At 69.5% G+C, this 47,854-nt stretch carries 44 protein-coding genes and 1 rRNA gene (1 of these 45 cut by a window edge); 17 read left to right on the top strand and 28 right to left on the bottom strand.

Annotated elements, in window-relative coordinates; all coding sequences use genetic code 11:
• A 16S ribosomal RNA gene (locus ACIBNA_RS13240) occupies positions 1 to 226 on the bottom strand; the annotation flags it as partial.
• 525 nt (positions 227 to 751) lie between these two features.
• Positions 752 to 1,402 carry a DNA-3-methyladenine glycosylase gene (locus ACIBNA_RS13235; RefSeq protein ID WP_399165303.1) on the bottom strand — a complete coding sequence of 217 codons (651 nt, stop codon included), beginning with the start codon at positions 1,400 to 1,402 and terminating at the stop codon, positions 752 to 754.
• Positions 1,403 to 1,547: 145 nt separating this feature from the next.
• Between ACIBNA_RS13235 and ACIBNA_RS13230 the strand changes: the two genes are divergently transcribed.
• The 3 genes from ACIBNA_RS13230 to ACIBNA_RS13220 all read left to right on the top strand — a co-directional run bounded on the left by ACIBNA_RS13230 (position 1,548) and on the right by ACIBNA_RS13220 (position 3,641).
• A complete protein-coding gene (locus ACIBNA_RS13230) occupies positions 1,548 to 2,330 on the top strand; it encodes a sporulation protein (protein WP_274815303.1) in 783 nt (260 codons plus the stop codon).
• A gap of 52 nt (positions 2,331 to 2,382) precedes the next feature.
• Positions 2,383 to 2,922, top strand: a complete 540-nt coding sequence (locus ACIBNA_RS13225; protein ID WP_399165302.1) for a YbhB/YbcL family Raf kinase inhibitor-like protein — start codon at positions 2,383 to 2,385, stop codon at positions 2,920 to 2,922.
• Positions 2,923 to 3,134: 212 nt separating this feature from the next.
• Positions 3,135 to 3,641, top strand: a complete 507-nt coding sequence (locus ACIBNA_RS13220; protein ID WP_010037688.1) for an HNH endonuclease — start codon at positions 3,135 to 3,137, stop codon at positions 3,639 to 3,641.
• 63 nt (positions 3,642 to 3,704) lie between these two features.
• On the opposite strand, the gene ACIBNA_RS13215 is transcribed toward ACIBNA_RS13220, so the two are convergent.
• From ACIBNA_RS13215 to ACIBNA_RS13205, 3 genes are all read right to left on the bottom strand, one after another.
• Entirely contained in the window at positions 3,705 to 4,661 is a 957-nt protein-coding gene (locus tag ACIBNA_RS13215) for an SPFH domain-containing protein (RefSeq protein WP_399165301.1), read from the bottom strand.
• A gap of 131 nt (positions 4,662 to 4,792) precedes the next feature.
• The gene (locus tag ACIBNA_RS13210; protein ID WP_399165300.1) at positions 4,793 to 5,224 is read right to left on the bottom strand and encodes an NfeD family protein; all 432 of its coding nucleotides are present in this window, start codon (positions 5,222 to 5,224) and stop codon (positions 4,793 to 4,795) included.
• Positions 5,225 to 5,319: 95 nt separating this feature from the next.
• Positions 5,320 to 6,117: an ABC transporter ATP-binding protein gene (locus ACIBNA_RS13205; RefSeq protein WP_359190863.1), complete on the bottom strand. Its 798-nt coding sequence runs from the start codon at positions 6,115 to 6,117 to the stop codon at positions 5,320 to 5,322.
• Positions 6,118 to 6,278: 161 nt separating this feature from the next.
• Here ACIBNA_RS13205 and ACIBNA_RS13200 point away from each other — a divergent pair, with 161 nt between their 5' ends.
• The gene (locus tag ACIBNA_RS13200) at positions 6,279 to 7,064 is read left to right on the top strand and encodes a hypothetical protein (RefSeq protein WP_399165299.1); all 786 of its coding nucleotides are present in this window, start codon (positions 6,279 to 6,281) and stop codon (positions 7,062 to 7,064) included.
• Positions 7,065 to 7,236: 172 nt separating this feature from the next.
• Here ACIBNA_RS13200 and ACIBNA_RS13195 read toward each other — a convergent pair whose 3' ends face one another.
• From ACIBNA_RS13195 to ACIBNA_RS13185, 3 genes are all read right to left on the bottom strand, one after another.
• Positions 7,237 to 7,479, bottom strand: coding sequence for a chaplin (locus ACIBNA_RS13195; protein WP_399165298.1), 243 nt, complete (start codon positions 7,477 to 7,479; stop codon positions 7,237 to 7,239).
• A 156-nt stretch (positions 7,480 to 7,635) separates the two neighbouring features.
• Positions 7,636 to 8,277, bottom strand: coding sequence for a response regulator transcription factor (locus tag ACIBNA_RS13190; protein WP_274815310.1), 642 nt, complete (start codon positions 8,275 to 8,277; stop codon positions 7,636 to 7,638).
• Positions 8,270 to 9,439: a GAF domain-containing sensor histidine kinase gene (locus tag ACIBNA_RS13185; RefSeq protein ID WP_399165297.1), complete on the bottom strand. Its 1,170-nt coding sequence runs from the start codon at positions 9,437 to 9,439 to the stop codon at positions 8,270 to 8,272. Before ACIBNA_RS13185 ends, ACIBNA_RS13190 begins: the two co-directional genes overlap by 8 nt.
• A 233-nt stretch (positions 9,440 to 9,672) precedes the next feature.
• On the opposite strand from ACIBNA_RS13185, the gene ACIBNA_RS13180 reads away from it, so the two are divergent.
• Positions 9,673 to 11,400, top strand: coding sequence for an SDR family NAD(P)-dependent oxidoreductase (locus ACIBNA_RS13180; RefSeq protein ID WP_399165296.1), 1,728 nt, complete (start codon positions 9,673 to 9,675; stop codon positions 11,398 to 11,400).
• Positions 11,401 to 11,743: 343 nt separating this feature from the next.
• Positions 11,744 to 12,472: a transglycosylase SLT domain-containing protein gene (locus tag ACIBNA_RS13175; protein WP_399165295.1), complete on the top strand. Its 729-nt coding sequence runs from the start codon at positions 11,744 to 11,746 to the stop codon at positions 12,470 to 12,472.
• A gap of 104 nt (positions 12,473 to 12,576) precedes the next feature.
• On the opposite strand, the gene ACIBNA_RS13170 is transcribed toward ACIBNA_RS13175, so the two are convergent.
• On the bottom strand, positions 12,577 to 15,117 hold the full coding sequence (locus ACIBNA_RS13170) for an FHA domain-containing protein (protein ID WP_399165294.1): 2,541 nt from the start codon (positions 15,115 to 15,117) through the stop codon (positions 12,577 to 12,579).
• A gap of 242 nt (positions 15,118 to 15,359) precedes the next feature.
• Between ACIBNA_RS13170 and ACIBNA_RS13165 the strand changes: the two genes are divergently transcribed.
• Positions 15,360 to 17,417: a streptophobe family protein gene (locus tag ACIBNA_RS13165; RefSeq protein ID WP_399165293.1), complete on the top strand. Its 2,058-nt coding sequence runs from the start codon at positions 15,360 to 15,362 to the stop codon at positions 17,415 to 17,417.
• 135 nt (positions 17,418 to 17,552) lie between these two features.
• A complete protein-coding gene (gene serB, locus ACIBNA_RS13160; RefSeq protein ID WP_399165292.1) occupies positions 17,553 to 18,767 on the top strand; it encodes a phosphoserine phosphatase SerB in 1,215 nt (404 codons plus the stop codon).
• A gap of 75 nt (positions 18,768 to 18,842) precedes the next feature.
• On the opposite strand, the gene ACIBNA_RS13155 is transcribed toward serB, so the two are convergent.
• From ACIBNA_RS13155 to ACIBNA_RS13140, 4 genes are all read right to left on the bottom strand, one after another.
• Positions 18,843 to 19,361, bottom strand: a complete 519-nt coding sequence (locus ACIBNA_RS13155) for a SixA phosphatase family protein (RefSeq protein WP_399165291.1) — start codon at positions 19,359 to 19,361, stop codon at positions 18,843 to 18,845.
• A 66-nt stretch (positions 19,362 to 19,427) separates the two neighbouring features.
• The gene (locus tag ACIBNA_RS13150) at positions 19,428 to 19,634 is read right to left on the bottom strand and encodes a hypothetical protein (protein WP_399165290.1); all 207 of its coding nucleotides are present in this window, start codon (positions 19,632 to 19,634) and stop codon (positions 19,428 to 19,430) included.
• Positions 19,635 to 19,802: 168 nt separating this feature from the next.
• On the bottom strand, positions 19,803 to 19,919 hold the full coding sequence (locus ACIBNA_RS13145; protein ID WP_099054755.1) for an SGM_5486 family transporter-associated protein: 117 nt from the start codon (positions 19,917 to 19,919) through the stop codon (positions 19,803 to 19,805).
• Between the two features lie 73 nt (positions 19,920 to 19,992).
• Positions 19,993 to 21,450 carry an MFS transporter gene (locus ACIBNA_RS13140; protein WP_399165289.1) on the bottom strand — a complete coding sequence of 486 codons (1,458 nt, stop codon included), beginning with the start codon at positions 21,448 to 21,450 and terminating at the stop codon, positions 19,993 to 19,995.
• A gap of 91 nt (positions 21,451 to 21,541) precedes the next feature.
• Between ACIBNA_RS13140 and ACIBNA_RS13135 the strand changes: the two genes are divergently transcribed.
• A complete protein-coding gene (locus ACIBNA_RS13135) occupies positions 21,542 to 22,234 on the top strand; it encodes a FadR/GntR family transcriptional regulator (RefSeq protein ID WP_399165288.1) in 693 nt (230 codons plus the stop codon).
• On the opposite strand, the gene ACIBNA_RS13130 is transcribed toward ACIBNA_RS13135, so the two are convergent.
• From ACIBNA_RS13130 to ACIBNA_RS13095, 8 genes are all read right to left on the bottom strand, one after another.
• A complete protein-coding gene (locus tag ACIBNA_RS13130; RefSeq protein WP_399165287.1) occupies positions 22,212 to 22,562 on the bottom strand; it encodes a hypothetical protein in 351 nt (116 codons plus the stop codon). The two genes, ACIBNA_RS13135 and ACIBNA_RS13130, sit on opposite strands and share 23 nt — an antisense overlap.
• Positions 22,563 to 22,743: 181 nt before the next feature.
• Positions 22,744 to 23,511, bottom strand: coding sequence for an enoyl-ACP reductase FabI (gene fabI / locus ACIBNA_RS13125; protein WP_193480827.1), 768 nt, complete (start codon positions 23,509 to 23,511; stop codon positions 22,744 to 22,746).
• Between the two features lie 5 nt (positions 23,512 to 23,516).
• Positions 23,517 to 24,221 carry a 3-oxoacyl-[acyl-carrier-protein] reductase gene (gene fabG / locus ACIBNA_RS13120; protein ID WP_399165286.1) on the bottom strand — a complete coding sequence of 235 codons (705 nt, stop codon included), beginning with the start codon at positions 24,219 to 24,221 and terminating at the stop codon, positions 23,517 to 23,519.
• Positions 24,222 to 24,373: 152 nt separating this feature from the next.
• Positions 24,374 to 24,778 carry a type II toxin-antitoxin system VapC family toxin gene (locus tag ACIBNA_RS13115; RefSeq protein WP_399165285.1) on the bottom strand — a complete coding sequence of 135 codons (405 nt, stop codon included), beginning with the start codon at positions 24,776 to 24,778 and terminating at the stop codon, positions 24,374 to 24,376.
• A 5-nt stretch (positions 24,779 to 24,783) separates the two neighbouring features.
• Entirely contained in the window at positions 24,784 to 25,068 is a 285-nt protein-coding gene (locus ACIBNA_RS13110) for a type II toxin-antitoxin system Phd/YefM family antitoxin (RefSeq protein WP_399165284.1), read from the bottom strand.
• Between the two features lie 90 nt (positions 25,069 to 25,158).
• Positions 25,159 to 27,312, bottom strand: coding sequence for an AIPR family protein (locus ACIBNA_RS13105; protein ID WP_399165283.1), 2,154 nt, complete (start codon positions 27,310 to 27,312; stop codon positions 25,159 to 25,161).
• A 54-nt stretch (positions 27,313 to 27,366) separates the two neighbouring features.
• Positions 27,367 to 28,875: an N-6 DNA methylase gene (locus tag ACIBNA_RS13100; protein WP_399165282.1), complete on the bottom strand. Its 1,509-nt coding sequence runs from the start codon at positions 28,873 to 28,875 to the stop codon at positions 27,367 to 27,369.
• 214 nt (positions 28,876 to 29,089) lie between these two features.
• Positions 29,090 to 29,542, bottom strand: a complete 453-nt coding sequence (locus tag ACIBNA_RS13095) for an ATP-binding protein (protein ID WP_399165281.1) — start codon at positions 29,540 to 29,542, stop codon at positions 29,090 to 29,092.
• A 155-nt stretch (positions 29,543 to 29,697) separates the two neighbouring features.
• On the opposite strand from ACIBNA_RS13095, the gene ACIBNA_RS13090 reads away from it, so the two are divergent.
• Positions 29,698 to 30,567 (top strand): helix-turn-helix domain-containing protein, encoded by an 870-nt coding sequence (locus tag ACIBNA_RS13090; RefSeq protein ID WP_399165280.1) that lies wholly within the window; start codon positions 29,698 to 29,700, stop codon positions 30,565 to 30,567.
• Complete coding sequence (locus ACIBNA_RS13085) at positions 30,564 to 30,785, top strand: DUF397 domain-containing protein (RefSeq protein ID WP_399165279.1); 222 nt, start codon at positions 30,564 to 30,566, stop codon at positions 30,783 to 30,785. The genes ACIBNA_RS13090 and ACIBNA_RS13085 overlap by 4 nt, the downstream gene beginning before the upstream one ends.
• A 65-nt stretch (positions 30,786 to 30,850) precedes the next feature.
• On the opposite strand, the gene ACIBNA_RS13080 is transcribed toward ACIBNA_RS13085, so the two are convergent.
• The 3 genes from ACIBNA_RS13080 to ACIBNA_RS13070 are packed head-to-tail and all read right to left on the bottom strand — an operon-like array spanning position 30,851 to position 37,661.
• On the bottom strand, positions 30,851 to 32,455 hold the full coding sequence (locus ACIBNA_RS13080) for an N-6 DNA methylase (RefSeq protein WP_399165278.1): 1,605 nt from the start codon (positions 32,453 to 32,455) through the stop codon (positions 30,851 to 30,853).
• An 8-nt stretch (positions 32,456 to 32,463) separates the two neighbouring features.
• Positions 32,464 to 33,981, bottom strand: coding sequence for a restriction endonuclease subunit S (locus tag ACIBNA_RS13075; protein WP_399165277.1), 1,518 nt, complete (start codon positions 33,979 to 33,981; stop codon positions 32,464 to 32,466).
• Complete coding sequence (locus ACIBNA_RS13070; RefSeq protein WP_399165276.1) at positions 33,978 to 37,661, bottom strand: DEAD/DEAH box helicase family protein; 3,684 nt, start codon at positions 37,659 to 37,661, stop codon at positions 33,978 to 33,980. The genes ACIBNA_RS13075 and ACIBNA_RS13070 overlap by 4 nt, the downstream gene beginning before the upstream one ends.
• 200 nt (positions 37,662 to 37,861) lie before the next feature.
• Here ACIBNA_RS13070 and ACIBNA_RS13065 point away from each other — a divergent pair, with 200 nt between their 5' ends.
• Genes ACIBNA_RS13065 through tyrS form a run of 3 tightly spaced genes read left to right on the top strand, consistent with a single transcriptional unit; the run spans position 37,862 to position 42,134 of the window.
• Positions 37,862 to 39,418, top strand: a complete 1,557-nt coding sequence (locus ACIBNA_RS13065) for a TldD/PmbA family protein (RefSeq protein WP_399165275.1) — start codon at positions 37,862 to 37,864, stop codon at positions 39,416 to 39,418.
• Positions 39,415 to 40,809 carry a metallopeptidase TldD-related protein gene (locus ACIBNA_RS13060; RefSeq protein WP_399165274.1) on the top strand — a complete coding sequence of 465 codons (1,395 nt, stop codon included), beginning with the start codon at positions 39,415 to 39,417 and terminating at the stop codon, positions 40,807 to 40,809. The genes ACIBNA_RS13065 and ACIBNA_RS13060 overlap by 4 nt, the downstream gene beginning before the upstream one ends.
• Positions 40,810 to 40,865: 56 nt before the next feature.
• Complete coding sequence (gene tyrS / locus ACIBNA_RS13055; RefSeq protein ID WP_399165273.1) at positions 40,866 to 42,134, top strand: tyrosine--tRNA ligase; 1,269 nt, start codon at positions 40,866 to 40,868, stop codon at positions 42,132 to 42,134.
• A 60-nt stretch (positions 42,135 to 42,194) separates the two neighbouring features.
• Here the strand turns inward: tyrS and ACIBNA_RS13050 are convergent, their stop codons facing one another.
• Entirely contained in the window at positions 42,195 to 42,470 is a 276-nt protein-coding gene (locus ACIBNA_RS13050; RefSeq protein ID WP_399165272.1) for a GlsB/YeaQ/YmgE family stress response membrane protein, read from the bottom strand.
• Between the two features lie 243 nt (positions 42,471 to 42,713).
• On the opposite strand from ACIBNA_RS13050, the gene ACIBNA_RS13045 reads away from it, so the two are divergent.
• Positions 42,714 to 43,109, top strand: coding sequence for a DUF3099 domain-containing protein (locus ACIBNA_RS13045; RefSeq protein ID WP_399165271.1), 396 nt, complete (start codon positions 42,714 to 42,716; stop codon positions 43,107 to 43,109).
• A 216-nt stretch (positions 43,110 to 43,325) separates the two neighbouring features.
• Positions 43,326 to 43,544 (top strand): hypothetical protein, encoded by a 219-nt coding sequence (locus ACIBNA_RS13040; protein WP_399165270.1) that lies wholly within the window; start codon positions 43,326 to 43,328, stop codon positions 43,542 to 43,544.
• On the opposite strand, the gene moaA is transcribed toward ACIBNA_RS13040, so the two are convergent.
• From moaA to ACIBNA_RS13025, 3 genes are all read right to left on the bottom strand, one after another.
• Positions 43,541 to 44,530 (bottom strand): GTP 3',8-cyclase MoaA, encoded by a 990-nt coding sequence (gene moaA / locus ACIBNA_RS13035; protein WP_399165269.1) that lies wholly within the window; start codon positions 44,528 to 44,530, stop codon positions 43,541 to 43,543. The two genes, ACIBNA_RS13040 and moaA, sit on opposite strands and share 4 nt — an antisense overlap.
• A 171-nt stretch (positions 44,531 to 44,701) precedes the next feature.
• Positions 44,702 to 46,327 carry a cation acetate symporter gene (locus ACIBNA_RS13030; RefSeq protein WP_399165268.1) on the bottom strand — a complete coding sequence of 542 codons (1,626 nt, stop codon included), beginning with the start codon at positions 46,325 to 46,327 and terminating at the stop codon, positions 44,702 to 44,704.
• Entirely contained in the window at positions 46,324 to 46,680 is a 357-nt protein-coding gene (locus ACIBNA_RS13025) for a DUF485 domain-containing protein (protein WP_399165267.1), read from the bottom strand. Before ACIBNA_RS13025 ends, ACIBNA_RS13030 begins: the two co-directional genes overlap by 4 nt.
• Positions 46,681 to 46,936: 256 nt before the next feature.
• On the opposite strand from ACIBNA_RS13025, the gene ACIBNA_RS13020 reads away from it, so the two are divergent.
• Positions 46,937 to 47,854, top strand: the 5' portion of a protein-coding gene (locus tag ACIBNA_RS13020; RefSeq protein WP_399165266.1) for a S8 family serine peptidase. It continues 612 nt past the right edge of the window; 918 of the gene's 1,530 nt are visible here — the first part of the coding sequence; the start codon lies at positions 46,937 to 46,939; its stop codon lies off the right edge, out of view.

Genomic DNA, 47,854 nt, shown 5'->3' with positions numbered 1-47,854 from the left:
GCTCATCCTGCACCGCCGGAGCTTTCGAACACCTTGGATGCCCAAGATGATCAGTATCCGGTATTAGACCCCGTTTCCAGGGCTTGTCCCAGAGTGCAGGGCAGATTGCCCACGTGTTACTCACCCGTTCGCCACTAATCCCCACCGAAGTGGTTCATCGTTCGACTTGCATGTGTTAAGCACGCCGCCAGCGTTCGTCCTGAGCCAGGATCAAACTCTCCGTGAATGTGTACCGGTAATCCGGTGCAACACCACGAGAGCGGTGCGAGAGGAGGAATAATCCTCTCGCACACAGCGTCCTCGCTGTGTTTTTTCAAAGGAACCTCGTCCCAGCTGATGCTGGAGACGGGGTATCAACATATCTGGCGTTGACTTTTGGCACGCTGTTGAGTTCTCAAGGAACGGTCGCTTCCTTTGTACTCACCCTCTCGGGCTTTCCTCCGGGCGCTTCCCTTCGGTCTTGCGTTTCCGACTCTATCAGATCTTTTTCTCGATCCGATTCTCTGTCGGCGGGATTTGCCGGGCGGCCTCGGCTTTCGCTCGTCGGCCTTTCGACATTCACTACGTTAGCCGATTCACCGTCCAACTCATAATCGAGTCGGTCGGCGCCGAAATTCAGGCATGCGGGCACGCCGAATTCGCCCCTGCTTGAGGGATTAGCTAGGTAGTGGGTTGGCCGCTTCCGGCTGCTGGCGAATGCCGTACCCGGGTCAAGCGGCTCGGGCTACATTACGCATCTTGCGGGGACGCGTCAACTTCGGCGGCGCCTCGGGACATGGGCCCGATAGGGGCTCACCGTCGGGTCGTTGGCGATCCAGAAGCGCCAGGGGTGGATGTCGCCGTTGCCCCCGTCGCCCGCGACTCCGGTGCGTGGACCATTGCGTACCTGGTCACGGGGTACGGGCGTGCCCGCAAGGACCTTCAAGGGTGTGGCGTCGGCGGTGCAGGCGTCCGTGCCCTCCAGGGAGCGGTCCACGCCCAGAGCCGTGGCCAGGCGGGCTGGGCCTTTGGCCAGTTCCTTGTCGTTGCGGGCCGAGAGTCGACGGGTGCGGGCCAGCTCGGCGCCCTCGATGATCTCGCCGGCGCGGAGCAGGACCGCGCTCGCCTTGCCCTCGGGGCCGCACACCAGGTTCATGCAGAACCACATGCCGTACGTGAAGTAGACGTAGACGTGCCCGGGGGGACCGAACATCACGTCGTTGCGGGCCGTGCGGCCGCGATAGGCGTGGGAGCCGGGGTCGTCGGCACCGTCGTAGGCCTCGACCTCCGTCAGGCGGAGGGCGATCGGACCGTCCGGGGTGGTGCGTACCAGGATGCGGCCGAGGAGGTCGGGGGCGACATCGAGGACGGGCCGGTCGAAGAACTCCCTGGGCAGGGGCGTACGGTCGGGGGTCGCGATCATGCCCTCCGAGGGTACTGGAGACGGGTGGTGCGGCGGGGTGGCCTCAGGGCACCGGCCTTGCCAGGGTGAGGGCGTGGAACCGGCCACGGCCGGATCGCGTTTGTACGGATCAAGGATCCACCCGTAGTGGGCGAGAGGGAGAGACATGGCGTTCAAGAAGCTGCTCGCGAGCCTGGGGGCCGGCGGGGCTTCCGTCGAGACGGTGCTGCACGAGGTCAACGTCGTGCCGGGCGGTGTCGTCCAGGGTGAGGTGCGGATTCAGGGCGGGTCCGTGAACCAGCAGATCGAGGGGCTCTCGGTCGGGCTCCAGGCCAAGGTCGAGGTGGAGAGCGGCGACCAGGAGTACAAGCAGGACATCGAATTCACCAAGTCCCGGCTGGGCGGGGCGTTCGAGCTTCAGGCGAACGCGGTGCACGCGGTGCAGTTCGGGCTGGAGATCCCGTGGGAGACGCCGATCACGACGATCGACGGGCAGGAGCTGCGCTCGATGCACATCGGGGTCTCCACGGAGCTGGAGATCGCGCGGGCGGTGGACTCCGGTGACCTGGATCCGATCAACGTGCACCCGCTGCCGGCGCAGAAGGCGATCCTGGACGCGTTCATCCAGCTGGGCTTCCGGTTCAAGAACGCTGACATGGAGCGCGGTGTCATCCGGGGTACGCGGCAGAAGCTGCCGTTCTACCAGGAGATCGAGTTCTACCCGCCGCAGCAGTACCGGGGGCTGAACCAGGTCGAGCTGAGCTTCGTGGCCGACGAGCACGCCATGGACGTGGTGCTCGAGATGGACAAGAAGCCGGGTCTGTTCAGCGAGGGCAGCGACACCTTCCGCTCGTTCCAGGTGGGGCTCAACGACTACCAGGGGACCGACTGGACGGCGTACATCAACCAGTGGCTCTCCGAGGTCGGCAGCAAGCGCAACTGGTTCTAGGAGAGGGCCTAGGCTCGGGATCAACTGCAAGAACCGATCAGGAGGTACCGAGGTGACCGAGCTCAAGCGGCGGCCGCTCCCCCACGACTTCCATCCGCCCGTGCCGTCGTTCACGGTGACGAGCGAGGACGTCCAGGAGGGGGCGACGCTCGAGGACGCTCAGGTCCACGCGGCCGGCAACACCTCGCCGCAGCTGCGGTGGGAGGGCTTCCCGCCCGAGACCAAGAGCTTCGCCGTGACCTGCTACGACCCCGATGCCCCGACGGGCAGCGGGTTCTGGCACTGGGTGCTGTTCGACATCCCGGCGTCGGTGACCGAGCTGCCGGCGGGCGCGGGCAGCGGCAAGTTCGAGGGTCTGCCCGAGGGTGCGGTCCACGCTCGTAACGACTACGGCGGCAAGGAGTTCGGCGGGGCCGCGCCGCCGCCCGGGGACGGGCCGCACCGGTACGTGTTCACGGTGTACGCCGTGGACCAGGAGAAGCTCGGTCCGGACGCGGAGGCTTCGCCGGCCGTGGTGGGCTTCAACCTGCGGTTCCACACGATCGGGCGGGCCCAGCTGATCGGTGAGTACGAGGTGCCCGCCGAAAGCTGAGTGAGCCGCCCGGCGATCCCAGCGTTCACGGAACGTTTGCCCGCTCCTGGTCTTGGAATTGATCAGGAGCGGGCATTTTTGTTGCCGGGGGTCGCGGGGGTCACCCCCCCCGTGGGAGCAGCAGATATTGCGTTGTCCATCTCGGCGTGCCCGGCCAGAGTTGATCCCAGCCCGCCAGGGGGTGGGCCGGTGCACACGGGAGGTGGGCTGGTATGCGGGACACGCTGGTACTCAACGCGAGCTTCGAGCCGCTGTCGACGGTGACGCTGAACCGAGCCGTCGTTCTGGTGCTTCAGGACAAGGCCGTCGTCGAGCAGGCCCACCCCGAACTGCGGATGCGGGGAGCCGCGGTCGACATACCGGCGCCCCGTGTGATCAGGCTCTGCCAGTACGTACGGGTGCCCTTCCGAAGACGAGCGCCGTGGTCGAGGCGGGGTGTGCTGGTCCGGGACCGGCACCGGTGCGCGTACTGCGGGAGGCGGGCGACGACCGTCGACCACGTGGTGCCGCGGTCGCAGGGGGGTCAGGACACGTGGTTGAACACGGTGGCATCCTGTGCGCAGGACAATCACCGTAAGGCGAACCGGACTCCGGAGGAGGCGGGGATGCCACTGCTGCGGCAGCCGTTCGAGCCGACTCCGGCGGACGCGATGCTGCTGGCGCTGGGGCAGGACGACTTCGACGCGCTGCCGGAGTGGCTGGCCCAGCCTGCGGCCTAGCCTGGCTGTCGCATGAAGGGGGCCCGCTTCCTTGGGAAGCGGGCCCCCTTCATGCCTATCGGGTCAGTCGATGGACGGCTTCTCGCGGCGTTCCTGGACCGGGACTCCTCCGGACGCGCCTGAGTTGCCGCCGGAACCGCCGCCCATGCCGCCGAAGTTGCCCATGGCGCCCGACAGGCCCTTGAGGGCGTCGCCGATCTCGCTGGGCACGATCCAGAGCTTGTTGGCGTCGCCTTCGGCGATCTTGGGGAGCATCTGGAGGTACTGGTAGGAGAGGAGCTTCTGGTCCGGGTCGCCGGCGTGGATGGCCTCGAAGACCGTACGGACGGCCTGGGCCTCGCCCTCGGCGCGCAGTGCGGCCGCCTTGGCCTCACCTTCGGCGCGCAGGATCTGGGACTGCTTCTCACCTTCGGCGCGCAGGATCTCGGACTGCCGGACACCTTCGGCCTGGAGGATGGCGGCGCGCTTGTCGCGGTCGGCGCGCATCTGCTTCTCCATCGAGTCCTGGATGGAGGTGGGCGGCTCGATCGCCTTGAGTTCGACGCGGTTGACGCGGATGCCCCACTTGCCGGTGGCCTCGTCGAGGACGCCGCGCAGGGCCGCGTTGATCTCCTCGCGGGAGGTCAGAGTCCGCTCCAGGTCCATGCCACCGATGATGTTGCGCAGCGTGGTGACCGTGAGCTGCTCGATCGCCTGGATGTAGCTGGCGACTTCGTACGTCGCGGCGCGGGCGTCGGTCACCTGGTAGTAGATGACCGTGTCGATGTTGACCACCAGGTTGTCCTGGGTGATCACCGGCTGCGGCGGGAAGGGCACGACCTGTTCGCGCAGGTCGATGCGGTTGCGGATGGTGTCGATGAACGGGACGACGATGTTGAGGCCGGCGTTCAGCGTCCGCGTGTAGCGGCCGAAGCGCTCGACGATGGCCGCGCTGGCCTGTGGGATGACTTGGATCGTCTTGATCAGGGCGATGAAGACCAACACCACCAGAATGATCAGGACGATGATGACCGGTTCCATCGTCGTTCCCCGTACCCTTCTCCGCCTCGGCGACCTCGGCAGATCTTATGGTTGTCGAAGATCTTGCTGGTCGAGTCTGTCAGACCGTCGCGTAACTGGCGAGGAGTTCACTCCAGTTACGTCCTGCGAGGTCACATGACGATCGCAGTGGCTCCCTCGATGTCCACGACGTCCACTTCCTGGCCCACTTCGTAAGCGCGGTCGGTGTCGAGGGCGCGGGCCGACCAGACCTCTCCGGCCAGCTTGATGCGGCCGCCGGAGGCGTCGACACGTTCCAGGACGACGGCTTGTCTGCCCTTCAACGCGTCGACACCGGTGGCGAGTTGCGGTCGCTGGGCGCGATGTCGGTTCGCGATGGGCCGTACGACGGCGATGCCCGCGCTCGAGATGACGGCGAAGACGACGACCTGGGCGACGGCTCCGCCGCCGAAGACGCCGCTGACCACCGCGGCTCCGATGGCGCCCACCGCGAGCATGCCGAGTTCGGGCATCGCGGTGACCACGAGCGCGATGCCGAGCGCTGTCGCGCCGATCAGCCACCACAGCCATGCGTCGATTTCCACATGGTCATGGTAGGTCCGACGGCCCTGTCGCCGACAGGGCGCCCAGCGTGTGAAATGCCGTTCTTACTTTGGGATTTGTGGGGCGAGGGGCCGGGTCAGGACAGCGGGAGGCCCTGTGCCGTCCAGCGCTCGCCCGCCTGTTCGACGACGAGTGGGAGGCCGAAGCAGAGGGAGAGGTTGCGGGAGGTGAGTTCGAGCTCCAGCGGGCCGGCGGCGAGGACCTTGCCCTGGCGGATCATGAGGACGTGTGTGAAGCCCGGGGGGATCTCCTCGACGTGGTGGGTGACCATGAGCATCGAGGGGGCGATCGGGTCACGGGCGAGCCGGCCGAGGCGGCGGACGAGGTCCTCGCGGCCGCCGAGGTCGAGGCCGGCGGCGGGCTCGTCGAGGAGCAGCAGCTCGGGGTCGGTCATCAGGGCGCGGGCGATGAGGGTGCGCTTGCGCTCGCCCTCGGAGAGCGTGCCGAACTTGCGCTCCAGGTACTCGCTCATGCCGAGGCGGTCGAGGAAGGCGCGGGCGCGCTGTTCGTCGATCTCCTCGTAGTCCTCGTGCCAGGTGGCGGTCATGCCGTAGGCGGCGGTCAGCACCGTCTCCAGGACCGTCTGGCGCTTGGGGAGCTTGTCGGCCATGGCGATGCCGGCCATGCCGATGCGCGGGCGCAGCTCGAAGACGTCGGTGCCGGGCTTGCCGAGGGTCTCGCCGAGGATGGCGGCGGTGCCCGAACTGGGGAAGAGGTAGGTGGAAGCGAGGTTGAGGAGGGTGGTCTTGCCGGCGCCGTTCGGGCCCAGGATGACCCAGCGCTCGCCCTCCTTGACCGACCAGGAGACCTGGTCCACCAGAGCCCGGCCCTCGCGGACCACGGATACGTCCTGAAGCTCCAGAACATCGCTCATGAGCGCGTTGTCTCCCCTTGCAGTGTGGCCGGTCTCGGCTGTCGCGTACGCCTGTGGCTCGGTCCGCCGCGCCGGTGGGCGCAGCCCTCCATGAAATCTACGCCACCGGTCGGCCCGGACATTCCCTCGGTCCGGTCCTTGGAGGGTCCTAGGGTGGGGACATGCTCACGGAACCACGCGCTGGACGTCTCGCTGCATGGGGAAATGCCCTTTTGGCCGGACTTGTCTCACCGGATGACGCCGTACTCGCCATCGTCGGCGAGGACGCGGTGCATCGGGTGGAGGGGCTGCCGGGTGAGTCGGGCCAGGTCGGGCTGACGCTCGCACTGGGGCGGCTGCGGACGCTCGGGGTGACCGGGCTGCGGGTGGCGCTGCCCGCGCCGGGGCATCCGCTGGGGCTGAGCGGGCCGCCGGAGTTCAACGCGCGGGCGCTGGAGGCCGAGGAGGCGGTGGTCTGTTACGGGGCCGCCTTCGGGTTGGTGCCGGACGTGTACGAGGCCGGGCCCGAGGGTGTGCACGACGAGGTGGTGTGGCATGTGCTGCCCGTGCGGGAGGCGCCGCCGGCGGATGTGCCGTCACTGGGTGAGGCGGAGCGGGAACTGGCCGAGGCGCTCAGGGACGCGACCGAGGTGCTGACGCGGCTGGATGTGGCCGGGGCGGGGCCGGTGGCGGAGGCTGCGGTCGACGCGTACCGGGCGCGGGCCGAGCGGGGGCGGAAGGTGTTGGCGCCCGGGTATCCGCCGCGGGCCGTGCGGGTGCTGGAGTTGGCGCAGCGGGTGGGGACGCTCATCGCCGTGGCGACGGAGAGTGGGCACGGCGGTGCGGTGAGTTCGTCCGAGATCTCTGCGCGACGGGAGGCGTTGCGGCCGGTGGAGCGGACGGCTCGGCGGGCGCAGGTCGCGGCGTACAACTCCGTTGTGGAGGAGCGGGAGCGGGGGGTGCGGTGACAGTCCGTCGCGCTGATGCCCTGCGTTGGGGCTGAGGGCGGGGCGTTGCGCAGTCCGGCGGAACGGGGTGCCCGCAGGCTGAGCGGCAAGCGAGCGCATATACGACTGACCGGCCTCCCAGGAAGACCTGGGAGGCCGGGGTTACCTCCGGCTCGGAGACGGAGGTGGGGTGTCAGTGGTTGACGGCGTGGTTGTCGAAGGCGGGGTTCATGACGCCCACGACGTTCACGCTGTTGCCGGACACGTTGACCGGGACGTGCACCGGGGCCTGGACGACGTTGCCCGAGCCGACGCCCGGGGAGCCCACGGCCTGGCCGTCGGCGTGCGCGCTGGTGGCGGAGGCGATGCCCGCGCCCGCGGCCAGCAGGCCACCCGTCACCATCGTCACGGCAGCGGCCTTCTTCAGGTACTTCACTTCTGAGCCCTCCTTGCGATTGCCGCGGCAGGCGCCGCAGCACGCACTGGAGAACGGCGGAGATCCACTGAGGATGCGCCATATGGGGGACATTCCCACGACAGTATGAATCTCAGCTCGGAACGGAACCTTCCGTGTTGCCGCGGGCTGAGCCTGTCAGCCGGTCACGCCATGGCGAACGGCCCACAGGGCGGCCTGCGTTCGGTCGGACAGGTCGAGTTTCATCAGGATGTTCGAGACGTGGGTCTTGACGGTCTTCTCGGAGAGGACGAGGGCGCGGGCGATCTCCCGGTTGGAGCGGCCGTCCGCTATCAGGCCGAGCACCTCGCGCTCCCGCTCCGTGAGCGAACCGGCCCGACCGGGGCCCGAGTTGGCCTCCTCCTGGGACAGCAGGGCGTCGGCCACCTCCGGCTGGAGGAGGATGTGCCCGGCGTGGACGGAGCGGATGGCTCCGGCGAGGGCGTCGGGGTCGACGTCCTTGTAGACATAGCCGGCGGCGCCCGCGCGCAGGGCCGGAACCACCGTGCGCTGCTCGGTGAAGCTGGTGACGATCAGCACGCGTGCCGGGTTGTCCAGTTCGCGGAGTCTGCGCAGGGCGTCGACGCCGTCCATGCCCGGCATCTTGACGTCCATGAGGATGACGTCGGGCCGCAGCTCCTCCGCGCGGTCGACTCCCTCGGCGCCGTCCGCCGCCTCGCCCACGACCTCGATGTCGTCCTGTACCTCGAGGAAGGTGCGCAGGCCCCGGCGGACGACCTGGTGGTCGTCGACGAGCAGCACCTTGATTGCGTCAGCCACCGGGGACCTCCATCTCGATCGTGGTGCCCTTGCCGGGCGCCGATTCCACGGTCAGCGTGCCGCCGGCCCCGCTCGCCCGGTCCCGCATCGAGACCAGGCCCAGATGGCGCCCCGCGTGGCGGACGGCTCTCGGGTCGAAGCCGCTGCCGTCGTCCGTGACCCTCAGGACGGCTCCGCTGCCGCGGCGGCCCAGGGTCACGTCCACGTGGTCGGCGCCGGAGTGGCGCAGGGCGTTGTGCAGGGCCTCCTGGGCGACGCGCAGGACGGCCTCCTCCTGGGAGGCGGGCAGGGCCTTCACACCGCGGCCGGCGAAGGTGACGCGGGCGGAGTGGGCACGGTCGAGGACCTGGACCTGCGTCCGGAGGGTGGCCACGAGGCCGTCCTCGTCGAGAGCTGCGGGGCGCAACTCGACGACGGCGGCGCGCAGTTCGTCGGCGGCCTCGGCGGCGAGGGCCGCCACCTGCTGGAGTTCGCCCTTGGCGCGGGAGGGGTCCCGGTCCACCAGGCGGGCCGCGGCCTGGGCGGTCAGGCGGAGGGAGAAGAGCTTCTGGCTGACCGCGTCGTGCAGTTCGTGGGCGAGGCGGGAGCGCTCCTCGGCGATGGTGAGTTCGCGGCTGCGCTCGTACAGGCGGGCGTTGGTGAGGGCGATCGCCGCGTGCTGGGCGAGGATGCCGAGCAGTTCCTCGTCGTCCGCCGTGAAGCCGCAACCGCCTTCGGGTTTCGGGCACGGGGGGTGTTCCCCCACAGGACGCAGCTTGTTCGCCAGGAACAGGGCGCCGATGACCTCGTCGCCGTCGCGGATGGGCAGGCCCAGGAAGTCGACCAGGTCGGGGTGGGCGCTCGGCCAGCCCTCGAAGCGGGGGTCCTTGCGGACGTCGGCGAGGCGCTCGGTCCTGGCCTCGTGCAGCATCGAGGCGAGGATGCCGTGCTGACGCGGGAGCGGGCCGATGGCCTTCCACTGCTCCTCGCTGACGCCGTCGACGACGAACTGGGCGAAGCCGCCGTGGTCGTCGGGGACGCCGAGCGCGGCGTACTGCGCGTCGAGCAGCTCGCGGGCCGAGGCGACGATCGTCTTGAGGACGTCGCGCACCTCGAGATGCCTGCTCATGGCCAGCAACGCGGAGCTCACCGCGGCGAGGCCGGACCGTGGACCGTGGCTCATGTCCTCACGGTACCGGCGGGCTGTGACAGCGCGGCTCGGACCGGTGGCGGTGGACGCCCGGTCCGGTGGACCTAGGTCGCGGGGCGGATGGGATCGGCCGGCGGGGCGTAGGACCCGGGGGGCCGGGCCGGTGCGTAAGGCGAAGGGCCCCGGTGATCTGCGGCCCGCGCCCGAGGCGATCGGGGTGGTCCCGTTCCTACGTTGAGTGCACGATCACGACGAGGGAGCGGATCATGCCTGTTGCGATCATCACGGGGGCCTCGAAGGGCCTGGGCCGGGCGCTCGCGCGGGCCCTGGCCGGGCGGGGCTGGGACCTGGTGCTCGACGCCAGGGGCGCCGAGGCCCTGACGGAAGCGGCAGAGGCCGTCTCCGCGCACGGCACGCGCGTGACCGCCCTGCCCGGGGACGTCACGGACGCCGCGCACCGTGCGGCACTGGTGTCGGCGGCTTGGCGGCTCGGCGGCGTCGACCTGCTGGTGCACAACGCGAGCGCGCTGGGCGCCGAGCCGCTGGTGCGGCTGGAGGAGCTGCCCCTGGAGGGGCTGCGGCGGGTGCTGGAGGTGAACCTGGTGGCGGGGCTGGGCCTGGTCCAGGAGGCGCTGCCGCTGCTACGGGCCTCGCGGGCGGGCAGCGTCGTGGCGGTCAGTTCGGACGCGGCCGCCGAGGCGTACGAGACCTGGGGCGGCTACGGGGCGTCCAAGGCGGCGCTTGACCATCTGGTGGCGGTGCTCGCCGTGGAGGAGCCGGGGCTGCGGGTCTGGGCGGTGGATCCCGGGGACATGGCCACGGACCTGTACGCGGCGGCCGTACCGGACGATCCCGATCCGCGGCCGGAGCCGGCGACTGTGGTGCCGGGGTTCCTGCGGCTGCTGGACGAGCGGCCGGTACAGGGCTCGGGCTCTGGGGGACGGGGTCCGATGACGCCGGCCGTGCGGGTACCGGCGGAGTTGTCGGCCCGGGTGCCGGTCGAGCAGCGCGGGCCCGGGCTGGACCGGGACGCCGTGCGGATGCTGGTGTCCCGGGGTGTCGAGGTGGCGCATCACACGTTCACGGAGCTGCCGCGGCTGCTGCGGGCCGGGGACCTGCTCGTGGTCAACACCTCGGCCACGCCGGCGGCGGCCGTGGACGGGTGGATCGGGCACGCGCGCGTGGTGGTGCATCTCTCCACGCGCGGCGACGACGGCCGCTGGGCGGTGGCGCTGCGGGAGCCGGACGGACGGGGCACCACGCGCGCGCGTGCGGGAGGGCCCGTGGGTACGGAGGTGTGCCTGCCCGGGGGTGTACGGCTGGTTCTGGAGCAGCCGCTGAGTGGGCGGAGCGAGCGGCTGTGGTGGGCCCGGGTGGCCGGGCCGGGGGTGCTGGGGCTGTTGCGGGAGCACGGGCGGCCCATTCGCTACGCCTACACGGAGCGGGACCAGCCGCTGTCCGTCTACCAGACGGTGTTCGCGGTGCCGTCTCCGGACGGGGCGGGCAGTGCGGAGATGCCGAGTGCGGCGCGGCCCTTCACGGCGCGGCTGGTGACGGAGCTGGTGCGCCGCGGGGTGCAGTTCGCGCCGGTCACGCTGCACACGGGCGTGGCGTCGGCGGAGGCACATGAGCCGCCGTGTCCGGAGCGCTTCGTGGTGCCCGAGGCGTCGGCGCGGCTGATCAACGCCGCGAAGGCCGGTGGAGGCCGGGTCGTGGCGGTCGGGACGACGGCGGTGCGGGCCGTGGAGTCGGCGGTGGGCGCCGACGGGGTCGTACACGGGCGTGCGGGGTGGACGGATCTCGTCGTCACACCGGAGCGCGGGGTGCGGGTGGTGGACGGGCTGCTGACCGGGCTGCACGAGCCGGAGGCCTCGCATCTGCTGATGCTGGAGGCGGTCGCGGGGCGGCAGGCGATCGAGCGTGGCTACGGGGCTGCGCTCAAGGGCCGCTACCTGTGGCACGAGTTCGGGGACGTGCACCTCGTCCTGCCGTGAAAGGCCCCTCACACAGAGCATCGCTTGTGCAACGTGTGGTGAGAACGCATGCCGCCCGGTGTGAGCCCGCGCATAGGACGCACGTCACGTACGAAAGGACGTAGGAGACAAAGCCCCACCTTTTGAGCGGCGCATACAGTCCAATCTGCACCGATTTGCCCCTCCCTGATCCACTATCGGGCATCGTACGTCACACCTTTGCCACGCCATTTTGCGGCCGCTAAGAATTGCTGACGTCGCTCAGCGCCGTGGGTTCTCCCCGCGGCGTTCGTGTCGGAAACACACCCGTCCAACGCCGGACGCCGAGCGACTCCCCGCGCTATTCGAAGAGGTCCACACCACCATGCCCAAGAACATCTTCAGCCGTGGCCGTAGTCGTACCCTGACCCGTCACCACAAGATCGCCATGGCGGGTGTCGCCACCCTCGGCGCCGCCGCCATCGGTCTCTCCGCGGTGCCGAGCGGTGCGTCGACCAAGACCACGACCGAGGCCGCTCAGCCGGTTGCGGTGGCGTTCAGCACCGAGCAGATCAAGGACGTCAAGGCCAGCGTCACCGACCAGATGGCCAGTGCCACGGTGAAGGCGGAGCAGATCGCGGCGAAGAAGAAGGCCGACGCCGCTGCCGCCGCCAAGAAGAAGGCCGCCGCCGAGGCGGCGAAGAAGAAGGCCGAGGCCGCGCGCAAGGCCAAGGAGGCCGCGAGCCGGGACGCCAAGCGCGCCGAGGTCAAGAAGGCCGCCGCGAAGACCTACCCGAACAACCTCGACGGCTGGATCCGCGAGTCGCTCGACGTCATGAAGAAGCACGGCATCCCCGGCTCCTACGACGGCATCAAGCGCAACATCATCCGGGAGTCCTCGGGTAACCCGAAGGCGATCAACAACTGGGACATCAACGCCATCAACGGCGTCCCGTCGAAGGGCCTGCTCCAGGTCATCCCGCCGACCTTCAAGGCCTACCACGTCCCCGGCACCTCCTGGGACATCTACAACCCGGTCGCCAACATCACCGCCGCATGCAACTACGCGGCCGACAAGTACGGCTCCATGGACAACGTCTTCGGCGCGTACTGAGGCCGGCGCGGACCTCTGCTCGCTGGACCGAACGCCGAAGGGCGGCACTCTCCTCACGGAGTGCCGCCCTTCGGGCGTCGTGAAGCGTGACTACTCGCGCACGACTACTTGCGCATGACCTCGGGCTCGTGGCGGCGCAGGAAGCGGGCCACGAAGAAGCCGCAGATCACGCCGAGGGCGAGGAGCGCGCCCATGTCCATGGCCCAGGCCCCGGCCGTGTGCTCCCACAGCGGGTCGGTGTCGCCGGCCGTCTCGGGCGGGCTGATCTTGTTGAAGTCCAGCGTGGCACCGGAGGCGGCGACCGCCCAGCGCGACGGCATCAGGAACGAGAACTGGTTGACGCCGATCGAGCCGTGCAGCGTGAACAGGCAGCCCGTGAAGACGACCTGGATGATCGCGAACATCACCAGCAGCGGCATGGTCTTCTCGGCGGTCTTCACCAGCGACGAGATGATCAGGCCGAACATCATCGAGGTGAAGCCAAGCGCCATGATCGGCACGGACAGCTCCAGCAGCGTGGCGCTGCCGAAGACCAGGCCTTCCTCGGGGATCTCCCGGCTGGAGAAGCCGATGACGCCGACCAGCAGGCCCTGCAGCACGGTGATCATGCCGAGCACGAACACCTTCGACATCAGATACGCGGAGCGCGACAGGCCGGTCGCGCGCTCCCGCTCGTAGATGACCCGTTCCTTGATCAGCTCGCGGACCGAGTTCGCCGCGCCCGCGAAGCAGGCGCCGACCGCGAGGATCAGCAGGACCGTGGTGGCCGTGCCGTTCGGGATGATGCGGCCGGTCTGCGGGTTGGGCGGGTTGGGCAGCAGGCCCCGGTCCGCGTCGATGAGCAGGCTCACCGCGCCGAGCACGGCCGGCAGGATCACCATCAGGGCCAGGAAGCCCCTGTCGGACACGATCACCGAGACGTAGCGCCGCACCAGCGTGACGAACTGGGACATCCAGCCCTGCGGCTTCGGCGGCTTCATCGCCTGCATCGGCGCAACCTGTACGGACTGCGGCGCCACCGCGTCGATGTCCGCTGCGTACATCTGGTAGTGCTGCGAGCCCTTCCAGCGGCCCGCCCAGTCGTAGTCGCGGTAGTTCTCGAAGGCGGAGAAGACATCGGCCCAGGTGTCGTAGCCGAAGAAGTTCAGTGCCTCCTCCGGCGGGCCGAAGTACGCCACCGCGCCGCCGGGCGCCATCACCAGCAGCTTGTCGCACAGCGCCAGCTCCGCCACGGAGTGGGTGACGACGAGGACCGTACGGCCGTCGTCCGCCAGGCCGCGCAGCAGCTGCATGACGTCGCGGTCCATGCCCGGGTCGAGGCCGGAGGTCGGCTCGTCCAGGAAGATCAGCGACGGCTTGGTGAGCAGCTCCAGGGCCACGGAGACGCGCTTGCGCTGGCCGCCGGAGAGGGAGGTGACCTTCTTCTCCTTGTGGATGTCCAGCTTCAGCTCGCGCAGCACCTCGTCGATACGGGCGTCGCGCTCGGCGGCCGTGGTGTCGGCCGGGAAGCGGAGCTTGGCCGCGTACTTCAGGGCCTTCTTGACGGTCAGTTCCTTGTGCAGGATGTCGTCCTGCGGGACCAGACCGATGCGCTGGCGCAGCTCGGCGAACTGCTTGTAGAGGTTCCGGTTGTCGTAGAGGACTTCGCCCTGGTCGGCGGGCCGGTACCCCGTGAGCGCCTTCAGCAGCGTGGACTTGCCGGAACCGGACGGGCCGATGACCGCGATCAGCGACTTCTCGGGGACGCCGAAGGAGACGTCCTTGAGGATCTGCTTGCCGCCGTCGACCGTGACGGTCAGGTGGCGGGCGGAGAAGGACACCTCACCGGTGTCGACGAACTCCTCCAGCCGGTCGCCGACGATCCGGAACGTCGAGTGGCCGACGCCGACGACGTCGGTCGGGCCGAGCAGCTGCGTGCCACCCTTGGGGATCTGCTGGCCGTTGACGTACGTGCCGTTGTGCGAGCCCAGGTCGCGGATCTCCATGCGGCCGTCGGGCGTCGAGTGGAACTCGGCGTGGTGCCGGGAGACCTGGAGGTCGGAGACGACCAGTTCGTTCTCCAGGGCACGGCCGATGCGCATCACGCGGCCGAGGGAGAACTGGTGGAACGTGGTCGGGCTGCGGTCGCCGTAGACCGGCGGCGCCCCCGCGGCGCCGCCGGGGCCCTGCTGCGGGATGTGCGCCGCGGGCTGCTGCGGCTGCTGCCAGCCGGCCTGGGCCTGCGGCTGCTGGTGGGGCGCCTGCTGGTGCGGCGCCTGCTGGGCGGGTGCCTGCTGGGCCCAGCCGGGGTTCGCGCCCTGCGCGGCGTACGGCTGCTGCTGGGGCTGGGCCTGCGGCGTGGCGACGGAGGCGGCGGCGCCGGAGAGGTTCAGGCGCGGCCCGTCGGTCGCGTTGCCCAGATGCACCGCCGATCCCGGGCCGAGCTCCATCTGATGGATGCGCTGCCCCTGCACGAACGTGCCGTTGGTGCTGCCGTGGTCCTCGATGACCCAACTGCGGCCGTTGAAGCTGACCGTGGCGTGACGCCAGGAGACCCTGGCGTCGTCGAAGACGACGTCCCCCTGCGGATCACGTCCGAGGGTGTATGCCCTGGACGGATCGAGCGTCCAGGTACGTCCGTTTGATTCCAGTACGAGTTCCGGCACTCCATGCCCCACTGAGTTGTCCCCCGAGTTATCCCCCGACATGGGGAGTCTAGGGATGTCGAACATCGGGTGGAACTATTTCAGGAGCGGCCGCCTGACTGAAAGTCGGGCCTTGTGAAGACCGCGTACGGACGCATCAGCGGATTACGTTGACGGGGTTGAAAACGGGCCGGAGAGTGGTATTTCGACGCGAGGGGGGCATGCGCGGTGTTCCCGCCGCGTAGCGGATCGGGGGGTCTGCCATGGGTGCCGGTACAGGTGTCGAGACGGCGAGGGACGGCGCGCATGTGCCGTGGGGGGACGTGCTGATGTCCGCCGTCGCCGCCGTGAGCTGGGCGTTGATCGGGATGGCGGGTACGGCGGCGCTGGGTTTGCGGCTGCTGGAAGCGGACGCGGCGGGCTCGTTGGGGCCGATGACCGCGGCCGTGGTGGCACTTGGGGCGGGTGGTTCGATCACGCCGTCCGGTGATGTGTCGGCGTTCGGTCTGACGGGCGCGGAGGCGGACACGGCCATCGAGATCACGCCACTGGGGGTGAGCCTGGTCGGGGCGGTGCTGCTGTCGTACTTCTTCCTACGGTCCTTGCGGGCGGCGGGAGTTGTGATATCACCGGCCGAACTCCTCGCGCGTGCGGGCGCGGTGGTCGCGCTGTTCCTCGCGATGCTGGGCGGGCTGGCCTGGGCGGGGCACGACGTCATCACGATCGACGGCGGCGCGCTCGGCCTCGACGACCTGACCGGGGGCGGCGGGGGCGGCGGCGTGGAGATCCCCGGGCTCGGAGACGTCGGGGACATCGGCGGGCTGCTGCCGGACCGCATCGGCGACCTGGTCGACGCGCAGGCGGCGGTCGGCTTCACGGTCGACACCGCGCCCACGCTGCTCGGCGGGCTCGGCTGGTCGGCCGGGGTCCTCCTCACCGCCCTGCTGGCCTCGCGCCGCACGCCGCTGCCGCGGGGCTGGGAGGCCGTGCACCGGGTCGTGCGGCCCGCCGTTTCCGCGGTGGTGACCGTGCTGCTGGTGGCGGTGGCGGCGGGGCTCGCGGCGGCGGCGTACGCGGCGACCGGTGACGACCATCCCCGGCGCATCGCCGGCGCGGCGCTGCTCGGGGCGCCGAACGGGGTGTGGCTGGGCGTCCCGATCGGCCTGCTCGTGCCGTGGGACGGCCGGGCGACGGGCGAACTGACCCGCCTCCTGCCTGACCCCCTGGACGACCTGCTCGCGGTCCGCTCCGACCAGCCGGTGACGCTGGGGCGACTGGCCGAGCTGGACGGGCGGGTGTGGCTGCTGGGCGTGGCGGCGGCGTTGGTGATGTTGCTGGCGGGTGTGTTGACGGCGGTCCGGACGCCGGTGGGCGGCGTGTCAGGGGTGCCTGGTCCTGGGGCCCTACGGGGTTCGGGTGCCCTCGGTTTCGCGGGGCGGTGTGCGCTGCCGCTGGGGGTCGCGACCGCGCTCGCCCTGCCGCTGCTCGTCTGGCTGACGGACGTGTCCGTGACCGCCTCCCTGTCCGTACTCGGCTTCGACGCGTTCGGCGCGGGCATCGAACTGCACGGGCACCTCGGCATGGCTCTGCTGCTGGGTGCTGTGTGGGGTGCGGGGGCCGGGGCGGTGGGGGCGTTGCTCGCGTGGGCGAGCGGGGCGGCGGGGCAGTCGGCGACGGCGTTGGCTCGGGGGGATGGGGTGGCGGGGGGCGGTGTGGCTGGGTCTGGTGCGGCTGGGACTGGTGGAGCGGGGAGCCGGTCGGAGGCTGGGTGGACTGGGTACGGGCAGGGGGTCGGTACGGGCCAGGCCGTCGGTACGGGCCAGGCCGGATACGACGCCGGTGCCGGGCGGTCCAGGGCGTCGTACGGGGAGGAAGGCGGGCCGTACACGGCCGGAGTGCCGTACCGGCCGCCGAACCCGGCCACCAATCCGTACCTCCGGATGCCGGACGAGCTGCGAGAACCGCAGGACGCGCGACCTGTCGGAGAGGCAGGGCCGTCCGATGGACCGCTGGAGCGCGGCCGGCAGGCCGGTGAGGATCGGCAACGAGGGGAGAGTCGGCGGCCGCCGGGCGAGGCCCCACGCCCCGGCGAGCCCAGGCCACCGCACGAAGTCCGCTCGGGCAGTGACCCGGCTGCGCACCGGGACGGTGACGTGTACGGCGCGCCCACGGTGGCGCGGCCGGTCGGGCCGCCGCCGCGTGGCCCCCGGCAGCCGCCCGGCCCGAAGGGCGGGACCCGGCCGCCGGCCCGGCCGGACGACGGGCCGCCTCCCCCGCCACCTCCTCCCCCGCCGCCGCGGAAACCGCCTGGCGGGAAGTAAGCCCCCCGCGGGGGCAGGGACGCGATCCCCGAGGGACGCAAGGTTCGCGCCACCCGCGCGACACCTACTGTTCGCCGTCCGCCAGACGGACCTCACGGGCGGTACGACCTGCCTGCCGGATACGGTGGAACCACCATGAGCGCTTCGCAGACCTCGTCCTCCGACGTCCCCACCCTCCTTGTCAAGATCTTCGGCAAGGACAGCCCGGGCATCACGGCCGGCCTCTTCGACACACTCGCCGCCTACTGCGTCGACGTCGTCGACATCGAGCAGGTCGTCACCCGTGGCCGAATGGTGCTGTGCGCGCTCGTGACCGAGCCACCCCAGGGGCTCGAGGGCGATCTGCGGGCGACCGTCCACAGCTGGGCCGAGTCGATGAAGATGCAGGCGGAGATCATCTCCGGCCTCGGCGACAACCGGCCGCGCGGGCTGGGCCGCTCCCTGGTCACCGTGCTCGGGCACCCGCTCACCGCCGAGGCGACGGCTGCGGTCGCCGCGCGGATCACGAAGACCGGCGGCAACATCGACCGTATCTTCCGGCTCGCCAAGTATCCCGTGACCGCCGTCGAGTTCGCCGTGTCCGGTGTGGAGACCGAGCCGCTGCGCACCGCCCTGGCGCCCGACGCGGCGAAGCTCGGCATCGACGTGGCGGTCGTCGCCGCCGGCCTGTACCGGCGCGCGCAGCGCCTGGTCGTCATGGACGTCGACTCGACGCTCATCCAGGACGAGGTCATCGAGCTGTTCGCCGCGCACGCCGGCTGCGAGGACCAGGTCGCCGAGGTGACGGCGGCCGCGATGCGCGGTGAGCTGGACTTCGAGCAGTCCCTGCACGCGCGCGTGGCGCTGCTGGAGGGGCTCGACGCCTCGGTCGTGGACAAGGTGCGCAGCGAGGTGCGGCTGACGCCGGGCGCCCGCACCCTGATCCGTACGCTGAAGCGGCTCGGCTACCAAGTCGGCGTCGTCTCCGGCGGTTTCACCCAGGTCACCGACGATCTCAAGGAACGGCTCGGGCTGGACTTCGCCCAGGCCAACACGCTGGAGATCGTCGAGGGGAAGCTGACGGGCAAGGTCACGGGCGAGATCGTCGACCGGGCCGGCAAGGCCCGGCTGCTGCGCCGGTTCGCCGCCGAGGCGGGCGTGCCGCTGTCGCAGACCGTGGCGATCGGTGACGGCGCCAACGACCTGGACATGCTGAACGCGGCCGGTCTGGGCGTCGCCTTCAACGCCAAGCCGGTGGTGCGCCAGGCCGCGCACACCGCGGTGAACTTCCCCTTCCTGGACACCGTGCTGTACCTGCTGGGCATCACGCGCGAAGAGGTCGAGGCGGCGGACACCCTCGACACGGCCTGAAGCTGCGACACGGCCTGAGCCAGCCAGGAGAGCCCGGCACCGCACCGGTGCCGGGCTCCGGTCACGGGGAGTCGGTCACTCGGTCGGCGCCCAGTAGTCCAGCAGCGTGGCCACGCCCGGCTCCAGGCTCTTCCACGAGCCGGTGAAGGACAGGATGGCGAAGGCGGCGGCCGGGAAGCCGCGGCGGCTCATCCGGTCGCGGGCGTCGCCCTCGGCCGTGCCCGCCAGGATGTCGGCGAGGCCCTGGACGGCCGGGTTGTGGCCGATCACGAGGATGTTCTGCGCGTCGTCGGGGGTCTCGTTGAGCACGGCGATCAGTTCGCCCGGCGAGGCCTCGTAGATCCGCTCCTCGTAGACGGTTTTCGGCCGCTGCGGGAACTCCTGGACGGCGAGCTTCCAGGTCTCCCGGGTCCGGACCGCGGTGGAGCACAGGGCCAGGTCGAAGGGGATGCCGGTGTCGGCCAGCCTGCGCCCGGCCTCCGCCGCTTCTTTTCGGCCCCGGTCAGCGAGCGGACGCTCGTGATCGCTCACCTGTGGCCAGTCGGCTTTCGCATGGCGGAAGAGGACAATCCTGCGGGATTCTGCGACGCTCATAAGATCCAGCTTCGCACGAAACAGGCCATGGGGCGCAGGGAGTTGACCACCGGCTTCGGCCGTGCCTCAGCGGGCTATCAGCTGCTGGACCCGCTCGAAGAGGTGTGTGATCACGGGATCACCGGTGGCCGCCTGGGCGTCGGACGGGTTCAGGATCAGCACGAGCAGCGCGACGAAGGCGAGCGTGGGCAGGGAGAGGGCCCACCAGGGCAGCCGGCTGTCTGCACCGGCCCGGGTCGCAGGGTGGAGCCGGGTGCGCGTAGGAGCCGGCATGGGTGCCTCCGCTCTTCGAATGGTCCGTGGCCCGCGTCCTCGCGGTCACATCTCGAAGTTACGGAATCAGCGGCCGCCAACCCATCCGGTGATCCACCCACTTGACCCTGACCCTCGCCCCCTAGGGGACAGGGGGGCTAACCCCACCATGGGCCGGGCGAGGGCCGGTCATGGCGAGGCGATGGTCGCGATGACGGCGATGATGATGAAGATCGCGAAGAAGGCGCCGAACACGAGCAGCATCTTCTTCTGACCGTGCTGGGGATTCGGGTCGAGCACTGGCATGGGGCAAGTCTCGCACCCGCCCCGGGCGCCTGACGCCCGGGGGGGGGGGGACCCCAAGCCCCCGGGGCGGGGGTCAGCGGGCCGCCTCGTCCTCCACCGTGCGGTCCCGGCCCGCCAGGAATCCGACCGCCATCTGCGGGATCATCAGGGCGCTCATCAGCGCGATCGGCAGGCCCCAGCCGCCGCTGTGCTGGTAGAGGACGCCCACCAGGAGCGGACCCGGGATGGAGATCAGGTAGCCGGTGCTCTGTGCGAACGCCGACAGCTGGGCCACGCCCGGGCCGGTCCTGGCCCGCATGCCGACCATGGTCAGGGCGAGCGGGAAGGCGCAGTTGGCGATGCCGAGCAGCACGGCCCAGGCCCAGGCGCCGGCGGCCGGTGCGAGGTACAGCCCGGCGTAGCCGGCGAGGCCGCAGACGCCCAGGGCGAGCACGATCGGGCCCTGCTGCGGCAGCCGCGTGGCCAGGCGCGGTATGACGAAGGCCAGGGGCACGCCCATCACCATGGTGACCGCGAGCAGCAGCCCCGCGGTGCCGGCGGGCACACCGGCGTCCCGGAAGATCTGCGCCATCCAGCCCATGGTGATGTAGGCGGCGGTGGCCTGGAGCCCGAAGAAGACGGCCAGGGCCCAGGCGGTACGGCTCCGCGTGATCCGCAGCCGCGGAGCCTCCCCGGGGGCGGATCCGGTGGGAGCCGAGCCCGGCGTCTGCCGGTCCCGCGCCGACCGGTCGCCGTCGGCCTCCGGGCCCACGGCCCGTTTCCCGGGCCCGGCCGCGACTCCGGCCCGCTCCCCCAGCGCGGGATCCGTGCCCCCGCTCCGCTCCCCCGCCCCGGCCGCGACTCCGGCCCGTCCCCCCGGCCCGGACGCCGCCGTGCCCGTCGCACGCCCCCGTACGAACGGCAGCCACGGCAGGACCGCCGCCACGGCCAGCGCCGCCCACAGGGCCAGGCCCGACTGCCAGCTGCCGCCCAGGGCGTCGGTCAGGGGCACCGTGACCGCCGCGGCGAGGGCGGTGCCCAGGGCGAGCGCCATGGAGTACAGGCCGGTCATGGAGCCGACGCGGTCGGGGAACCAGTGCTTGACGATGACCGGCATCAGGACGTTGCTGACCGCGATGCCCATGAGGGCGAGGGCGGTGGCGGCCAGGAAGCCGGCCGTGCCGCCGGCGTACGGCCGGATCGCCAGGCCGGCGGCGATGGCGGCCATGCCGGCGCACACCACGGCGCCGGCTCCGAAGCGGCGGGCGAGCCGCGGGGCCATGACGCCGAAGACGGCGAAGCACAGCGGCGGGACGGAGGTGAGCAGTCCGGCCACGCTGCCGCTCATGCCGAGCCCGTCGCGGACCTCCTCCAGGAGGGCGCCGAGGCTGGTGATGGCGGGGCGGAGGTTCAGCGCGGACAGCACGATGCCGAGGACGAGCAACCGCGTCGTCCACGCGCGCGTGGACGAACCGCCCGGTTCCCGGGCCTCGTGCGCGGCCGAGCTGCGTACGGTCGGGGGCCTCATCGTCCGGGTTTCCTCGCTAGCCATGGGGCCCATCATAGAATCATAGGATGATTGACTGTCCAGTCCGTATCCTCCCCGGCTGCCCTGCGGCGCCCCGGTCGTGCGAAGGTGTGCCATGCCCCTGAGCCATCCCCGACGTTCGGCGCTCTCCGAGCAGGTCATCGCCGCCCTTCGGTCCCAGATCACCTCCGGCGAGTGGCCGGTCGGCTCGCGCATCCCGACCGAGCCCGAACTGGTCGAGCAGCTGGGTGTCGCCCGCAACACGGTCCGCGAGGCCGTCCGTGCCCTGTCGCACAACGGCCTGCTGGACATCCGCCAGGGCTCCGGCACGTATGTCGTGGCGACGAGTGAGCTGGCGGGGGTGATGCAGCGGCGGTTCGCCGGTGCCGATCCCCGGCACATCGCCGAGCTGCGCTCCACGCTGGAGTCGTCCGCCGCCAGGCTGGCCGCTCAGCGACGTACGGAGAAGGACCTCAAGCAGCTCGACGCGCTGCTGCTGCGGCGTGAGGAGGCCTGGGAGTCGGGTGACGCGGAGGCGTTCGTGACCGCGGACGCGACCTTCCACCTGGCCGTGGTGTCCGCCTCCCACAACGACGTGATGACCGCCATGTACGCGGACCTGGGCGAGGTGCTGCGGGACTGGCTGCGCGAGGACGTCGGCGAGGAGCTGACGCCGGAGACGTACATGGACCACGGGCGGCTGCTCGACGCGATCCGCGCGGGCGACGCGGCACAGGCGGCGGCGGAGGCCGCCCGCTATCCGTTCCTGTGCCGCCTGGGCGGGATCAGCTCGCCCGCCGGTGACTGATCCACACCTCGCCGACTTCCTTCCAGCAGCGTCCCGTCAGCCGCACGGTCTGTGCGGGCCCGGCCTCCACCGGGGAGCTGTCGGTGTCGATGTCCCACCAGCGGGCGCACTCGACGTGCAGGCTCACGCGGTCGGCCTCCGGGTAGGGGTTGTGGCAGTACGCGGTCACCCGGGAGCCGGTGACGCGGGTCCGGCACTCGGCGCCGAACGGCTCCGCCGACTCCTGCTCGTCGGCGGGCACGCGCGCGTGGGGCACCGCCTCGTACGCCAGGGTCATCACGAGAGCGACGGCGAGGGACAGTGAGGCCGTTCGGCGGGACAAGCGCACAAGGGGACCTCCTCGGCCGTACTGGGGAGGGGATCGCGTGGTGAACGCGTACTCCAGGGTGCCCAGTTGTGTGCCTTGCCCGCCCGACCGGATGAGCCGAACGGGTGACGCCCCGCTCCCCGCGCGCTGCGGGAAACGGGGCGCCGACGACGTACGGGAGATCAGGCTCCGTACGGGGAGATCAGGCTCCGATGGCGTGCAGACCGCCGTCCACGTGGATGATCTCGCCCGTGGTCTTCGGGAACCAGTCGCTCAGCAGGGCGACGATGCCGCGCCCGGCCGGCTCGGGGTCCTTCAGGTCCCACTCCAGCGGGGAGCGGGAGTCCCACACGGAGGCCAGCTCGCCGAAGCCCGGGATGGACTTGGCTGCCATCGAGCCGAGCGGGCCGGCCGAGACCAGGTTGCAGCGGATGTTCTGCTTGCCCAGGTCACGGGCCATGTAGCGGCTGGTGGCCTCCAGAGCCGCCTTGGCCGGGCCCATCCAGTCGTACTGCGGCCAGGCGAACTGCGCGTCGAAGGTGAGGCCGACGACCGAGCCGCCGTTCTGCATCAGCGGCAGGCAGGCCATGGTCAGCGACTTCAGGGAGTACGCCGAGACGTGCATGGCCGTGGCGACCGACTCGAACGGCGTGTTGAGGAAGTTGCCGCCGAGGGCGTCCTGCGGGGCGAAGCCGATGGAGTGGACGACGCCGTCGAGGCCGCCGAGCTCCTCGCCGACGATGTCGGCCAGGCGCCCGAGGTGCTCGTCGTTGGTCACGTCGAGCTCGATGACCTTGGTGGGCTTGGGAAGCTTCTTGGCGATGCGCTCGGTCAGCGTGGGCCGCGGGAAGGCGGTGAGGATGATCTCGGCGCCCTGCTCCTGCGCCAGCTTGGCGGCGTGGAAGGCGATGGAGGACTCCGTCAGCACACCCGTGATCAGGACGCGCTTGCCCTCGAGGATTCCGCTCATGGTGATCAGTGACCCATTCCCAGTCCGCCGTCAACAGGGATGACGGCTCCAGTGATGTACGAGGCGTCGTCCGAGGCGAGGAACCGCACCGTCGCGGCGATCTCCTCCGGCTGCGCGTACCGGCCGAGCGGCACCTGCGACACGATGCCGGCGCGCTGCTCGTCGGTGAGCACCTTGGTCATGTCGGTGTCGACGAAGCCGGGCGCGACGACGTTGAAGGTGATGTTCCGCGAGCCCAGCTCCCGGGCGAGGGAGCGTGCGAAGCCGACGAGGCCGGCCTTGGAGGCGGCGTAGTTGGCCTGCCCCGCGGAGCCGAGCAGCCCGACGACCGACGAGATCAGGACGACGCGGCCCTTCTTGGCCCGCAGCATGCCGCGGTTGGCGCGCTTGACCACACGGAAGGTGCCGGTGAGGTTGGTGTCGAGGACGGACGTGAAGTCGTCCTCGGACATGCGCATCAGGAGCTGGTCCTTGGTGACGCCGGCGTTGGCGATCAGGACCTCGACGGGGCCGTGGGCCTCCTCGATCTCCTTGTAGGCCTGCTCCACCTGCTCGGCGTCGGTGATGTCGCACTTGACGGCGAGGAAGCCGGCCGGCGGCTCACCCGAGCGGTACGTGATGGCGACCTTGTCGCCGGCATCGGCGAAAGCACGGGCGATGGCGAGGCCGATGCCCCGGTTGCCTCCGGTGACGAGAACCGAGCGGCTCAACGGATCACCCTTTCGATAGCGGTCTGATACCCGCCCGGGCGCCTTGACGACAGGCGGCGATGACAGGCGGCTTCCTCGAAAACCTATCGGTCCGGACACGCCCGCGGACAATCGGGCACCGACAGTGGCGTACGGGACTCACTGTCGGGTTTCTACAGTCGGCCGCCAGGTCGGTCCGCCATTCCGGGGGCGTACACGGGCAGCCCCTCGGCGTGCGCTGCCTCGAGCATCCTGCGGTCGTACGTCACCACTGCGGTCACGTCGTCACGCAACGACAGTGCGCTGGCCACATGGATCGCGTCCAGCGTTCTCAGGCGCCCGACCAGTAGAGCCGCAGCGTCGCGCACCTCTCGGGTGAGGAGGATCTCGGTGATCCGGGCGTCCAGATCCTCCATCGCCTTGGGAAAGTGCCCCATGAGGTCCAGCGTCCGTACGGTCTCCACGAAACCGAGCGTGCTGGTGGCGAGCGGCTGTGTGACTCGCTTCTGAAGGAAGGCGTCCAGCTCGCTCCAGTGGTTACGGCGGGTCATCCAGGTGACCAGCGCCGAGGTATCCATGTAGATCAACGGTCGTCCGCCTCGCGCTCGGCCAGGAGCAGCGCCACGGGGTCGACGTCCTCCGGTACCTCGTAGTGCGGCATGCCGTGCCGGTCGGCTGCGGTGACCGGCTTCAGCTTGATCTTCCCTTGCGCCACCAAGTGCGCGTACCGCTCCATGGGGCCGCCGGCCGGTGACAGTATCGCGATCACGTTGCCGTGCCGGGTGACCTCGATCGCCTCACCCTTCTCGACGCGAGCGAAGACGGCGCTGGGGTTGTACGAGAACTCGCGTACGGAGATGGTGCTCATGGCAAACCCCTCGATTGTGCCTACATAACATTCACTGTAACCACAAATGAGGGGTTCGCGTCACGGCGCGAAACCCGGGCTGCTCGTCCGTCACTCGTCGTCCCTCTCCTCCTCCATGCCGTCGAGGAGCCGCCGGGCGAGGCCGGCAAGTGTCTCTCCGTCCTGGGTGGCCCAGCGGGCCGTGCCCTGGTTTGAGACGGGGCGGCCTTCCCATGCGGCCAGCTCCCACATCCGTGCGATGAGCCCGCTGGGCGAGTACGCGTTGCCGTCGGCGGCCCAGACGATCGGACGTGCCCGGTTGCTGTTGGTCCACTTCGCGAGTGCCCGGCGCGGGTTCGCCTCGAGCCATGCGGCGAGGGCGTCCTTCTCCGGCTGCAAGTACAGGGCCAGACGCAGGGGTGCGCCTTCATCCAGGGCGCCGCTGTCGACGATGACGTGCACCGCGTTGGGCCTACGGCGCTTGCGCGGCTTGCTCTCCTCACGCCGGTACTGCGCGGCGGCGTCCTCGGTCCCGCCGCCTTCCAGGGCTGCCAGGGCCGCGGTCACGAGGTCGGCGGCCTGCGCCGGATCGGCACACACTCGCTGGAGGCTCGACCTGGTTCCCACACCGTCCAGGGCCTGTACGAGCGCCGGGACGACGCGCTTGACCAGGTCGGGCACCTGCCCCTTCGCTTCGGCGGCCCACGTGAGCGACTGGTCCGGCTCGCCCATCCCGGCGTCCTGGGCGAGGAGTTGCCGGAACACCAGGTGGGTGATGAGGAACGTGCCGTCGTCGATGACGGCGGCCGCGCGCCCGGCGTACTGTTCGCGTTCCGTACGCAGAGCCGTGCGCACCGCCCGCATGACGTTCACGGCGTTCCAGGTCTCGTACACGCTGGGCACGGAGCGGAAGAGGGGGTCGTAGATACCGCTGCCACCTCGTTCCCACAGCACGTCGGTAGAGCCGGATGCGACGAGCCGGGCCGCGAACCGGCTGCCGCTGTGGGCGCAGGCGAGCGCGCAGGCGGCTTCCACCACGGAGCAGCCTTCGTCGTCCTGGGGTTCGAGTTCGCTACGGCGCACGCTGTACACGAGGCCCAGTTCGGCACGGAACTCGTCGATGAGCACCGCCTGGACCGGGTCGAGGGCGATGCGGTCGCGCTCGGTGATGTGGTTCTGGCGGTTGGTCGCCTGGGTGGTGCGGTTGGCGAACTCGCTGTCGCCACCGGTAACGATGAACCGGACGGTGACCTGGGCGAGTCCGGCTTCCTCTGACTGCTGGGCGGCGTCGATGACGGAACGTACGGTCTGTGCGCCGTTCACGACACTGGCGCCGTGGGCGGTGAGGCGGACGGGGTGGCGCTCGGGGAACTTCTGCGATCCGGGCACCGCTTCCAAGGAGTCGCACAGCACGGTGACTCCGTTGTTGAAGTACCAGAAGTGGGACGGCTCACCGGTGAGCGTGTCCAGCAGCTCCTTGTTGATGGGGGTGAGCCCCAGCGGGTTGCGGATGTTGCGGACGAACAGCTCGTTGCCGTGCTCGGCCCAGGTCGCGACCTCTTCGGCCTGCATGACGCCCTCGTAGGAAAGGTAGGGCGAGGGCACGCTGAACCAGGGGTGGAGCCTCGCCTCCAGCGTGACGGGTTCGCTCTGCTGGTCCTTCCGGACCAGCGCGTGGATCTCCTTAGCGTGCAGAAAGTGATGGTCGACGTAGTCGCCGTGGGAGTTGAACTCCCCCTCGCCGTTCTTGATGACCTGCAATACGCCCGGCGAGGGCGGCTCGGTGCCCATGAGGACGATCACTTGGGTGATCTCGGTGGTCTTCTCGCTGATGAGGTCGTGTGCCCGCTTGGCGAGGATCTGACCGCGGGGGTTGAACTGGGCAGCCTCTCCGGAGTCGATGAGGGTCAGTCCCGCGAAGAGCTTGTGCACCGCGGCCTCGTCCGCCTTGGCCTTTCCGGTCGGGCTCCACTTGGCCTGAACGAGGTAGATGTGCGCGGCCGTCTCGTCTATGGCGATGGCGTCGATGCCCTGGTCCTGGCCTCCGTCGATGACGCAGTCGGCCGCCTGCTCCGGGGTCCACCCCGTCATGATGCGCACGGCGTGCGCGGCGAGAGCGCGGGAGCGGAAGGCGGGCTGGGTCTGCTCCGGCGGACGGTTGCCGAAGTCACTGATGTCGATGAGGCCGGTGTACGTCTCGTCGAAGGCACGCTCGACCTGGCGGACCTGGGTGGGGATGTCGGGCTGCTGAGGAGTGGCGTTCATGGTGTTCCTGTCCGGCTGGCGACGAGCGGCGAGGAGGGCGCGGGAGCGGGAGCGTCAGCTGAGGGAGTCCAGTACCACCTGGAAGCTCCGCTGCGCGTCGCCGAGATGGTCCACGATCGACTGCGCGATCTCGCGCGGATTGCCAAAGTCGTCGGGCGCGTCGGCGGAGTACGCCTTCAGATCGAGACTGGCGGCGCGGCTGTCCAGTATCCCGCGCACGTCGTCACGGTCGTACCGCTTGAAGCGCGCCGATTCCGTGCGCCCCACGAGCCCCTCGTCTCCGGGCCGGTACGCCTCCAGGAACTCCGCGAAGTCCTCCTCCGTGAGCGGGTTCTCGGTGTCCGTGTGGTGCAGGTCGCGGGCGTCGTACACCCACAGCTCGTCGGTGGCCGGATCGCCGTTCGGGCGCAGGACGGACTTGGTGAAGAACAGCACGTTCGACTTGGAACCGGTGTCGTGGAACATGCCGGTCGGCAGCCGCAGCAGGGTGTGCACGTCGCAGTTCCTCAGGAGCGCCCTGCGGATGGTGGCCGCCGCTCCGCCGTGGAACAGCACACCGTCGGGGACGAAGACGGCCGCCCTGGCCCCCTGCGGCAGGGTGATGGCCAGATGTTGGAGGAAGTTGGCCGGGAGCGTGGCGTTCTGCGCCCAGAAGTCGTCCCGCTGCTCGGTGTTCGCCTCAACGTTGCTCTTGAACGGCGGGTTGCAGATGGCGACGGTGGCGGCCACGTCCCGCTCGTACCGGCGCACCAGGCGTTCCTTCGTGTCGAGCGAGTCCGCGCGCAGTATCGGCGGTACGTCGTGGAACTGACGCCCGGTGTTGAGGAGCACGTTCATCGTCGCGAGGCGGCACATCTGTACATCGATGTCGGCGCCGGCGATGGCGGCGGCGTCCACACGGCCCCCGTGCGCGGCCATCTCACGGTGGGCGGCGATGAGACTGGTGCCGACCCCGACGGCCGCGTCGACCACCCGGTCCCGAGGGGTGAGGGCGAGCGCCCTGGCTATCACGGTGAGCAGGTGGGGCGGGGTGAGGAACTGGCCCGTCTCCCGCTTGGCCCGGATGTCGTCCCGGCAGTCGGCTATCAACAAGGAGAAAGCGGCACCGAGCTCGTCCCGGCGCACGTCCGACCATCGGTACGGGTCGAATTCCTCGACGATCAGCCGTCCGAGATCCGCCATCTTGTCGGCCGGCCAGGGGCGAGAGTCGTGGAAGAGGACACTCGCGATGGCTCGGCGGGGATCTTGCGGGTTCGGCTTGCCGAGTTCGGCCATCAGCCCGGTCAGGGCACGGTGCAGATTCTCACCGCCGGCGAGCACGAGGCTCGGCCAGCTGCCCGCAGGCGCGATCGGCGGGCTCGCGAACATCCCCGTCCGCTGGGCGCGCTCATGGTCGAGCTTCAGGAAAAGCAGATACGCGATGTGCTCGGTGAACTCCAGCCGGGTCAGCCCTTTGAGGCTCGGCTTCTGTTCGAAGAACCGCTGCCAGCGCCGGAAGATCCCGTCTGCCGTCCAGTGCCCCTCCGGCACTCTCGCCCCGATGTTGTCGCGCTCCGTCGCCATGCCCCACCCGTTCTCGAACGTCCCTGTCCGAGTGGATACGCCGACGGGCCACCCCCCTGCTCCGGCAGCGTCGGACCCGGTGACGTAGCGCTCCGAGAACACATCAGAACCGGCCGATCGGGCCGCAGGCGATCAACTCCCTTCCAGGGTAGGCGCAAGGTCGGCATCCGGGGCCCCGAGCAGTACTTTTTTCGGCCTGTCAGACCCCGCCCTCCTACTGAGCCGGAATCCAGCAGCGCACCTGCTTTCCGACCGGCGTCCCCGTGACCCGCCACCCCGGTGCGAGCAGATCGACCAACGGCAGTCCGCGCCCCGACTCCGCCTCGGGGTCGTCAAGACGTACGCCGCCACGCACGGGCAGCATCCGGCGGTACGGGTCGTGCAACCTGACCCGGACGCCTCGCCTCGCGGCATCACCGCACCCGGACGACGTGACCCCCACCTCGGCAACGAGCGGAACGAAGTCACCACACGCGCGGACCGCGTTCCCGCACAGCTCGGACATCACCAACTGCGTCGAGTACACGAGGTCCTCGCCGACCCCGGCGTCGGCGAGCATCTTGGCGATGAGGGTGCGGGTGGCGCGGAGGTGGTCAGGGGTAGCGGTGAGGTGGAGGACGAAGCCGGAGGGGGTGGGGGTGTGGTACCAGCCGAGGGAGTGGGGCATGGGGGCTCCTCTGCGTCGGGAGTGGACTTGCTTCTCCTTACGGTGATTTGAGAGTGGACGCTATCCATGATCACATGCAAGTTTGTCACCCGAAATGATGGATCGAAACTCCTTTCCCCTGGACCTGCAATGCGTCGTGGTGGAAGGCTCAGCGCATGCCAAACGTGCGCCCCGTACCTACCGTTCGCCGTCGACGACTCGGTGAGGCACTGCGCCGGTACCGCAATGCAACTGGGATGAGTCTCGATGCGGCATCCGCGGAACTGGGCTGGCTCGGGCCGAAGTTGTCGCGGATCGAGACGGCCAACGGACACATCCGCCCGGCCGAAGTCGCCCCACTGCTCAAGGTCTATGGAGTAACCGATCCCGATGTCGTGAGCGCCTTGGAAGGGCTGGCCAAAGACGCCCGAAAGCAAGGGTGGTGGCAGACGTACAGCGGGATTGTGGCACCCGCCTACGCGGACTACATCTCACTGGAGTCGGACGCGGAGAGCGTGCGCATCTGGAGCCCTCTACTGGTCCCCGGACTGCTGCAGACCGCCGGATACGCACGTGAGACGGTGGCCGCCAACGCCACCACCCGCACTCCCGAGGAGGTCACCGCGCTGTCCGAGGTTCGTATGGCCAGACAGGCCGTGCTCACCCGCCCGGAAGGTCCATTGAAGTTCTGGGCGGTTATCCATGAGGCAGTCCTGCATCAGCGCTTCGCGGTACGCCCCGACACCATGCGCGAGCAGTTGCGGCGCCTCCTGGATGTGGCGGAGCTGCCCAACGTCACCATCCAGATCATGCCGCTGGCCGCGACTCCGCACCCGGGCGGTGCCGGTGGCTTTAACCTGGTCGGTTTTCCCGGTCCGATGCCGGCCGTCGCTCTCTTGGAAAACCTCATCGGCGCGACTTACGTTGAGGGCGTCGACGAAGTGCAGGTCTTCGCCGATGCCTTCGAGCGCATCGTCGCGGCAGCACTCCCCGTGGATGACTCGATGGCACTCGTCTCACGGATGGAAAAGGAAAGCCGCAGGTGAAGGAGTCAAAGGCCGAGCTGTACGCAGAGGATCTCTCTGCCGTGAACTGGCGCAAGGCATCCGCGAGCGCGGGCGAGAACGACTGCGTCGAGGTCGCCGAACTGCCGCACGGTGCGCGGGCCGTACGTGATTCGAAGAACCCGGAGCGGGAACCGCTGCGGTTCACCGCGTCAGAGTGGGCCGCGTTCCGGGCGGGTGTGATCGCGGGCGAGCTCTGAGCACGGAGAGAGGCGAACAGCGGCGGGCCGGTGGTTCTCGGTGAACCACCGGCCCGTCTACTGCTCTAGTTCTCGTCGGCCGACAGCGGTACGTCCTTCTTCAAGGCGCGGGCCACGGCCGTGAACTGGGCCAGTGCCACTTCGAGTTCGTCGACGATCTCCTGGGCGATCACGTCCGGTGACGTGTACTCCGTGGTCGCGGCGGCATCGGACTTGAGCACCGTGAGATCGAGGTTGACCTTGTCCCGGGCGATCAGCTCGTCGTAGTCGTACGCGCGGAAACGGTCACTCGGGGTGCGCTTGCTGAAGTCCGTGCCGCCGGAGTGGTACGCGGCGACGAAGTCGTCGAGGTGCTGGCGGCCCAGCTGTCGCTGCTTGAGCGTGAAGCGCTGGCCCGTGCGGAAGTCGTAGACCCAGAGCTTGCGTGTACCCGGGCGGCCTCCGGTGCGCTGGCCGGTCTTGTCGAAGAACAGGACGTTGGCCTTGACGCCGTTGGCGTAGAAGATGCCCGTGGGCAGACGCAGCAGGGTGTGGACGTCGCAGAGGTTGAGGAGGTTCCTGCGGATGGTCTCGCCGGCGCCGCCTTCGAAGAGGACGTTGTCGGGGAGGACGAGGGCGGCTCGGCCGTTGGTCTTCAGCAGGTTGTAGATGTGCTGGACGAAGTTGAGCTGCTTGTTCGTCGTCGGTGCCCAGAAGTCGGTGCGGGAGGTGTAGGACTCACCGGTCACCGAGCCGACGCCGAAGGGCGGGTTGGCGAGCACGATGTCGTAGTGCCGCTTCGGGGGGCGGGCCAGGGAGTCCTGGATGGTGATGAGCGGCTTGGCCTCGGAGCTTCCGATGCCGTGCAGCAGCATGTTCATCAGGGCCAGGCGGCCGGTCTCGCGGACGAGTTCGTAACCGGTGATCGCGCCGGTCTGGAGGGCGCGGCCCTTGTCGCCATACAGCTCGTCCTCGTAGTTCTGGACGAGGTGGGCGTGCGCCGCGATGAGGAAGCCGCCCGTGCCGCAGGCCGGGTCGGTGATGGTCTCGCCGGGCCGCGGCTGGACGCAGTCGACCATGGCGTCGATGAGCGGGCGGGGCGTGAAGTACTGGCCCGCGCCGGTCTTGCGGTCCTCGGCGCCGCGCTGGAGGAGGCCTTCGTAGGCGTCGCCCTTGAGATCCTGGTTCTCGGTGGTCCAGGTGTAGGGGTCGATCAGGTCCTTGATCAGACGGTCGAGGACGGCCGGTTCATGGATCTTGTTCTGCGCCTTGGTGAAGACCTCACCGAGCATCGTGCCGCCGCGCTGACCGAGATCCTTGAGGATGAACTCGTAGTGGTCGAGCAGCGCTTCGGCGGACCGGGTCGTAAGGCTCTTCCAGTCCCGGCCCTCGGGGACGAGAGGCTTCTCAGGGGCGTTACGCCGGAAGGCCGCCGGACGGTTGGCGCGCTCGTCGGCCATCTTCAGGAAGAGGAGGTACGTGAGCTGCTCGACGTAGTCGAGGGTGGAGACGCCGGAGTGGCGCAGCAGTTCGCAATACGACCAGAGGCGATTGACGAGGGTGGAGGTGGAGACCGGGGCCGCGGGGGCAGCCTTGGTCCTGGCTTCCGCCAAACGAGAGGCAGGAGTCATGCTGGGTGCCGGGGCCGCGTCAGCGGGATCCTCGGGGGTCGGCTTGTCGGTGCTGCTCATAACCGTGCTCACAGGGGAAGTGCTTCTTGGGTGCCGGAGGGAATCGGTCGGCCGGAGGACTGGGGGGCAGCCGGGGCAGTCGTACGGGATGCACGCTTGCGCCTGGACGGCCTTACCTCGGCAGACCGCTGAGCACGGATCCGGTCGAGGAGGACAGATGCCGGCTCGTCATCGGCGTCCTGGGGCATCAGGGCTCCGGTGAAGGCTGCGTGTAGGAGGGCATTACGGAGCTTCGAAGCCCTCGCCCAGCCGTCAGTCACCGCTTCTCGCAGTCCCCGCAGGTCCTCTTCCAGTTCCTGAACACGAGCAACTATATTCCGCTGCGTACCAAGGGGCGGAATCGGAATTTCGAGGTTTTGAACCTTCCACTTATTAAGCGCCGGCTGATTACCGCCTGAAGCCTCCCTGCGCGTTTCCTCATAGCGAGCCATGAGAAAGTAGTAAACAAACTCGGGCAGGATCGCAGTTTCTGAGACTCGGATCGATGCACAGTTCTGGTTATGTGCCGCAGGAATATCAAGGATTGCCGCCTGACCCCGCGTTCGCCCTTCGCCGATCATCGCAATCATCACTGTTCCGGGCGGATGAATCCGAGCCTCAGGACTTGTGATCGAATCAACCGTGATTGACTCTCTCGTAGATGAAATGCGAGCGAAGGATACCTCGCCACTGCTCACCCAGGGGACATCACCGCCCCAGTAAGCCGAATTGCCGCGTGAGGGAGTTGACCCAACAGCAACCTTAAAAAGCTTTCCTATAGTTGCCCATCGCCATCCGTCGGGGATATCCCAAGGCCCCCCATCCAGGGCAACGGAGTCCGGCACGAGAACCTGCGCATCCCCCTCAGAAAGGTCTTCGGGAGCGAGTTTTCCACGCAAGGCATCGTGAAGGACGGCCTGAAGAAAATGCCCCCCTTTTGCGTCCGCGACACCTAGAGCCCCCTCTCCCGCCCCGATGAACACTAGCTGCTCGTCCAGTTTGGCAACGATGCGGTGCTGTTCGGCGAGAGGCGGTACGGGAACCGCGATCTCCAGGACATCTCGCTCCCGAACCGCGGGATAACTTACTCCACGCTGCTTCTCAACAACACGCGCGATGAACCCACTCGATGAAACCAGATGAAACAGAAAACGGCGATCTATCGCCTCTCCCGCCCGCAGAACACAAAATCCCGTGGAAGCAATCTCACCATCGAACTCTTCGGGAATCCAAGCGATCTTCCGCAAGTATGGTCGAACCGTTGAGAACACCGTATCGCCATGCCTCAAGAGTTGACGTGCGCGACTGGGAGCGGCGTCGACTTCGGTCTCGACAGCACCCACGACCGAAAGAGCGGAAGGATCAATCGATCCAATGTCGACGTATTGAAACGTGCTGCGTCCAAGCTCAGTGGGCAGGACCTTCTCAATTGGCTGGCACAATTCCCCCAACGTCGCCCGCCCCCACCCCACAGGCAGCCCCCCCGCGTCCGTGGCATCCCCCCCGGAGCCCGAACCCCCCGGCCCCGCACCCGAGTCGGTCGTCACGCGCTCAGCTCCCTGTCCAGCTCATTGATGATGTGTTCCGCCCGCGTCCCCCCGAATTCCGCGAGGAATCCGTCCGTTCCGTTGCGCGAGGTGAAAGGGGCATAGTCAAGGTCAGCGGTGTCGAAGCGTACACGCTCGGCGGTCGCCGCGGCGATGCGGTCGAGCCACCAGCGTTGGCGTTCGGTGAAATCCGCGCCCGCCTGTTCCTGGCGGGTGATCCAGGCCTGATAGCGCTCACGCACGAGTTCCTCGTGCGGGCGTGGTGCCGGGGCGCCCTGTGCGGCGCCGCCCGCGAGTTCGTAGCGGAGCAGGGCCAGCAAATCGGAGGCCGTGCGCTTGCGGCGAGCCTCGTCGATCACCGCCTCGCCGACCTTCTCGTACGCCTTCCAGAGTCGGTCCGGGGTCCATGCACGCGGCGGGCGGGCGATGCTGCGGGCCACGTCCTTGAGCCTGTCCATGGCGACGCTGGGCGGCACGTCGGAGCCGGCGCTGAACGCGATGGACATCGCCGCGATCTCGTCACGGTTCTCCGCGATGTACCGGCGCCAGTCGCGGACCGTCTCCTTCGCCGCGTCCTCGTCGTCGACGGCGGCCCCCGCGCGAAGCAGCTCGTCCGTGCCGTTCTCGTCATAGAGGATGTCCTTCGCGCGCCGCATCTCCAGCAGGCGGGCGCGCAGCGGCGGCGTGGCGGCGAGGGGGCGGACGGCCTGCTCAATGAGATCGCGTACCGCACGCTCGGGGTTGCGGCCCGCGTGCTCGGCAGCCTCCCGCACCTCCAGCTGTCGGTCCGCCGAGACGGCGTCGACCATCGCGTGAACGATCTTCTTCAGTTCCAGTCCGCCGCTCAGGCGCTGGACCTCGGCGCGCTCCTCGTCCGTCATCTGGAGGTCGAGTTTGGCGAGGCGGGCGGCGAGGGTGGAGACCTCTTCCTCCTCGATGGTGTTCGCGGCGGTCTTGCGGAGCAGCTTCTCCAGGCTGATCTGTTTGTCGGTGTGGCGTTCCAGCGGTGCCGCGTCGACCTTCGGCTTCTTCGTCACGCCGACCGCGTCGACGATCACAAAACGGGTCTTGGGTCCGACGCCGGGGGTGACCTTCTCGAAGTCGGTGAGGGACAGGGTCCGAGCGCCGCGGCCCTTCATCTGCTCGAAGTACGCCCAGCTCTTGACGTCTCTGAGGAACAGCAGGCATTCCAGCGGCTTGACGTCCGTGCCCGTGGCGATCATGTCGACGGTGACCGCGATGCGCAGCTCCGGGAGGTTACGGAAGGCCGCGAGGCGCTCGGAGGCATTGCGGGCCGCGCTGGTGATCTTCGCGCAGAAGTCGTTGCCCTTGCCGAAGACGTCGCGGACGACCTCGACTATCTCCTCCGCGTGGTTGTCGTTCTTGGCGAAGACCAGCGTCTTGGGCACGTACATCTCGTCCCACCGCAGCGCGCCCGTGGCCGGGTCGTACTTCGCGCGCTCGGGGAAGATCTCCGTGAACAGGCGGTCGTGGAACGTCTGGACGACCGTACGCAGCTGGTCTTTGCTGATGACGCCGACACCGACCTGGTTGGCGCCGTACTCGATGTCCTCCTCGATGTCCTCGTAGCGCTGGCGGCGGGTGCGGCGGTCGCGGACCGGGATGGTGCCGTGCGCGATGACGCCGCCCTCGGCCGTTATCCGCGTCTCGATCTCGTAGACGGAGAAGTCGACGTTGACGCGGTCGGCCACCGCCTCGTGGTAGGAGTACTCGCTGACCAGGTTGCCGTTGAAGTAGCCGAATGTCTGGGCGACGGGGGTGGCGGTGAGGCCGACGATGGGGGCGTCGAAGTATTCGAGGACGGAGCGCCACTTCCCGTAGATGGAGCGGTGGCACTCGTCGACGACGATGAGGTCGAAGGCCTCCGGGGGGATGTCGGCGTTGTAGCCGACCTCGATGCCGCCCGGCACGTCGACGTCGTAATCGATCTCGCCGTCGCCCCGTTCGCTGCCCGGCAGGCTCGCGCCGGTGAGTTCCATGTAGATGCGCTGAACCGTGGAGATGACGACCTTGGAGGAGGCGAACATGCCCTCCGCGCCCAGGCGCTGGACGTTGTAGAGGTCGGCGAACTTGCGGTCGGTGTCGGGGGTCTTGAAGTTCTCGAACTCGGCGAAGGCCTGCACACCGAGGTTGTTGCGGTCGACGAGGAACAGGACACGCTCGGCGCGCGCGTGCTTGAGCATCCGGTACGAGAACGTCACCGCCGTGAACGTCTTGCCCGCGCCGGTGGCCATCTGCACGAGGGAGCGGGACTGCCCCATCCCCTGCTGGCCCTTGCCGAGCGCCACCGAGTCCTCCACGCCGCGCACCGCCTTGATCTGCGCCGGGCGCAGCGGGCGTTCGTCGAGGTCGGGCATGCGCCAGCGCAGCCGGGCCCGATAGCTGGGGGCCTGCTCGTCCTCCTCGGCCTGGCGGACCCAGCGGGCGAGGGTGCGCGGCTGGTGGAAGGAGAAGATGCGGCGGGTACGGGAGTCCGGGTCGAGGACGGACCGGAAGCGGGTCTCGCCGCCGTCGCTCACGTACCGGAACGGGAGCGGGGTACGCCAGGCGTTGAGGCGCTGCTGGGCGTCGGTGAGGTGGTCGGCGTAGCCGTCGGCCTGTGCCTCGGCGGCGGACAGGTCGGCGCCCTCGCGCTTGGCCTCGATGACACCGACGAGTTTGCGGTCGACGTAGAGGGCGTAGTCGGCGCGGCCCTTCGCGGTGGTGACCTCGCGGACGGCGACGCCGTTGCCCCGCCGGTCGCCCTGGACGTGGAGGTTGAGGTTCGCGCCGCCGTTCTGGACGTCCCAGCCGGCCGCCGTGAGCATCACGTCGAGCCGCTTGCGGACCTGCACTTCGGTGAGGGGCTCGCGGGATGCCTGCTCCGCGTTGTCCAGAAGGCGGGCGCGCTCGGCGACGGCGGCCGACGCGGCAGCCCGGTCGGTGGTGTCGGCACGTCGGCGGCCGATCTGCGCGGCCTCGGCGGCGGCCTGGAACTCCTTGAGCTGATGCTGCATGGCCGCGACCGCGCGGACCAGCTCTTCGCGCTCGGCCTGGGCCTGAGCTAGCTCGCGCTCGACGGCAGTCCGGGCGGCCTGCTCGGCCTGGGCCTGGGAAGCCTGGTCGCGGTAGCTGAGGCGGGCCTCTTCCAAATCTTTGCGGGCTCGGGCGACGTCCTGAACCAGGCGCTCGTTTCCGGCGGCTGGGGTGCGGTCAGGGCTGGGTGGCACGAATGGCAATTGCTCGCGCGAGCCGGTGAGCAGCCGGTGGTACCAGGTCCCGAGGCGGAAGCAGGTGCGCAGGGCGCGGAAGGCGTCGTCTGCGCTGTCGAGTCCCGAATGGTTCGCGTCGTTGCCGAGAGTGCGCACCTCGTGAAAGGCGGTGCCCACATCGCCGTGGAGGTACCCCTCCCTGTCCAGTGCCCGCAGCCGATCGAACTGAGTGCCGCCCTCCACCCGGACCCGGGCCCGGCTGACCAGGTCGGCCGCCATGGTCTCCGCGAACTGACGGGATTTGATGAGCGATGTGTTCGGGTCGCTGAAGACATGACTCTCGGCGGCGGTTCCGTACGCGACGAGCAGCGGAAGGTGCTGCAGCAGGAACCCGAAGTTGCGGGACTGCCCGGCCAGGCGTACAAGTCGGGGGTCTGGTGCCTGGGACGCCCCGCCTGCGCTGCTCATGGGGTGGTACCGCCTCTCCGGGAGTTCGAAGGCCGACGCTGCTCGTGCAGCGTGATCGCCCATCGAGCCTAACCGGCGGCCGGTCCTTCTCGCCGGTCTTCGGCACCAAGGCGCCCGTCAGTATCAGGTGGCCACGTCACCTCCCTTGGCGACATAGTTCACTCACCCGGACCGCGCCATGACCGAAGGAGAAGCCGCCCGTGGCCCATGAGATCGATCAATCGTTCCTCGCGCTTCCCCTACGCGCCCTCGCCGACGCGGCCCTCGCACGCGCGCGTGCGCTGGGCGCCGAGCACGCGGACTTCCGGTTCGAGCGGGTGCGAGGCGCCTCCTGGCGGTTCCGGGACGCCAAGCCCGCCGGGTCCTCGGACACCACCGACCTCGGGTACGCGGTACGCGTCGTGCACGGCGGGACGTGGGGTTTCGCGTCCGGTGTCGACCTCAGCCTGGACGCCGCCGCCAAGGTCGCAGGGCAGGCCGTGGCGATGGCCAGGCTGTCCGCCCAGGTGATCAAGGCGGCCGGGTCGGACGTGGGGGCACCTCCCACGCCTTTCGGGCAGTGGGGGAGCGTCGAGCTGGCCGACGAGCCGGTGCACGCCGAGAAGACGTGGGTCTCGTCGTACGAGATCGATCCGTTCACCGTGCCCGACGAGGAGAAGGCCGGGCTGATCGCGGACTGGAGCGCGCGGCTGCTGGCGGCCGACGGGGTCGACCATGTCGACGCCTCGCTGCTCACCGTCCACGAGAACAAGTTCTACGCCGACACCGCCGGGACCGTGACCACACAGCAGCGGGTGCGGCTGCACCCGGTGTTCAACGCCGTGTCGGTGGACGAGTCGAGCGGCGAGTTCGACTCGATGCGCACGCTCGCGCCGCCTGTGGGACGCGGCTGGGAGTACCTGCGGGGCACCGGCTGGGACTGGGAGAGCGAGCTGGATCAGATCCCCGGACTGCTCGCCGAGAAGATGCGCGCGCCGAGCGTCGAGGCGGGCCTGTACGACCTGGTCGTCGACCCGTCCAACCTGTGGCTGACCATCCACGAGTCCATCGGGCACGCCACCGAGCTGGACCGGGCGCTCGGTTACGAGGCGGCCTACGCCGGTACCTCCTTCGCCACCTTCGACCAGCTGAACAAGCTGCGCTACGGCTCGGAGCTGATGAACGTCACCGGCGACCGCACCGCCGAGCACGGGCTCGCCACCATCGGGTACGACGACGAGGGCGTCGAGGCGCAGTCCTGGGACCTGGTGAAGAACGGCACGCTCGTCGGCTACCAGCTGGACCGGCGGATCGCGAGGCTGACCGGCTTCGAGCGGTCCAACGGATGCGCCTACGCCGACTCCCCCGGGCACGTGCCCGTGCAGCGCATGGCCAACGTGTCGTTGCTGCCGGACCCGGCCGGGATGTCCACCGAGGACCTGATCGGCGGCGTGGAACGGGGCATCTACGTCGTCGGCGACCGGTCCTGGTCGATCGACATGCAGAGGTACAACTTTCAGTTCACGGGTCAGCGCTTCTACCGGATCGAGAACGGGCGGCTCGCCGGGCAGCTGCGGGACGTGGCCTACCAGGCGACGACGACCGACTTCTGGGGCTCGATGGCCGCCGTCGGCGGGCCGCAGACCTACGTCCTGGGCGGTGCCTTCAACTGCGGCAAGGCCCAGCCGGGCCAGGTCGCGGCCGTGTCGCACGGCTGCCCGTCGGCCCTCTTCAAGGGCGTCAACATCCTCAACACGACCCAGGAGGCCGGTCGATGAGCGCGCGCACCAGCAAGCCGCACGAGGTCGTCGAGCGCGCCCTCGAACTGTCCCGGGCGGACGGCTGTGTCGTCATCGCCGACGAGCAGTCCACCGCCAACCTGCGCTGGGCGGGCAACGCGCTGACCACGAACGGCGTCACGCGCGGGCGCACGCTCACCGTGATCGCCACCGTCGACGGCAAGGAGGGCACGGCCTCGGGGGTCGTGTCCCGGTCCGCCGTGACGGCCGACGAGCTGGAGCCCCTGGTGCGGGCCGCCGAGGCCGCCGCGCGCGGCGCCGGGCCCGCCGAGGACGCGCAGCCGCTGGTCACGGGCGTGGCGCAGGCGCCGGAGTTCACGGAGGCGCCCGCCGAGACCTCCTCCGCCGTGTTCGCCGACTTCGCTCCGGCGCTCGGCGAGGCCTTCGCACGCGCGCGGGCGGGCGGCCGGGAGCTGTACGGCTTCGCCAACCACGAACTGGTCTCGACGTACATGGGGACGTCCACCGGGCTGCGGCTGCGGCACGACCAGCCGAACGGGACGCTGGAGCTGAACGCCAAGTCGCCGGACCGCACCCGGTCCGCCTGGGCCGGCCGCTCCACGCGGGACTTCAAGGACGTCGACCCGGCGGCGCTGGACGCGGAGCTGGCCGTGCGCCTCGGGTGGGCCGAGCGGCGCGTGGAACTGCCCGCGGGCCGGTACGAGACGCTGCTGCCGCCGACGGCCGTCGCGGACCTGCTGATCTACCACATGTGGTCGGCGTCGGGCCGGGACGCGGTGGAGGGCCGCACGGTGTTCTCCAAGCCGGGCGGCGGTACGCGGGTCGGCGAGAAGCTGACCGACCTGCCGCTGACACTGCGCAGCGACCCGAACGAGCCCGGCCTGGAGTCGGCGCCCTTCGTGATCGCGCACTCCTCCGGGGGCGACCAGTCGGTGTTCGACAACGGACTGCCGCTCGCGGGCACCGAGTGGATGAGCCGGGGCGAGCTGCGGCACCTGACGACCAGCAGGCACAGCGCGGGCCTGACCGCGCTGCCGGTCGCCCCGGGGATCGACAACCTGATCCTGGACGGGGGCGAGGACCGCTCGCTGGAGGAGATGGTCGCGAGCACCGAGCGGGGGCTGCTGCTCACCTGCCTGTGGTACATCCGGGAGGTCGATCCGGCGACGCTGCTGCTCACCGGTCTGACCCGGGACGGCGTCTACCTGGTCGAGAACGGCGAGGTCACCGGCGAGGTGAACAACTTCCGGTTCAACGAGTCGCCGGTGGGGCTGCTGGGGCGGGCCACCGAGGCCGGGCGGACGGAGAAGACGCTGCCCAGGGAGTGGAGCGACTGGTTCACCAGGGCCGCGATGCCTGCGCTGCGGGTCCCGGATTTCAATATGAGCTCTGTCAGTCAGGGCGTATAACCTCGTAGTCGGCTGTCACCCGACTGCCCGAAGATCATCGAGGAGACACGAGAACCGTGACGGACATCGTCGACGAGCTGAAGTGGCGCGGGCTGTTCGCCCTGTCCACTGACGAGGACGCTTTGCGCAAGGCGCTCGCGGACGGTCCCGTCACGTTCTATTGCGGCTTCGACCCGACGGCGCCGTCGCTGCACGTGGGGCACCTGGTGCAGGTGCTCACCGTGCGCCGGCTCCAGCAGGCCGGTCATCGGCCGCTGGCGCTGGTCGGCGGTGCCACGGGCCTGATCGGCGACCCGCGTCCGACCGCGGAGCGCACGCTGAACGACCCCGAGACGGTCGCCGGCTGGGTCGGCAAGCTGCGCTCCCAGATCGAGCCGTTCCTGGACTTCGAGGGCGAGAACGCGGCCGTCATGGTCAACAACCTCGACTGGACTCAGAACCTCTCCGCGATCGAGTTCCTGCGGGACATCGGCAAGCACTTCCGCGTCAACAAGATGCTGACCAAGGACTCCGTCGCCCGGCGCCTGGAGTCCTCCGAGGGCATCAGCTACACGGAGTTCAGCTACCAGATCCTCCAGGGCATGGACTTCCTCCAGCTGTACCGGAGGTACGGCTGCACGCTCCAGCAGGGCGGCAGCGACCAGTGGGGCAACCTCACGGCGGGCCTGGACCTGATCCACCGGCTGGAGCCGGACGCCACGGTGCACGCCATGGCGACACCGCTGATGACCAAGGCGGACGGCACCAAGTTCGGCAAGACCGAGGGCGGCGCCGTCTGGCTCGACCCGGAGATGACGACGCCGTACGCGTTCTACCAGTTCTGGCTGAACGTGGACGACCGGGACGTCTCCAAGTACATGCGCATCCTGTCCTTCCGTTCCCGCGGGGAGCTGGAGGAGCTGGAGGAGCAGACCGAGGAGCGTCCGCAGGCCCGTGCCGCGCAGCGGGCGCTGGCCGAGGAGCTGACGACGCTGGTGCACGGCGCCGACCAGACGGCCGCCGTGATCGCCGCGTCCAAGGCCCTCTTCGGTCAGGGCGAGCTGGCGGAACTCGACGAGCGGACGCTGGCCGCGGCCCTGTCGGAGGTGCCGCACATCCAGGTCGCCGAGCTCGGCCCGGTCGTCGACCTGTTCGCCGAGGTCGGCCTGGTGGCCAGCAAGTCGGCCGCGCGCCGCACGGTCAAGGAGGGCGGCGCCTACGTGAACAACGTCAAGGTCGCCGGCGAGGACGCGGTCCCCGCCAAGGAGGACCTGCTGCACGGCCGCTGGCTGGTGCTGCGCCGGGGCAAGAAGAACCTGGCGGCGGTGGAGGTCACCGGCGCCTGAGGGCGCGAGGCAGGGGGCGGTCTCCGGTGACGGAGGCCGCCCCCTTCGCCGTGTGCCCCGTTATGCCCTTCGTTTCTTGCCCCGGACCGCCGTGTACGCCCTGTCGCCGATGGCGACGAGGACGATCGCGGCCACCAGTTGGAACAAGTGCCGCCACCAGTCGATGCCCGAGGTGGCGTCCACACCGGCCGCCCGGGCGACGGCGTTGCCTCCGATGGCGCCGAGCATGCCCAGAATGACGGTCAGCCACAGGGGGACGTGCTGCTTGCCCGGAATGATCGCTTTGGCGAGCAGACCGAGTACCAGTCCCACGATGATCGCCCACAACCAACCCATCGCTGCCTCCTCGTACGGCTCGACCTGAGCACTACGCCCAGTGTCGGTCCAGGTGCCCTACGCCGCATGCCGGGGATGGCCGTACGCCGCACGGCTCAGGCCGTTCGCCCGGGCCGGACCGGCCCCGCTCTCGTAGCCGGCGCAGGCGCGGCGTAACGTGGAAGCCGTCCTGACCGGGTTCCCCGACCGGCCCAGGGCGGCTACGGGGCGGGGAGATCCGATACGGGCGGATGGTGGAATGCGATGCGGAAGCGGCATGACGGCGGACACGCCGAGGTTTTCCGGATCACCGGCGCCCGGGCCGGGCTTCAGGAGGACGTCCGCGGGCGGCAGCGCCGGTACGTGATCTCGATGACGGTCCGCACGATCTCCGTGATCCTCGCGGCCACGTTGTGGAACGTCGAACGGCACGTCGCCGTCGTGGCGTTGGTGCTCGGGCTGGTGCTGCCGTACATCGCGGTGGTGATCGCGAACGCCGGGCGTGAGAACGCGCCGTCTTTGCCGTCGACCTTCGTGGCGCCGCCGGTGCGGCCGATGATCGCGCCGTCGGGGACGCAGGACGGCCCCGCGGAATCCGTCGCGGAAGACGCCGCGTCCGGGACGGTACCGGGGGCGCGGACCGAGTCGCAGGAGCGGTAGGGGCGCTCGCGGGCGATCACAAACGGAGGTCATCGCCCCGTCAAGCTCAAGAAAAGCTCAGATCAATCATGTTGTTCAGGTGCCGGGCTCGGGGTTACCCGTGACATACTTCGTACGCGCTCCGCATCCCCCGTCGGAGCGACGGACCGACGCCGGGCAGCTCCCCCCGTGGCTGCTCGGCGTCGCCTTTTCTGTGTGCAGTGGTGAGACGAAGCTGTGAGTGACGAGACGCCCATCTGTTCCGCGAAGGGCTGCCGTGCGGATGCCGTGTGGGTGCTGGCGTGGAACAACCCGAAGATCCATACGCCGGAGCGGCGCAAGACGTGGCTGGCCTGTGAGGAGCATCGCGAGCATTTGTCGCAGTTCCTCGGGGTGCGGGGGTTTTTGAAGGACGTGGTTTTGCTGAAGGAGTGGGAGTCCTCGCAGAACCTCTAGCCGCCGATCGCCGACATGGGCCGGTCCGGCTGGACGAACGTCGGGTCGTCCAGGCCCGCTCCCGCCTTCTTGCCCCACATGGCCAGCCGCCAGATGCGGGCGATCTCCTCGTCCGGGGCGCCCGAGCGCAGGGCGGCGCGCAGGTCGGTCTCCTCGCGGGCGAACAGGCACGTGCGTATCTGTCCGTCGGCCGTCAGACGGGTGCGGTCGCAGGCCGCGCAGAACGGGCGGGTGACGGAGGCGATCACGCCGACGACATGCGGGCCGCCGTCGACCAGCCAGCGCTCCGCCGGTGCCGAGCCGCGCGCCTCGTCGCCCTCGGCGGTCAGCTCGAAGCGCGTGCGCAGGGAGGTCAGGATGTCCCCGGCGGTGATCATGCCGTCGCGCTTCCAGCCGTGCTGGGCGTCCAGGGGCATCTGCTCGATGAAGCGCAGCTCGTAGTCGTGCTCCACGGCCCAGGCCAGGAGATCGGGGGCCTCGTCGTCGTTCAGGCCCGGCATCAGGACCGAGTTGACCTTGACCGGGGTCAGGCCCGCGTCGCGCGCGGCGTGCAGGCCCTCGATGACGTCCTTGTGGCGGTCGCGGCGGGTGAGGGTCTTGAAGACGTCCGGGCGGAGTGTGTCCAGGGAGACGTTGACCCGGTCCAGGCCTGCCGCCTTCAGGGCCGTCGCCGTGCGCTTGAGGCCGATGCCGTTGGTCGTGAGGGACATCTGAGGGCGCTGGTCGAGGGCCGCGACGCGCTCGACGATGCCGACCAGGCCGGGGCGCAGCAGGGGCTCGCCGCCCGTGAAGCGGACTTCCTCGATACCGAGGGACGTGACCGCGATGTCGATCAGGCGGACGATCTCGTCGTCCGTGAGCAGGTCCGGCTTGGCCAGCCACTGCAGGCCCTCCTCGGGCATGCAGTACGTGCAGCGCAGGTTGCAGCGGTCTGTCAGCGAGACCCTCAGGTCGGTGGCCACTCGGCCGTAGGTGTCGATGAGCACGTGGGCCCCCTCCCTCGACGCGGATCGTGCCCGGAGCCCTGTTTCTCCGGCACCTGTGAGCCTACGCGACACCACTGACAAGACCACAGACCCGATCCCACGACGCGGGACGCGGCCGCGCCGCAGGGACCTGGAGGTTCCTACGACGCGGCCGCGTGCGGGGGTTCGTGCTCAGTGGGCGCCGGTGCCGGTCAGGGACCGGACCTCCAGCTCGGCGAACTTCTTGACGTCCGGCTCTTCCTTGGACAGGACCGTGCCGAGCCAGCCCATGAGGAAGCCGAACGGGATGGAGATGATGCCCGGGTTCTTCAGCGGGAACCAGGCGAAGTCGACGTCGGGGAACATCGCCTTGGGGTCGCCGGAGACGACGGGCGAGAACAGCACCAGGCCGACGGCGACGATCAGACCGCCGTAGATCGACCACAGGGCGCCCTGGGTGGTGAACCGCTTCCAGAACAGGCTGTAGAGGATCGTCGGCAGGTTGGCGGAGGCCGCGACGGCGAAGGCGAGCGCGACCAGGCCGGCCACGTTCAGGTCGCGGGCGAGGGCGCCCAGGCCGATGGAGACGACGCCGATGAAGACGGTCGCCCAGCGGGCCGCGCGGACCTCTTCGGCGCCGGAGGCCTGCCCCTTGCGGATGACGTTGGCGTAGATGTCGTGCGCGAAGGACGACGACGAGGCGAGGGTGAGTCCGGCGACGACCGCGAGGATCGTCGCGAAGGCCACCGCCGAGATCGTGGCGAGCAGGATCGCGCCCCAGGTCGAATCGACGCCGCCGAGGTGCAGGGCGAGCAGGGGTGCCGCCGTGTTGCCGGACGGGTTGGACGCGATGATCTCTTCCTGCGAGATGAGCGCGGCGGCGCCGAAGCCGAGCGCGATCGTCATCAGGTAGAAGCCGCCGATGATGCCGATGGCCCAGTTCACGGACTTACGGGCGGCCTTGGCGTCGGGCACCGTGTAGAAGCGGATCAGGATGTGCGGCAGGCCGGCGGTGCCGAGAACCAGGGCGATGCCGAGGGAGATGAAGTCCAGCTTGGAGGTGCCGGTCGCGCCGTACTGGAGGCCGGGCTCCAGGAAGGCCGCGCCCTTGCCGCTGTTCTCGGCGGCCGTGCCGAGCAGGTCGGAGATGTTGAAGTTGAACTTCAGCAGCACCAGGAAGGTGATCAGGAGGGTGCCGCCGATGAGCAGCACGGCCTTGATCATCTGGACCCAGGTGGTGCCCTTCATGCCGCCGATGGAGACGTAGACGATCATCAGGACGCCGACGAGGGCGACGATGAGGATCTTGCCCGCGTCGGAGGTGATGCCGAGCAGCAGCGAGACGAGGACGCCCGCGCCGGCCATCTGCGCCAGCAGGTAGAAGATCGACACGACGATCGTGGACGTACCGGCGGCGGTGCGGACCGGGCGCTGGCGCATGCGGTACGCGAGCACGTCACCCATGGTGTAGCGGCCGGAGTTGCGCAGCGGCTCGGCCACCAGGAGCAGGGCGACCAGCCAGGCGACCAGGAAGCCGATGGAGTAGAGGAAGCCGTCGTAGCCGAAGAGGGCGATCGCGCCCGCGATGCCGAGGAACGACGCGGCCGACATGTAGTCGCCGGAGACGGCGAGGCCGTTCTGGAAGGCGCTGAACTGGCGTCCGCCGGCGTAGAAGTCGGCGGCGTCCTTGGTCTGGCGGCCCGCCCAGATGGTGATGCCGAGGGTGGCCAGGACGAACAGCGCGAACAGGGTGATGATCAGCGGGCGGTGCTCGCTGGCCTCGTTCGCGGCGAGAAGGGTCTGCTGTGCGGTGCTCATGCGCCGCCCTCCATCCGGGTCTTGATGGCCTCGGCCTTGGGGTCGAGATTCGCGGCGGCGTGCTTCGAGTACCACCAGGCGATGAGGAACGTGGTGACGAACTGGGCGACGCCGAAGACGAGGGCGACGTTGATGTTGCCGAACAGCTTGGTGCCCATGAAGCCGCCCGCGTAGTTCGACAGCAGGACGTACAGCAGGTACCAGGCGACGAAGCCGACGGTCAGCGGGAAGGCGAAGGAGCGGAAGGAGCGGCGCAGTTCACCGAACTCCGCGCTCTCCTGCACCTCGGTGAACTCCTCGGGTGAGGGGAGTTTGTGTTGCTCTTTCGAGGGGGGCGGTGCGTCGGTGGCCACGGAGCGTCTCCTCGCGATTACGGAAGCGGTTTATTAAGGGGACGGAGGCGAGTGTCCTCGCGCTCCTTGTCCAACGTCACGGCGGCACGCGAGAACCGGTTCAACCGCCCGGCGTTCTTTCCGAAGTCGTTTCGGCAAAACATTGCTGGCCAGCGAGAGCGCGGGATAGCTTCGCCCTGCACCATCTCGTCATGTACCTGCCCGAGCACCACCTGTGCCTCGGGCCGGTTTCGTTTCCGGAGGATGTGGAGACCCCATGTCTCATCTGCGTTCCAGACGCCGGCTCGCCCTTGCCGTGCCCGTCGTACTGTCCCTGACGGCCTCGCTGGGCTTCCTGCCCGCCGCCGCGTCGGCGGCCCCGCGCGCCGAGTCGGCCGCGCAGACGGCAAACGCGCCGAAGCTGGCGTACGTCGTCAACACAAAGGTGGACCGTCGCACGATCGCGTCGGTGAAGAAGGCGGTCGGCGCGGCCGGCGGCTCGGTCGTGGCCACGTACGAGCGAATCGGCGTGATCGTCGCCCACTCCTCGAACCCCGACTTCGCCAAGACCATCCGCACGGCGCGCGGGGTCCAGTCGGCGGGTGCAACGCGGACGGCGCCGCTGACCGCCGCGGGGACAAAGGAAGAGGGCGCCGTCGAGTACCTGACAGCCGCCCAGGCAAAGCGCACCGAGGCCGCCTCGGCGAAGACGCCCGAGAGCGAGCCCCTGGAAGCGGACCAGTGGGATCTGCGCGCGATCGGCGCCGACAAGGCCGCGAAGATCAACCCGGGCAGCCGCAAGGTGACCGTCGCCGTGATCGACACCGGCGTCGACGACACCCACCCCGACATCGCCCCGAACTTCTCCGCCTCCCAGTCCGCCAACTGCGCCGGCGGCAAGCCCGACACCAGCCAGGGCGCCTGGCGGCCGTACACCCCGGAGGACTACCACGGCACGCACGTGGCCGGTGAGATCGCCGCCGCGCGCAACGGAATCGGCGTGGCGGGCGTCGCACCCGGTGTGAAGGTCTCCAGCATCAACGTGACCGACCGGGCGAGCGGTCTCTTCTACCCGGAGAGCGTGGTGTGCGCCTTCGTGTTCGCCGCCGACCACGGCGTCGAGATCACGAACAACAGCTACTACGTCGATCCGTGGCTGTACAACTGCATGGACGACCCGGACCAGCGGGCCATC

It is taken from the genome of Streptomyces sp. NPDC050164 (genome assembly GCF_044459945.1).
Lineage (GTDB): Bacteria > Actinomycetota > Actinomycetes > Streptomycetales > Streptomycetaceae > Streptomyces > Streptomyces coeruleorubidus_A.
This window is presented reverse-complemented; position numbering and strand designations above follow the sequence as displayed.

Excerpts from the sequence above, each read along its gene's own strand:
- ACIBNA_RS13095 (WP_399165281.1), bottom strand. The coding sequence starts at position 29,542 with ATGCCCCACTCCCTCGGCTGGTACCACACCCCCACCCCCTCCGGCTTC.
- ACIBNA_RS13045 (WP_399165271.1), top strand. The coding sequence starts at position 42,714 with ATGCGGAAGCGGCATGACGGCGGACACGCCGAGGTTTTCCGGATCACC.
- ACIBNA_RS13140 (WP_399165289.1), bottom strand. The coding sequence starts at position 21,450 with ATGGCTAGCGAGGAAACCCGGACGATGAGGCCCCCGACCGTACGCAGC.
- ACIBNA_RS13135 (WP_399165288.1), top strand. The coding sequence starts at position 21,542 with ATGCCCCTGAGCCATCCCCGACGTTCGGCGCTCTCCGAGCAGGTCATC.
- ACIBNA_RS13150 (WP_399165290.1), bottom strand. The coding sequence starts at position 19,634 with ATGCCGGCTCCTACGCGCACCCGGCTCCACCCTGCGACCCGGGCCGGT.
- ACIBNA_RS13070 (WP_399165276.1), bottom strand. The coding sequence starts at position 37,661 with ATGAGCAGCGCAGGCGGGGCGTCCCAGGCACCAGACCCCCGACTTGTA.
- ACIBNA_RS13205 (WP_359190863.1), bottom strand. The coding sequence starts at position 6,117 with ATGAGCGATGTTCTGGAGCTTCAGGACGTATCCGTGGTCCGCGAGGGC.
- ACIBNA_RS13155 (WP_399165291.1), bottom strand. The coding sequence starts at position 19,361 with ATGAGCGTCGCAGAATCCCGCAGGATTGTCCTCTTCCGCCATGCGAAA.
- ACIBNA_RS13185 (WP_399165297.1), bottom strand. The coding sequence starts at position 9,439 with ATGAGCCACGGTCCACGGTCCGGCCTCGCCGCGGTGAGCTCCGCGTTG.
- fabI (WP_193480827.1), bottom strand. The coding sequence starts at position 23,511 with ATGAGCGGAATCCTCGAGGGCAAGCGCGTCCTGATCACGGGTGTGCTG.
- ACIBNA_RS13105 (WP_399165283.1), bottom strand. The coding sequence starts at position 27,312 with ATGAACGCCACTCCTCAGCAGCCCGACATCCCCACCCAGGTCCGCCAG.
- ACIBNA_RS13180 (WP_399165296.1), top strand. The coding sequence starts at position 9,673 with ATGCCTGTTGCGATCATCACGGGGGCCTCGAAGGGCCTGGGCCGGGCG.
- ACIBNA_RS13050 (WP_399165272.1), bottom strand. The coding sequence starts at position 42,470 with ATGGGTTGGTTGTGGGCGATCATCGTGGGACTGGTACTCGGTCTGCTC.
- serB (WP_399165292.1), top strand. The coding sequence starts at position 17,553 with ATGAGCGCTTCGCAGACCTCGTCCTCCGACGTCCCCACCCTCCTTGTC.
- ACIBNA_RS13235 (WP_399165303.1), bottom strand. The coding sequence starts at position 1,402 with ATGATCGCGACCCCCGACCGTACGCCCCTGCCCAGGGAGTTCTTCGAC.
- ACIBNA_RS13215 (WP_399165301.1), bottom strand. The coding sequence starts at position 4,661 with ATGGAACCGGTCATCATCGTCCTGATCATTCTGGTGGTGTTGGTCTTC.
- ACIBNA_RS13165 (WP_399165293.1), top strand. The coding sequence starts at position 15,360 with ATGGGTGCCGGTACAGGTGTCGAGACGGCGAGGGACGGCGCGCATGTG.
- ACIBNA_RS13115 (WP_399165285.1), bottom strand. The coding sequence starts at position 24,778 with ATGGATACCTCGGCGCTGGTCACCTGGATGACCCGCCGTAACCACTGG.
- ACIBNA_RS13200 (WP_399165299.1), top strand. The coding sequence starts at position 6,279 with ATGCTCACGGAACCACGCGCTGGACGTCTCGCTGCATGGGGAAATGCC.
- ACIBNA_RS13090 (WP_399165280.1), top strand. The coding sequence starts at position 29,698 with ATGCCAAACGTGCGCCCCGTACCTACCGTTCGCCGTCGACGACTCGGT.
- ACIBNA_RS13060 (WP_399165274.1), top strand. The coding sequence starts at position 39,415 with ATGAGCGCGCGCACCAGCAAGCCGCACGAGGTCGTCGAGCGCGCCCTC.
- ACIBNA_RS13175 (WP_399165295.1), top strand. The coding sequence starts at position 11,744 with ATGCCCAAGAACATCTTCAGCCGTGGCCGTAGTCGTACCCTGACCCGT.
- ACIBNA_RS13100 (WP_399165282.1), bottom strand. The coding sequence starts at position 28,875 with ATGGCGACGGAGCGCGACAACATCGGGGCGAGAGTGCCGGAGGGGCAC.
- ACIBNA_RS13110 (WP_399165284.1), bottom strand. The coding sequence starts at position 25,068 with ATGAGCACCATCTCCGTACGCGAGTTCTCGTACAACCCCAGCGCCGTC.
- ACIBNA_RS13080 (WP_399165278.1), bottom strand. The coding sequence starts at position 32,455 with ATGAGCAGCACCGACAAGCCGACCCCCGAGGATCCCGCTGACGCGGCC.
- ACIBNA_RS13220 (WP_010037688.1), top strand. The coding sequence starts at position 3,135 with ATGCGGGACACGCTGGTACTCAACGCGAGCTTCGAGCCGCTGTCGACG.
- ACIBNA_RS13230 (WP_274815303.1), top strand. The coding sequence starts at position 1,548 with ATGGCGTTCAAGAAGCTGCTCGCGAGCCTGGGGGCCGGCGGGGCTTCC.
- ACIBNA_RS13145 (WP_099054755.1), bottom strand. The coding sequence starts at position 19,919 with ATGCCAGTGCTCGACCCGAATCCCCAGCACGGTCAGAAGAAGATGCTG.
- ACIBNA_RS13030 (WP_399165268.1), bottom strand. The coding sequence starts at position 46,327 with ATGAGCACCGCACAGCAGACCCTTCTCGCCGCGAACGAGGCCAGCGAG.